The 55,726-nt window shown below is 59.4% G+C and carries 54 protein-coding genes, 2 tRNA genes and 2 rRNA genes (2 of these 58 cut by a window edge); 38 read left to right on the forward strand and 20 right to left on the reverse strand.

Annotated features, from left to right (window positions below):
* From AAID99_RS13160 to AAID99_RS13175, 4 genes are all read left to right on the forward strand, one after another.
* Positions 1-501: ribosomal RNA gene (locus AAID99_RS13160) — 23S ribosomal RNA — on the forward strand; it begins 2,240 nt to the left of the window's first position.
* Positions 502-611: 110 nt separating this feature from the next.
* Positions 612-726: ribosomal RNA gene (rrf, locus tag AAID99_RS13165) — 5S ribosomal RNA — on the forward strand.
* Positions 727-757: 31 nt separating this feature from the next.
* Positions 758-834: transfer RNA gene (locus AAID99_RS13170), tRNA-Met, on the forward strand.
* A gap of 456 nt (positions 835-1,290) precedes the next feature.
* Positions 1,291-2,115 carry an alpha/beta hydrolase gene (locus AAID99_RS13175; RefSeq protein WP_498494101.1) on the forward strand — a complete coding sequence of 275 codons (825 nt, stop codon included), beginning with the start codon at positions 1,291-1,293 and terminating at the stop codon, positions 2,113-2,115.
* Between the two features lie 42 nt (positions 2,116-2,157).
* Here the strand turns inward: AAID99_RS13175 and putA are convergent, their stop codons facing one another.
* Positions 2,158-5,730 carry a bifunctional proline dehydrogenase/L-glutamate gamma-semialdehyde dehydrogenase PutA gene (gene putA / locus AAID99_RS13180; protein ID WP_498494102.1) on the reverse strand — a complete coding sequence of 1,191 codons (3,573 nt, stop codon included), beginning with the start codon at positions 5,728-5,730 and terminating at the stop codon, positions 2,158-2,160.
* Positions 5,731-5,864: 134 nt separating this feature from the next.
* On the opposite strand from putA, the gene AAID99_RS13185 reads away from it, so the two are divergent.
* A complete protein-coding gene (locus AAID99_RS13185) occupies positions 5,865-6,323 on the forward strand; it encodes an Lrp/AsnC ligand binding domain-containing protein (RefSeq protein WP_188426589.1) in 459 nt (152 codons plus the stop codon).
* Between the two features lie 11 nt (positions 6,324-6,334).
* Here AAID99_RS13185 and AAID99_RS13190 read toward each other — a convergent pair whose 3' ends face one another.
* A complete protein-coding gene (locus AAID99_RS13190) occupies positions 6,335-6,829 on the reverse strand; it encodes a hypothetical protein (RefSeq protein WP_188426590.1) in 495 nt (164 codons plus the stop codon).
* 21 nt (positions 6,830-6,850) lie between these two features.
* On the opposite strand from AAID99_RS13190, the gene AAID99_RS13195 reads away from it, so the two are divergent.
* Positions 6,851-7,054, forward strand: coding sequence for a hypothetical protein (locus AAID99_RS13195; RefSeq protein ID WP_188426591.1), 204 nt, complete (start codon positions 6,851-6,853; stop codon positions 7,052-7,054).
* A 6-nt stretch (positions 7,055-7,060) separates the two neighbouring features.
* On the opposite strand, the gene AAID99_RS13200 is transcribed toward AAID99_RS13195, so the two are convergent.
* From AAID99_RS13200 to ssb, 5 genes are all read right to left on the reverse strand, one after another.
* Positions 7,061-7,136, reverse strand: a tRNA-Lys gene (locus AAID99_RS13200).
* A 99-nt stretch (positions 7,137-7,235) separates the two neighbouring features.
* Complete coding sequence (locus AAID99_RS13205) at positions 7,236-7,709, reverse strand: peptidylprolyl isomerase (protein WP_188426646.1); 474 nt, start codon at positions 7,707-7,709, stop codon at positions 7,236-7,238.
* 45 nt (positions 7,710-7,754) lie between these two features.
* Entirely contained in the window at positions 7,755-8,282 is a 528-nt protein-coding gene (gene coaD, locus AAID99_RS13210) for a pantetheine-phosphate adenylyltransferase (RefSeq protein ID WP_188426647.1), read from the reverse strand.
* Positions 8,266-11,055 carry a DNA gyrase subunit A gene (gene gyrA, locus AAID99_RS13215; protein WP_371869865.1) on the reverse strand — a complete coding sequence of 930 codons (2,790 nt, stop codon included), beginning with the start codon at positions 11,053-11,055 and terminating at the stop codon, positions 8,266-8,268. The genes coaD and gyrA overlap by 17 nt, the downstream gene beginning before the upstream one ends.
* 118 nt (positions 11,056-11,173) lie before the next feature.
* A complete protein-coding gene (gene ssb, locus AAID99_RS13220; protein ID WP_188426649.1) occupies positions 11,174-11,722 on the reverse strand; it encodes a single-stranded DNA-binding protein in 549 nt (182 codons plus the stop codon).
* Positions 11,723-11,895: 173 nt separating this feature from the next.
* Here ssb and uvrA point away from each other — a divergent pair, with 173 nt between their 5' ends.
* A complete protein-coding gene (gene uvrA / locus AAID99_RS13225) occupies positions 11,896-14,829 on the forward strand; it encodes an excinuclease ABC subunit UvrA (RefSeq protein ID WP_188426650.1) in 2,934 nt (977 codons plus the stop codon).
* The gene (locus AAID99_RS13230; protein WP_188426651.1) at positions 14,826-15,770 is read left to right on the forward strand and encodes a 2-hydroxyacid dehydrogenase; all 945 of its coding nucleotides are present in this window, start codon (positions 14,826-14,828) and stop codon (positions 15,768-15,770) included. The genes uvrA and AAID99_RS13230 overlap by 4 nt, the downstream gene beginning before the upstream one ends.
* Positions 15,771-15,858: 88 nt before the next feature.
* Here AAID99_RS13230 and AAID99_RS13235 read toward each other — a convergent pair whose 3' ends face one another.
* From AAID99_RS13235 to AAID99_RS13250, 4 genes are all read right to left on the reverse strand, one after another.
* The gene (locus AAID99_RS13235) at positions 15,859-17,478 is read right to left on the reverse strand and encodes an efflux transporter outer membrane subunit (protein ID WP_498494105.1); all 1,620 of its coding nucleotides are present in this window, start codon (positions 17,476-17,478) and stop codon (positions 15,859-15,861) included.
* Complete coding sequence (locus AAID99_RS13240; protein WP_188426653.1) at positions 17,475-18,656, reverse strand: efflux RND transporter periplasmic adaptor subunit; 1,182 nt, start codon at positions 18,654-18,656, stop codon at positions 17,475-17,477. The genes AAID99_RS13235 and AAID99_RS13240 overlap by 4 nt, the downstream gene beginning before the upstream one ends.
* Complete coding sequence (locus AAID99_RS13245) at positions 18,656-21,820, reverse strand: efflux RND transporter permease subunit (protein ID WP_188426654.1); 3,165 nt, start codon at positions 21,818-21,820, stop codon at positions 18,656-18,658. Before AAID99_RS13245 ends, AAID99_RS13240 begins: the two co-directional genes overlap by 1 nt.
* Positions 21,821-22,290: 470 nt before the next feature.
* Positions 22,291-22,707, reverse strand: coding sequence for a helix-turn-helix domain-containing protein (locus AAID99_RS13250; RefSeq protein ID WP_229719816.1), 417 nt, complete (start codon positions 22,705-22,707; stop codon positions 22,291-22,293).
* Between the two features lie 84 nt (positions 22,708-22,791).
* On the opposite strand from AAID99_RS13250, the gene AAID99_RS13255 reads away from it, so the two are divergent.
* The 24 genes from AAID99_RS13255 (at position 22,792) to AAID99_RS13370 (ending at position 42,185) form a co-directional block, all read left to right on the forward strand.
* Positions 22,792-23,031: a hypothetical protein gene (locus tag AAID99_RS13255; RefSeq protein ID WP_188426655.1), complete on the forward strand. Its 240-nt coding sequence runs from the start codon at positions 22,792-22,794 to the stop codon at positions 23,029-23,031.
* A gap of 87 nt (positions 23,032-23,118) precedes the next feature.
* A complete protein-coding gene (locus AAID99_RS13260; protein WP_229719817.1) occupies positions 23,119-23,631 on the forward strand; it encodes a hypothetical protein in 513 nt (170 codons plus the stop codon).
* Between the two features lie 50 nt (positions 23,632-23,681).
* A complete protein-coding gene (locus AAID99_RS13265) occupies positions 23,682-24,053 on the forward strand; it encodes a hypothetical protein (RefSeq protein WP_498494107.1) in 372 nt (123 codons plus the stop codon).
* A 29-nt stretch (positions 24,054-24,082) separates the two neighbouring features.
* The gene (locus AAID99_RS13270) at positions 24,083-24,520 is read left to right on the forward strand and encodes a hypothetical protein (protein WP_498494108.1); all 438 of its coding nucleotides are present in this window, start codon (positions 24,083-24,085) and stop codon (positions 24,518-24,520) included.
* Positions 24,507-25,832: a phage terminase large subunit gene (locus tag AAID99_RS13275; RefSeq protein ID WP_188426658.1), complete on the forward strand. Its 1,326-nt coding sequence runs from the start codon at positions 24,507-24,509 to the stop codon at positions 25,830-25,832. Before AAID99_RS13270 ends, AAID99_RS13275 begins: the two co-directional genes overlap by 14 nt.
* Positions 25,833-25,842: 10 nt before the next feature.
* Positions 25,843-27,252 carry a portal protein gene (locus tag AAID99_RS13280; protein ID WP_188426659.1) on the forward strand — a complete coding sequence of 470 codons (1,410 nt, stop codon included), beginning with the start codon at positions 25,843-25,845 and terminating at the stop codon, positions 27,250-27,252.
* Between the two features lie 26 nt (positions 27,253-27,278).
* Positions 27,279-27,710, forward strand: coding sequence for a phage scaffolding protein (locus AAID99_RS13285; RefSeq protein ID WP_188426660.1), 432 nt, complete (start codon positions 27,279-27,281; stop codon positions 27,708-27,710).
* A 24-nt stretch (positions 27,711-27,734) separates the two neighbouring features.
* The gene (locus AAID99_RS13290; protein ID WP_188426661.1) at positions 27,735-29,102 is read left to right on the forward strand and encodes a DUF4043 domain-containing protein; all 1,368 of its coding nucleotides are present in this window, start codon (positions 27,735-27,737) and stop codon (positions 29,100-29,102) included.
* A 44-nt stretch (positions 29,103-29,146) separates the two neighbouring features.
* Positions 29,147-29,530: a hypothetical protein gene (locus AAID99_RS13295; protein WP_188426662.1), complete on the forward strand. Its 384-nt coding sequence runs from the start codon at positions 29,147-29,149 to the stop codon at positions 29,528-29,530.
* A gap of 22 nt (positions 29,531-29,552) precedes the next feature.
* Positions 29,553-30,143: a hypothetical protein gene (locus AAID99_RS13300; RefSeq protein WP_188426663.1), complete on the forward strand. Its 591-nt coding sequence runs from the start codon at positions 29,553-29,555 to the stop codon at positions 30,141-30,143.
* 2 nt (positions 30,144-30,145) lie between these two features.
* Complete coding sequence (locus AAID99_RS13305; RefSeq protein WP_188426664.1) at positions 30,146-31,114, forward strand: hypothetical protein; 969 nt, start codon at positions 30,146-30,148, stop codon at positions 31,112-31,114.
* A gap of 36 nt (positions 31,115-31,150) precedes the next feature.
* The gene (locus AAID99_RS13310) at positions 31,151-32,641 is read left to right on the forward strand and encodes a phage tail protein (protein ID WP_498494109.1); all 1,491 of its coding nucleotides are present in this window, start codon (positions 31,151-31,153) and stop codon (positions 32,639-32,641) included.
* A 3-nt stretch (positions 32,642-32,644) separates the two neighbouring features.
* The gene (locus AAID99_RS13315) at positions 32,645-33,070 is read left to right on the forward strand and encodes a hypothetical protein (protein WP_025841572.1); all 426 of its coding nucleotides are present in this window, start codon (positions 32,645-32,647) and stop codon (positions 33,068-33,070) included.
* The gene (locus tag AAID99_RS13320; protein WP_188426666.1) at positions 33,067-33,390 is read left to right on the forward strand and encodes a hypothetical protein; all 324 of its coding nucleotides are present in this window, start codon (positions 33,067-33,069) and stop codon (positions 33,388-33,390) included. The genes AAID99_RS13315 and AAID99_RS13320 overlap by 4 nt, the downstream gene beginning before the upstream one ends.
* A gap of 185 nt (positions 33,391-33,575) precedes the next feature.
* Positions 33,576-34,604, forward strand: coding sequence for a hypothetical protein (locus AAID99_RS13325; RefSeq protein ID WP_498494110.1), 1,029 nt, complete (start codon positions 33,576-33,578; stop codon positions 34,602-34,604).
* Positions 34,605-34,615: 11 nt separating this feature from the next.
* The gene (locus AAID99_RS13330; protein ID WP_498494111.1) at positions 34,616-35,485 is read left to right on the forward strand and encodes a hypothetical protein; all 870 of its coding nucleotides are present in this window, start codon (positions 34,616-34,618) and stop codon (positions 35,483-35,485) included.
* Positions 35,486-35,557: 72 nt separating this feature from the next.
* Positions 35,558-35,758, forward strand: a complete 201-nt coding sequence (locus tag AAID99_RS13335; protein WP_188426669.1) for a hypothetical protein — start codon at positions 35,558-35,560, stop codon at positions 35,756-35,758.
* Complete coding sequence (locus AAID99_RS13340; protein WP_498494112.1) at positions 35,755-36,819, forward strand: hypothetical protein; 1,065 nt, start codon at positions 35,755-35,757, stop codon at positions 36,817-36,819. The genes AAID99_RS13335 and AAID99_RS13340 overlap by 4 nt, the downstream gene beginning before the upstream one ends.
* A gap of 12 nt (positions 36,820-36,831) precedes the next feature.
* On the forward strand, positions 36,832-37,482 hold the full coding sequence (locus tag AAID99_RS13345; protein ID WP_498494113.1) for a baseplate assembly protein: 651 nt from the start codon (positions 36,832-36,834) through the stop codon (positions 37,480-37,482).
* Positions 37,479-37,853: a phage tail protein gene (locus tag AAID99_RS13350; protein WP_188426672.1), complete on the forward strand. Its 375-nt coding sequence runs from the start codon at positions 37,479-37,481 to the stop codon at positions 37,851-37,853. Before AAID99_RS13345 ends, AAID99_RS13350 begins: the two co-directional genes overlap by 4 nt.
* A gap of 39 nt (positions 37,854-37,892) precedes the next feature.
* Complete coding sequence (locus AAID99_RS13355) at positions 37,893-39,035, forward strand: baseplate J/gp47 family protein (protein WP_188426673.1); 1,143 nt, start codon at positions 37,893-37,895, stop codon at positions 39,033-39,035.
* Positions 39,035-40,270: a hypothetical protein gene (locus AAID99_RS13360; protein ID WP_188426674.1), complete on the forward strand. Its 1,236-nt coding sequence runs from the start codon at positions 39,035-39,037 to the stop codon at positions 40,268-40,270. The genes AAID99_RS13355 and AAID99_RS13360 overlap by 1 nt, the downstream gene beginning before the upstream one ends.
* The gene (locus AAID99_RS13365; RefSeq protein ID WP_188426675.1) at positions 40,270-40,929 is read left to right on the forward strand and encodes a UCP028438 family phage-derived protein; all 660 of its coding nucleotides are present in this window, start codon (positions 40,270-40,272) and stop codon (positions 40,927-40,929) included. Before AAID99_RS13360 ends, AAID99_RS13365 begins: the two co-directional genes overlap by 1 nt.
* Complete coding sequence (locus AAID99_RS13370; protein WP_188426676.1) at positions 40,908-42,185, forward strand: glycine-rich domain-containing protein; 1,278 nt, start codon at positions 40,908-40,910, stop codon at positions 42,183-42,185. Before AAID99_RS13365 ends, AAID99_RS13370 begins: the two co-directional genes overlap by 22 nt.
* A 20-nt stretch (positions 42,186-42,205) precedes the next feature.
* Here AAID99_RS13370 and AAID99_RS13375 read toward each other — a convergent pair whose 3' ends face one another.
* The 9 genes from AAID99_RS13375 to AAID99_RS13415 all read right to left on the reverse strand — a co-directional run bounded on the left by AAID99_RS13375 (position 42,206) and on the right by AAID99_RS13415 (position 52,938).
* Positions 42,206-43,531 (reverse strand): c-type cytochrome, encoded by a 1,326-nt coding sequence (locus AAID99_RS13375; RefSeq protein WP_188426677.1) that lies wholly within the window; start codon positions 43,529-43,531, stop codon positions 42,206-42,208.
* Positions 43,531-45,309: a GMC family oxidoreductase gene (locus tag AAID99_RS13380; RefSeq protein WP_188426678.1), complete on the reverse strand. Its 1,779-nt coding sequence runs from the start codon at positions 45,307-45,309 to the stop codon at positions 43,531-43,533. The genes AAID99_RS13375 and AAID99_RS13380 overlap by 1 nt, the downstream gene beginning before the upstream one ends.
* Positions 45,310-45,335: 26 nt before the next feature.
* On the reverse strand, positions 45,336-46,028 hold the full coding sequence (locus AAID99_RS13385; protein ID WP_188426679.1) for a gluconate 2-dehydrogenase subunit 3 family protein: 693 nt from the start codon (positions 46,026-46,028) through the stop codon (positions 45,336-45,338).
* Between the two features lie 146 nt (positions 46,029-46,174).
* Complete coding sequence (locus AAID99_RS13390) at positions 46,175-47,038, reverse strand: hypothetical protein (protein ID WP_229719818.1); 864 nt, start codon at positions 47,036-47,038, stop codon at positions 46,175-46,177.
* A 28-nt stretch (positions 47,039-47,066) separates the two neighbouring features.
* Entirely contained in the window at positions 47,067-48,080 is a 1,014-nt protein-coding gene (locus tag AAID99_RS13395; RefSeq protein WP_498494115.1) for a hypothetical protein, read from the reverse strand.
* On the reverse strand, positions 48,077-48,994 hold the full coding sequence (gene hslO, locus AAID99_RS13400) for an Hsp33 family molecular chaperone HslO (RefSeq protein ID WP_188426681.1): 918 nt from the start codon (positions 48,992-48,994) through the stop codon (positions 48,077-48,079). The genes AAID99_RS13395 and hslO overlap by 4 nt, the downstream gene beginning before the upstream one ends.
* Positions 48,995-49,049: 55 nt before the next feature.
* Positions 49,050-50,033, reverse strand: a complete 984-nt coding sequence (argF, locus tag AAID99_RS13405) for an ornithine carbamoyltransferase (RefSeq protein ID WP_188426682.1) — start codon at positions 50,031-50,033, stop codon at positions 49,050-49,052.
* Positions 50,030-51,250: an aspartate aminotransferase family protein gene (locus tag AAID99_RS13410; RefSeq protein ID WP_498494116.1), complete on the reverse strand. Its 1,221-nt coding sequence runs from the start codon at positions 51,248-51,250 to the stop codon at positions 50,030-50,032. The genes argF and AAID99_RS13410 overlap by 4 nt, the downstream gene beginning before the upstream one ends.
* Before the next feature lie 128 nt (positions 51,251-51,378).
* Positions 51,379-52,938 carry a D-aminopeptidase gene (locus AAID99_RS13415; RefSeq protein WP_188426684.1) on the reverse strand — a complete coding sequence of 520 codons (1,560 nt, stop codon included), beginning with the start codon at positions 52,936-52,938 and terminating at the stop codon, positions 51,379-51,381.
* Positions 52,939-52,997: 59 nt separating this feature from the next.
* Between AAID99_RS13415 and AAID99_RS13420 the strand changes: the two genes are divergently transcribed.
* The 6 genes in view from AAID99_RS13420 to mtnC are tightly spaced (at most 52 nt apart) and all read left to right on the forward strand, a layout consistent with a single transcriptional unit that may run on beyond the window.
* Complete coding sequence (locus AAID99_RS13420; protein WP_188426685.1) at positions 52,998-53,630, forward strand: regulatory protein RecX; 633 nt, start codon at positions 52,998-53,000, stop codon at positions 53,628-53,630.
* The gene (locus AAID99_RS13425) at positions 53,627-54,136 is read left to right on the forward strand and encodes a CHAP domain-containing protein (protein ID WP_188426686.1); all 510 of its coding nucleotides are present in this window, start codon (positions 53,627-53,629) and stop codon (positions 54,134-54,136) included. The genes AAID99_RS13420 and AAID99_RS13425 overlap by 4 nt, the downstream gene beginning before the upstream one ends.
* Positions 54,137-54,188: 52 nt before the next feature.
* Positions 54,189-54,455 carry a twin-arginine translocase TatA/TatE family subunit gene (locus AAID99_RS13430; protein ID WP_188426687.1) on the forward strand — a complete coding sequence of 89 codons (267 nt, stop codon included), beginning with the start codon at positions 54,189-54,191 and terminating at the stop codon, positions 54,453-54,455.
* Between the two features lie 7 nt (positions 54,456-54,462).
* Positions 54,463-55,080 carry a methylthioribulose 1-phosphate dehydratase gene (locus AAID99_RS13435; RefSeq protein ID WP_188426688.1) on the forward strand — a complete coding sequence of 206 codons (618 nt, stop codon included), beginning with the start codon at positions 54,463-54,465 and terminating at the stop codon, positions 55,078-55,080.
* Complete coding sequence (locus tag AAID99_RS13440) at positions 55,077-55,634, forward strand: 1,2-dihydroxy-3-keto-5-methylthiopentene dioxygenase (protein WP_188426689.1); 558 nt, start codon at positions 55,077-55,079, stop codon at positions 55,632-55,634. The genes AAID99_RS13435 and AAID99_RS13440 overlap by 4 nt, the downstream gene beginning before the upstream one ends.
* On the forward strand, positions 55,631-55,726 hold the 5' end (the start) of the coding sequence (gene mtnC / locus AAID99_RS13445; RefSeq protein ID WP_188426690.1) for an acireductone synthase. 597 nt of this gene lie beyond the right edge of the window; 96 of the gene's 693 nt are visible here — the first part of the coding sequence; its start codon is at positions 55,631-55,633; its stop codon lies off the right edge, out of view. The genes AAID99_RS13440 and mtnC overlap by 4 nt, the downstream gene beginning before the upstream one ends.

Genomic DNA, 55,726 nt, shown 5'->3' on the forward strand with positions numbered 1-55,726 from the left:
GCCATAGTGATCCGGTGGTCCCACGTGGACGGGCCATCGCTCAACGGATAAAAGGTACTCTAGGGATAACAGGCTGATCTCCCCCAAGAGTCCACATCGACGGGGAGGTTTGGCACCTCGATGTCGGCTCATCACATCCTGGGGCTGGAGCAGGTCCCAAGGGTTCGGCTGTTCGCCGATTAAAGTGGTACGTGAGCTGGGTTTAGAACGTCGTGAGACAGTTCGGTCCCTATCTGCCGTGGGTGTATGAGACTTGAGAGGATTTGTCCCTAGTACGAGAGGACCGGGATGAACATACCTCTGGTGTACCGGTTGTCGCGCCAGCGGCACAGCCGGGTAGCTAAGTATGGACGGGATAACCGCTGAAAGCATCTAAGCGGGAAACCCACCTCAAAACTAGGTCTCACAGGGCCGTGAAAGACCATCACGTCAATAGGCCGGGTGTGGAAGCGTGGTAACACGTGAAGCTAACCGGTCCTAATCGCCCATATCGCTCACACAACGCTCTCCAGGAGAGCATACACATGCATAGCAATCATCCACGCAATACACTCATCATACAAAAAACCAACCTCCCACACCGACACACAGTTGTCGGGTGGATCAGAAGACCTGGTGGCTATGGCGGGAGACTTCCACCCGATCCCATCCCGAACTCGGACGTGAAACGCCCCAGCGCCTATGATACTGCATCTTAAGATGCGGAAAAGTCGGTCGCCGCCAGGTCCCCTGATCCACCCCACAAAAACACCACCCCCGCGGGGTGGAGCAGCCCGGTAGCTCGTCAGGCTCATAACCTGAAGGCCGCAGGTTCAAATCCTGCCCCCGCAACCAAAATCCCCATACAATACACAATACCACAACGCGCTCAGCTAAACGCTCAGCGCGTATTCGTCGTTCGATCAGAAAAATAGCGCGACCATCACAAGCCTGCTCCCGTAAAACCAATGCCGACGCAGCAAAAAAAAGCCTCAGCAGTCAGCTCAATCAAAGCTCACGGGTCCAGCTCGCAGCGGGACTTGCGCAGAACGAGAGAGGCGGCGCGGTGACGGCGCACTAACGGATGTCAGAAAACCTCGTTGGGGGGGGCGCTCGCTGGCACCACGATAACAAGACGGCTCTCATGAAGCAGATACTGACGCTCAGCCATCAGCATTGGCGATAGTCAATTCAATCAAAGCGCATGGGCCTCGCTCGCAACGGGACTTGCGCAGAAAAAGAGAGGCGGCGTATCACATCATTGCCAGCACAGAATTCCTCTCTTGTTTATGACCATTATGTAATGAGAGAATGAATTCCTCAGGTCAGCGGGGAGTTCTTGTCTTGCTGCGTCGTGAAATTCTGACTGTGCTTCCCCTGGCAACTACCTTGGGGAAGGTTTCAATGGCCATGGGGGCGCCGATGCGATCGCCAATCGTGCTGATTCATGGTCTGCATGGCGGTGGCTGGGTCTGGCATCATGTTGCGCCGCTTTTGACGGCTCAGGGCTTTGAGGTCGTGACGCCGACGCTGACGGGTACGGGTGACAGGGCTCATCTGCTGTCGCGTGAGATCACGCTCGAGACTCATATCCAGGACATTATCGCGACCATTGAGATGCGCGATCTTCAGAATGTTCTTCTCGTCGGCCATTCATATGGTGGTCTGGTCGCGACTTGTGTGGCCGATCGGCTGGGGTCGCGTATGCGTCGCCTGCTTTATCTGGATGCGCTTATTGCTCAGGATGGCAGGACAGGTTTTGATATTCTGCCTCCGGCCATGGCGCAGACCCGACGGGAGCGTGTGCGGGTCAATGGGGCTGACATTGCTTTCCCGGTCCCGCCCAGTGCGGCCATTACCTTTCCCGACCCGGTGCGAAAAGAGTGGTTTGTCGCGCATCTGCGCCCGCATCCTGTTGGCACTTACGAGACGCCAGTGCGCTTGAGCAAGCCTGCCGGATCAGGGCTGCCGGTGACCTATATCGCCTATGAAAATCCCGCTCTGGCTTCGATTGAACCGAGCCGCGCCTATGCCCGGGCGCAGAAGGGATGGCATTACCGCTCGGAGGCTTTGCCGCATGATGCGGAGGTTGTTTATCCTGAGCGGGTCGCGTCCTTCATCGCCGAACTGGCGTGAAAGCCTGACCGGAGCAGGTTACTGCTCCGGTCGGCAGGCTTCTCAGACCTTGGCCATGAGGGCGGCGTTGCCGCCTGCGGCGGTCGTATTGGTGCTGCAGGCATATTCGAGAACGAGGAATTCGAGCGGATAATTTCCCTGTTCGTCAGGAACGTGAAGGGCGACGATCTGCCCGTCGCGGGCAGCAAGGTCGGTCCCGAGTGATGTGCGGAAGGCTTCGTCACCGTTAGCCAAGGCAACATCGATGGTCGCACAGTCTTCGGCTGTGACGAGATGGTCACCGAGCCCAGGTGGACGTTCCGGCAGGCTGACAAGGAGTGCGCGCGGTATCGCGCAGCGATTGCCCGTGGCCGTCGCTGCCAGAATCTGGGTGCAGAGATCCTGCCTTGTCGGGCCAGCACAGAGAACCGTGCCACGTGGGGAGAGTGTATAGAGGTTTGTCTCGCCAACTGGGCCGGCAAGTAACAGCGATGTGCCAAGCGGCGTCTTGTCGCATGTTTTGGCCGTCACTCCAGGCAGGGCGGTGGCGACCCAGTCGGCGAAAAGCGTCGAAAGAGGAGCCACCGGGTGCGACAGCGCTGCTTCCATCGGTGCCTTTCGGCTCAGCAGGCGTCGAAGATAGAGAGGGCCGCCTGCCTTGGGGCCGGTGCCTGAAAGACCGTGACCGCCGAAGGGCTGGACACCGACAACGGCGCCGACGAGATTGCGGTTGATATAGACATTTCCGGCGTGACTTTGTTTTTTGAGCGTCTCGATCGTTTCGTCTATGCGCGAGTGAATGCCGAAAGTCAGGGCGTAGCCCGTGGCATTGATGGCTTTCATGACATCGCTGACCGCCTCACGCTTGTAACGCAGCACATGCAGAACCGGACCAAAGACCTCCTTTTTGAGGTCCGAAACCGATCCGATTTCGATCAGGGTCGGCGGAAAGAACGTGCCGGATGCAGCTTCGGGTGCGAGATCGGTCTGGAATACGCGATGTCCCTGACTGGCCAGCGCGTCGACATGCGCCTGCATCATGTCTCGCGCCTCTGCTGTGATGACGGGGCCGACATCCGTATCCGGTCGCTCGGGTGTGCCGGTGCGCAGTTCCTGCATCGCGCCCTTGAGCATGGTCAGAACGCGGTCGGCACTGTCTTCCTGCAGGCAGAGAAGACGCAAGGCGCTGCATCGCTGTCCGGCGCTGTCGAACGCTGAAGCAAGGACATCGGCAACCACCTGTTCGGTCAGGGCAGAGCTATCGACGATCAGGGCATTCTGGCCGCCGGTTTCGGCAATGAATGGCACTGGTGTGCCGTCGCTGTTGAGACGACCGGCGAGTTGTTTCTGGATGAGGCGTGCCACATCCGTCGAGCCGGTAAATAGCACGGCTGTGATGCGCGTATCGCCGACCAGCTGTGCTCCTGCCCGGCCATCGCCGGGGACGAGCTGGATGACGTGCTTTGGAATGCCGGCTTCGTGTAACAGACGCACGGCTTCAAGTGCGATCAGAGGTGTTTCCTCAGCAGGCTTGGCCAGCACTGTGTTGCCTGCGGCGAGGGCAGCAGAGACCTGGCCGAGGAAAATGGCGAGCGGGAAATTCCACGGGCTGATGCAGGCGACTGGTCCGAGCGGACGCGTTTGGGTGCCCTGTTCGCGGATGCGCACGGCATAATAGCGTAGGAAATCGACTGCCTCGCGGATTTCGGCCACGGCATTCGCCAGCGTCTTGCCTGCCTCGCGGATGATGAGCGCCATGAGCGAAGCCGTTTCGGCTTCGAGCGCGTCGGCTGCTCTCTCGAGCAGCAAGGCACGCTGATCGGCCGTCTTGCGGGACCAGTCCTCGAAGGCAGTGTCAGCGCGAGCAATGGCGGTATCCGTCTCTTCGGAAGAGAGAAAGCGGATATGGCCGACAATGTCGTTCGTATCGGCCGGATTGGTGATGCGTTCGCCCTGTGTGTCTGCGGATGCGGGAGCCTGCTTGAGGAAGGCGTCGGCAAGATGCCGCAGCGTATTCTCGTCGCTGAGATCCAGCCCTGCAGAATTGCGTCGTTCCGGTGCATAAAGTGCGGAGGGCAAGGGGATGGCGTAGCCCGGCGTCTCGCGCCCAGCGAGGGTGACCGGATCGGTAATCAGTTCGTCAACCGAGATCGATTCATCCTGGATGCGGTTGATGAAGGAGGAATTGGCGCCATTTTCGAGCAGGCGTCGGACGAGATAGGCCAGCAGGGTCTCATGCGTTCCGACAGGAGCATAGATGCGCACCGGCCGATCGAGTTTTTTCGGGCCAACGACCTCGTTGTAAAGCCCTTCCCCCATACCATGCAGGCACTGGAATTCGTATTTCTCAATGGAGAATTCGGGACCGGCATAGGCGTAGATGCTGGCAAGGGTCTGGGCATTATGTGTGGCGAATTGCGGGAAGATCGCATCCGGTGCATCGAGCAGCTTTTTCGCACAGGCGACATAGGCGATGTCTGTATGAAGTTTGCGCGTATAGACCGGAAAATCGCTCTGTCCGTCTGTCTGAGCGCGCTTGATCTCGCTGTCCCAATACGCGCCCTTGACCAGTCGAACCATGATCCGGTGTTCGCTGCGACGGGCAAGATCGATGATCCAGTCCAGCACGAAAGGCGCGCGCTTCTGGTAGGCCTGAACGACGAAGCCGATTCCCTTCCAGTTTCTGAGCGCTTCGTCCAAGCAGAGGGCCTCAAGAAGATCGAGGGAGAGTTCGAGACGGTCGGCCTCTTCTGCGTCGATATTGAAGCCGATATCGTATGAGCAGGCGAGTCTGGCCAGGGTGGTCACGCGGGGCAGCAGCTCGGCCATGACGCGTTCGCGTTGCAGGCGGGCATAGCGCGGGTGGAGGGCTGACAGCTTGATGGAAATGCCGGGACCGCTATAGACGCCGAGCTTGTTGGCGGCCTTGCCTATGGCGTGGATGGCTTTTTCGTAGTCACGATAATAGCGCTCGGCATCCTCTGCGGTCATCGCCGCCTCGCCGAGCATGTCGTAGGAATAGCGGAAGCCTTTTTCCTCGAGCTTGCGACCATTTTTCAGGGCCTCGTCGATAGTCTGGCCGGTAACGAACTGCTCGCCCATCAGGCGCATGGCCATGTCGACACCGCGACGGATAACCGGCTCGCCACAACGCTTGAGCAGGGAATCGAGTGTTTTCGGCAGGCGGTTCGTCTGGGTCGTGGTCAGGAAACCGCCTGAAACGATCAGCCCCCAGGTGGCAGCGTTCACGAAAAGCGGGGTATTTTTGCTGATATGGCCGTGCCAGTTGCCTGTCGCGATCTTGTCGCGGATGAGGGCGTCGCGTGTGGCCGTATCGGGAATACGCAACAGCGCCTCGGCGAGGCACATCAGGGCGACGCCTTCCTGCGAGGACAGATCATATTCCTGGATCAGCCCCTGAACCAGGCCGGGTGTGCCGTTACGACGCAGCGCCTCGACCAGCTGGCGGGCTGTCTCACGCGCCCGGTCATTCTGTTCAGGTGTCAGGCTCGCTTCGGTGGCGAGCGCCGCAACGCGCTCTGCTTCTGCCGTGCGTGTGTGATCGGTGATCGTTTGACGCAGGGCGGAACGCTCGGGGAGGATCGAGCGAAAGGCAGAGAAGGAGGAGGCGTTCATGCAGATCCATATCGTTTCAGGTTATTTATGATTTAATACGAGCGAGAACACCAAATGAGCTATGGAAAAATTAGATGTGGGGCGAATATTATTTTGTGTGCTAGCTATGTAAAAAACCATATTCAGGGTAAATCATGAATCTTGATGAAATTGACCGTAGAATTCTCAGGATTCTCCAAAAGGACGGTCGTATCACAAATGTTGAGCTGTCCCGGCTGGTGAATCTGAGCCCCGCAGCGACTCTCGAGCGTGTGCGCAAACTTGAACACGCGGCCGTGATCAGCGGCTATACGGCGCGGCTTGACCCGGAGACTGTCAATCTGGGGCTACTGGTATTTGTGCAGGTGACGCTGGACCGTACCAGCGCGGATATCTTTGACTCTTTCGCCAAGGCTGTGCGGGCGATTCCCCAGGTGAGCGAATGCTACATGGTCGCAGGGGGCTTTGATTATCTGGTCAAGGCACGTGTGCGCGACATGAGTGCCTATCGTGCCTTTCTGGGCAAGACGCTGACCCGTCTGCCCGGCGTGCGGCAGACGCATACCTATACGGTGATGGAAGAGGTGAAGTCGGACCTCGAACTGCCGCTCTGAGGGCCGCGCCCTCAGTCGAGGCAGGCAACGCCTTGATGCAGGTCGATGGAGAGACTGGCGTTTTCCAGAGCCGACATGCTCAGGATCGGGGGCTTGGCAGGATCGCCGACCCGGTAGCGGATCCTGGCTTGTATAGTGTGTTTGTCCAGGCGCAGATTGGTGCGGTTCAGGATGGCGTTCTCGTGGACCATGCCGGTTCCGGTCTCGAATTCCTGACCGGTTTCGGTTCTGTGTAGCGAGGTCAGAGAGCGGCGCTCTATCACCAGAGGTTCGGGGGAGTTGTCGCCAGTTACCAGCGCAGCCATGCGGTGCTGACCGCCATAGGAAACGGGCAGAAGAAGCGAGGCCTGAAGGCCGCCGATCTGGGATTCCAGCATTGCTCGACGAGTGCAGGAGAAAGGCGCATCCGGGCCAAAACTCATGCCATGATCTGTCATGACAATATGGGGCAGCATGCCCAGCGACTGCAGGCCAATGACGGTATGGTTGATATTGGCCACCAGCATGATCTGGTTGCGGAAGACCGTATGGCCGAGCGTCAGGCTTGGAACCTGAACGAGATCGTTTTTCTCAGACTGGATCGTGTCATTGCGCAGGGGGGAGAGCGTGCCGATGATTTGTTAAGAGTGTCTGCGCCGTATCGTTTGATCCGGACGGGTAAGCTGCTTTTCAGGACGCATTTTTCCCGTGCCTTTTTTGGTAAGGGCACTGCAGGCAAAACAGATTTTTAGGGAAAGTGGTGAACCGGGTGGGACTCGAACCCACGACCATTCGATTAAAAGTCGAATGCTCTACCGGCTGAGCTACCGGTTCACATGAGGCGTCTGGCTACAATATGCGCCAGAAGCCGTCAACCGACTGAATCAGGTTCAGCCGGTTTTCATGCGGCTTTTAAGGCCGTGATGCCTGGGATCAGGCTTCGGGACGCATGGAGATGATGGTGTCGGGGTCTTTCACCATGCCCGACGACCCTGCGCCACGCTTGATCTGGTCGATATGCTCCATGCCGGAAACGACCTGACCGGCGATGGTGTACTGGCCATCCAGCGAGGGGGTGGGCTGGAACATGATGAAGAACTGGCTGTTGGCCGAGTTCGGGTTCATCGTGCGGGCCATGCCCAGCGTGCCGCGCTCGAACTTGGCTTCACGCGTGAATTCGGCCTTCAGATCGGGCAGATCGCTGCCGCCCGAACCGGTGCCGGTCGGGTCGCCGCCCTGTGCCATGAAGCCTTCGATGACGCGATGAAACTTCACGCCGTCATAAAAGCCCTGCTCGGAAAGGGTGCGCAGGCGTTCGGCTGCAAGCGGGGCGATATCGGGACGCAGTTCGATCACGACGTCACCGGTCTTGAGCTTCATGACGAGGCGGTTATTGGTTTCGGACATTGACTTCTATCCTTGTGTTGGCGGAGCCCTGAAAGGCTACGCGGCCTATGTCGGCTTCTCTGCCGCGTTGGGCAAGAGACGCCGGGTGATATTCTCCGGCAGATAGGGGGCTATATCGCCCCCATAGGCAAGGAGTTCGCGCACGAGACTTGAAGAGATCAGGCGGTGCTCTTCACGCGCTGTGAGAAACAGGGTTTCGAGTTCGGGAGCAAGCGTGCGATTGACGGCTGCCATGGGCATTTCGCTGGTCAGGTCCGACTCCGAACGCAGCCCCCTGACGATGAAGCGCGCACCATGGGCGCGAGCTGCCTCGACCATGAGGGTTTCGAACGGGGCAACGCTGACCTGAGCGAGGCCTGCAAGTGCAAAGGTCTCGGTGATGGCGGCGCAACGCTCGTCTATGGCGATGCGCGGGGCCTTGCGGGGGTTGAGGGCGACCCCAATCACGAGACGGTCGAGGATGCCCAATGCGCGGCGGGCTATATCGAGATGGCCCAGGGTGAACGGATCGAACGTGCCGGGATAGAACCCGACACGTTCGCGGCTCAGGGAGGCGTCAGTTTGCACTGTCATCCGGTGTTGAGTCGCCGGAAGAGGGCGTTTCCGAAGAGGCCGTCTCCTGTGCGCCGGAAACAGCGGCATCCGATTCCTCGAGCGACGTTTCGGCGTCGTCTGCTTCCGTGCCTTCCGATTCTGCGACGGGGAAGATGCTGGTCACGCGTTCTTCTGCGCCGACGCGGAACAGGGTGACGCCGCTGGCCTGACGGGCCATGACGCGCACCTGCGAGACGGGAACGCGGATCAGGCGACCGACATCGGTGACCATCATCACGTCAGTGCCGTCGAGGGTGGGGAGGGTCGCAACAACCTCACGACCGCGCTTCGGGTTGGTTAGCGTCATATTGGCAATACCCTGACCGCCGCGACCGCTGACGCGATATTCATACGCTGACGAGCGGCGCCCGAAGCCGGCATCGGTAACGGTGAGCAGGATTTCTTCCTGAGCGGCGAGCTCGTCGAAACGCTCCTGCGTCAGATCGCCGGCATCGATGGCCTCATCGGCATCGTCAGAGGCGATCTCTTCGATTTCTTCCTCTGTGCCTGCGGCGTTTGCAGCAGCTTCTGCGCGGCGCCTGGCGTTGGCTGCGCGCAGATAGGCAGAGCGTTCCTCGACGCTGGCATCGACATGGTTGAGGATGCAGAGCGAATTGACTTCGTCGCCTGTAGCGAGACGGATGCCGCGTACGCCCGAACTGTCGCGCCCGGCGAAGACGCGCAGCGTGTCATCGGTGATCTGGAAGCGGATGGAGCGGGCCTTGCGTGTGGCCAGGAAAACGTCCTGACCTTCGCGGCAGGTGGCAACACCCACGAGGCTATCGCCTTCATCGAGCTTCATGGCGATCAGGCCTGAAGCTCGGATATTCTTGAAATCACTCAGGCGATTGCGTCGGACATTGCCGCTGGCCGTTGCGAAGACGAGGTGCAGATCTTCCCACTGCTCCTCTTCCTGCGGGAGGGCGAGAATGGCCGTGATGGAATCTGTGCCCAGATCGGGCAGGAGATTGACGAGGGCGCGCCCCTTGGCCGTGGGAGAGGCCTCTGGCAGGCGCCAGATCTTCTCACGATAGGCCTTGCCGCCCGAAGAGAAGAACATGACCCATTGATGGGTATGGGCATTGAAGCTGTTGACGATGACATCATCGCCGCGACGCCCTGCTGCCGTACGACCGCGACCGCCGCGGTTCTGGGCGCGGAAGATCTCGAGCGGAGTGCGCTTGATGAAGCCGTCACGGGTGATGGTGACGACCATCTGGCCGGGCTCGATCAGGCTTTCATCCGACTGGTCGCCCAGCGCATCCGAAATTTCGGTCATGCGCGGCGTGGCGATTTCGGCACGGGCCAGAAGCAGCTCGTGACGCATCACTTCCATACGGCGGATATGGCTGCCGATGATGTCGAGCAATTCGTTGATCTTGGTGGCGACCTCGCTCAGTTCGCCCTGGATCTTGTCGCGCTCCAGACCGGTCAGGCGCTGCAGGCGCAGTTCGAGAATGCCGCGTGCCTGAACCTCGGTGAGGTGCACCTTGCCATCGACGATGACATTGCCCTCGTCATGGATCAGTTCGATGAGCGGCTGCACATCGGCAGCATTCCAGGCGCGGGCCATGAGCGATTCACGCGCAGTGGCGGCATCGGGGGCACTGCGGATAAGCGCGATGACCTCATCGATATTGGCCACGGCGATGACGAGGCCGACCAGCAGATGGCCACGGTCACGCACCTTGTTCAGATCAAAGCGCGAGCGGCGCAGAATGACGTCTTCGCGGAAGCGGATGAAGGCTTCCAGAACGTCCTTGAGGCCCATTGTACGGGGCTTGCCGTCATCGAGCGCGAGGCAGTTGACGCTGAACGAGGTCTGAAGCTGGGTGAAGCGGTAAAGCTGGTTCAGCACCACCTCGGGGGTCGCGTCGCGCTTGAGCTCGATCACGATACGCATGCCGGAGCGATCGCTTTCGTCGCGGATGTCGGAAATACCCTCGATTTCCTTGGCGCGAACGAGATCGGCGATCTTTTCCTGCAGCGTTGCCTTGTTCACCTGATACGGGATTTCGGTGACGACAATCGCCTGACGGTCCTTGCGGATATCCTCGATTTCGGCGCGGGCGCGCATCGGCACGGAGCCACGACCCGTCTCAAAAGCCTGGCGGATGCCGCGGCGACCCATGATGATGCCGCCCGTCGGGAAGTCAGGGCCGGGGATGATCTTCATCAGATCGTCGAGCGTGGCTTCCGGATTTTCAATCAGGGCAAGCGTTGCGTCGATGACTTCGCCGGGGTTATGCGTCGGGATATTGGTTGCCATGCCGACGGCGATGCCGGAGGCGCCATTGACCAGCAGATTGGGGAAGGCGGCCGGCAGAACCTTGGGTTCGCTCTCGCTTTCGTCGTAGTTCGGCTGGAAATCGACCGTGTCGCGGTCGATATCGTCGAGCAGGAAGGACGCCGATTTGGCCAGGCGCGCTTCTGTGTAACGCATGGCGGCCGGACTATCGCCGTCAACCGAGCCAAAATTGCCCTGACCGTCGATGAGACGGACGCGCATGGACCAGGACTGGGCCATACGCACCATGGCGTCATAGATCGAGCTGTCGCCATGGGGATGGTATTTACCCATGACATCACCGACCGCGCGGGCCGATTTGCGATAGGGCTTGTCGGAGGTAAAGCCGCTCTCACGCATGGCGTAGAGAATGCGGCGATGGACCGGTTTGAGACCGTCACGCACATCCGGCAGCGCACGCGACACAATGACCGACATGGCATAGGCGAGATAGGAGGAGCGCATTTCCTCCTCAATGGTCACCGGGATCTGGTCAGTCGGGGCGGCGGGCGGCGTCAGGTCGGTCAAGGCAGGTCCGTCTTGTTGTCTTTGAGGTCAGGGCGGGGCGGTCAGGCTTGCGCGATCAGAACGGGATCTCGTCGTCCAGATCACCACCCGGTGCGTCCCAGCCGCCGCCGTTGTTGCCGCCACCATTGCGAGCGGGCTGCTGGTTCATGCCGCCATTATTGCGCGCAGGCGAATTGCCGCCGCCATAGGAGCGCGACGGGCCGCTTTCGTAGCCGCCACCGCCACCCATGCCGCCACCGGAATCGCCATCGCGGTTGTTGTCGAGCAGGGTGAGCTCGCCGCGGAAGCGATCCAGAACGATTTCGGTGGTGTAGCGCTCCTGGCCGGACTGATCAGTCCATTTGCGTGTCTGGAGCTGGCCTTCGACATAGACCTTGCGGCCCTTGCGCAGGAAGCGTTCGGCGACATCGGCCAGACGTTCGTTGAAAATCACGACGCGATGCCACTCGGTGCGCTCCTTGCGCTCGCCAGAGGCGCGGTCGTTCCAGCTTTCGGATGTGGCAATGGTCAGGTTGACGATCTTGGAGCCAGACTGGGCATTCCGTGTTTCCGGGTCGCGACCCAGATTACCCACGAGAATGACCTTGTTCACACTTCCTGCCATGGCGACCGACCCTACATCCTGAAAATATAGACCATCTTAGCCCAGCAGAACGCTGCCGTCACGCCCGTGACCGAACGACGCTCGACTTTAATCCTGCGAGCAGCAATCTTACATGGGTCTCGAAACGTTCTCGTTTTCCGACCCCCCTTTCGATTCTTCCTCGCGTGGTGCTGATGTCTGATCTGCCGTACAACCAGTCCATTCGTGTGCGCGGCGCCCGTGTGCACAATCTGAAGAATATCGACGCCGATATTCCCAGGGACCAGCTGACGGTCATCACGGGGCTTTCGGGCTCCGGCAAATCCTCCCTGGCTTTCGATACGATCTATGCCGAGGGGCAGAGGCGTTATGTCGAGAGCCTGTCGGCTTATGCGCGCCAGTTTCTGGAACTGATGGGCAAGCCGGATGTGGATTCGATCGAGGGCCTCTCACCGGCCATTTCGATCGAGCAGAAAACCACCTCGAAAAATCCGCGCTCGACTGTGGGGACCATTACCGAGATTCATGATTACATGCGCCTGCTCTGGGCGCGTGCGGGTGTTCCCTATTCACCGGCAACCGGACTGCCGATCGAGGCGCAGACGGTCAGCCAGATGGTGGACCGGGTGATGGCGCTGCCTGAAGGCACGCGCCTGCTGCTGCTTGCACCGGTGATTCGTGATCGCAAGGGAGAGTATCGAAAGGAGCTTGCAGAGCTTCAGCGCAAGGGCTTCACGCGGGTCAAGGTTGATGGCGAGACCTACGAAATTGCCGAGGCGCCTCATCTCAACCGCAAGCTGCGTCATACGGTCGAAGTGGTTGTCGATCGTGTTGTGGTGAAGGCTGGAATCGAGACGCGACTGGCAGATAGTTTCGAGACGGCGCTGGGTCTGGCGGATGGCGTGGCCTATGCCGAGCCTGTGCTGCGCGAGGGAGAGAAGGCCACAATCGAGCATATGGTCTTCTCTGCCAAATTTGCGTGTCCTGTCAGCGGGTTTACGCTTGAGGAAATCGAGCCGCGTCTGTTTTCGTTCAATGCTCCGATGGGTGCCTGTCCGGTCTGTGACGGCATCGGGACGGAAACGCATTTCGATGCGCGTCTGGTCGTGCCGGATGAGACGCTGTCTCTGGCAGAGGGAGCAATCGCGCCCTGGCGGGATGCCAAGACGCCTTGGTATGACCAGACGCTTGAGGCGCTGGCGCGTCACTTCAGGGAGAAGATGACGACGCCCTGGAAAAACCTCGGCGAGGGGTTCCGCAAGGTTCTTCTGGAAGGGGGCGAGGACTCTGTTCTGTTCACCTATAAGGATGGCAAGCGCGCCTATGAGCTGAGCAAGCCTTTTGAAGGGGTGATGCGCAATCTGCAGCGCCGTCTGGCAGAGACGGACAGCATGTGGGTGCGTGAAGAGATGTCGCGCTATCAGTCCGATGTGCCGTGTCATGCCTGTCACGGGGCGCGACTGCGACCTGAGGCGCTTTGCGTACGGGTGAACCATCTTAATGTGGCTCAGGCCTCCGATCTGACCATTCGCCGGGCGCTTGACTGGTTTGGTGGGGTTGAGGCTTCCCTGACGTCACAGCGGGCCGAGATTGCGCGTCGTATTCTGCGCGAGATTCTGGATCGATTGCGCTTTCTGGATGATGTCGGTCTCGACTACCTGACGCTGTCACGCGGATCTGCCACGCTTTCGGGCGGAGAGAGCCAGCGTATTCGCCTGGCAAGCCAGATTGGCTCGGGGCTGACCGGGGTGCTCTACGTGCTGGATGAGCCCTCTATCGGATTGCACCAGCGCGACAACGAGCGGCTTCTGGGCACGCTCGACCGTCTCAAGAAGCTCGGTAATACGGTAATCGTTGTCGAGCATGACGAGGATGCAATCAGGGCTGCTGACTGGCTGATCGATATGGGCCCCGGAGCCGGTGCGCTTGGTGGCACGGTGGTGGCAAGCGGCACGCCGGATGAGGTCGCGAAAAACACGGCCAGTATCACGGGCGATTATCTCTCGGGCAGGCGGATGGTGCCCGTGCCGGAGAAGAGGCGTCCCTACGATGAAAAGCGTATGCTCAGCGTTGTCGGGGCCACGGGTAACAACCTTCATGACGTGACGGCACGTATCCCGCTCGGGTGTTTCGTGGCGGTGACGGGTGTGTCCGGTGGTGGCAAATCCACCCTTGTGGTCGACACGCTCTACAAGGCGCTGTCGCGCGAGCTGATGGGCTCAAGCCAGTCTCCCCTGCCTTATCGGGCGCTTGAGGGTGTGGAGCATCTCGACAAGATCATTGATATCGATCAGTCGCCGATCGGGCGCACCCCGCGTTCGAACCCCGCGACCTATACGGATCTCTTCACACCGATACGCGACTGGTTCGCAGAGCTGCCAGAGGCCAAGGCGCGCGGCTACAAGCCGGGCCGGTTCTCATTCAACGTCAAGGGCGGTCGCTGCGAGGCCTGCCAGGGCGATGGCGTTCTCAAGATCGAGATGCATTTTCTGCCCGATGTTTTCGTGACCTGCGATACCTGCAAGGGGCAGCGCTATAATCGCGAGACGCTCGATGTGAAATTCCGCGGCAAGTCGATTGCCGATGTGCTGGCAATGACGGTCGATGAGGCGCTGCCTTTCTTCCACGCCGTACCGCGTATTCGTGACAGGCTGGCGATACTGCAGCAGGTGGGTCTTGGCTATGTCACGCTCGGGCAGCAGGCGACGACCCTCTCGGGCGGTGAGGCGCAGCGCGTCAAACTGTCGAAGGAACTGGCAAAGCGGGCGACAGGGCGAACGCTTTATATCCTGGATGAACCGACAACCGGGCTTCATACCGAAGACGTTCGCAAGCTGCTCGATGTGCTGCACGCGCTTGTCGATCAGGGTAATACCGTTCTTGTGATCGAGCATAATCTGGATGTGATCAAAACGGCGGATTGGCTGATTGATATCGGACCGGAAGGCGGCGACGGTGGGGGCAGGATTGTGGCGGAAGGGCCGCCTGAGGTCATCGCGGCAACGCCCGAGAGCCATACAGGGCGGTTTCTGGCGCCGCTGCTGCCTGCACGATCCAGCCCGGTCGTAACACCTGTCAAAAAGAAGAAGGCCACTACAGTGGCCCGTCGAAAGGTGCGTGCTTCATGACGATTGTTGTTCCCTTCTGCGGGCGGATTACCCCCAGAGAGCGTCAGGAAAGCCTTGATGCGATCAATGCGGCGCTCAACAATATCAGGGTAATTCCTTTCGAGGATCTGACCGACGGGGAGCGGCGCACGGCGCGCATGGCGGTAGTGGCCAATCCCGACCCGGAAGATCTGCGCGATCTGCCCATGCTTGAATGGGTGCAGAGCCTCTGGGCCGGCGTTGAGCGCCTGGTTGAGGAGATGCCGCATAACGCGGTGCGTATTGTCAGGATGACCGACCCCCAGCTGGCCCAGACGATGTCTGAAGCGGTGTTGGCATGGACGCTTTATATTCATCGTGACATGCCGGTTTATCGGGAGCAGCAGGAGGCGAAGCGCTGGCTGCAGCACAAGCTTCTCATGCCTGAGGATCGCCCGGTTGGCATATTGGGTATGGGCAATCTGGGACGGGTTGCGGCCCAGAGGTTGCAGGCGAATGGCTTTCCTGTGACGGGGTGGACCCGAACGCCCTGGACGAAAGCCGATATTCCGATGATGTACGGGCCGTCCGGGCTGGAGACCATACTGCGCAAAAGCAGCATCGTGGTCGTTCTGCTGCCTCTGACGCCCCAGACACGGGGGTTGCTGGACGACTGGCGGCTGGGGCAGATGCAGGAGGGTGCGGCCCTGCTGAATTTTGCCAGAGGGCCGATTGTCGATCAGGCCGCATTGATACGGGCGCTTGACCGGGGCCATCTTGACCATGCGGTACTCGATGTGTTCGAGCGGGAGCCCCTCAAGAAGGATGATCCGCTCTGGGCGAACCCCAGGGTGACCATCCTGCCGCATATCACGGCCCCGACCCAGACAGGGACTGCGTCACTTCTGGCAGCCGGGAATATCCAGGAGTTTTTCGATCACGGTCGGATACCTGAGGCCGTCAATCGTGAGCTTGGGTACTGACGGTTTGATGTTCCCGGTGGGAGAATAGACAGGTCTTTCCCCGCCCTTGTGAGAGCCGTTCTGGCTCTACAAGGGCGGGAAACCCTGATCAGTGTTCGGCCTGATCGTAGATCGGGCGAAGCGTCTTGCCTGTTGCAGCGGCCGGAGCCGACGGGGCAGCGCTGGAGAGGTTTTCAAACGCCTCGGGATGCTGGGAAATATCGACGCCACCGACGGGCTGCGGATGATGCAGATCGTCGTATTGCAGTGGGGTGATGGAAAGCGTCTGGTCCATGGTGGGCAGAAGCTTCACATTCCATCCGCCGCCAAGGGCGCGGATCAGCCCGATATCAGCCTGATAGAGACGTGTGGCGACCTCGATCTGATGGATGCGGGTGTCGAGTGTCTGCACCTGAGCGAAGATGGCCTCGAGATAGGTGCCTACGCCGCCCTGATAGAGCGTCATTGTCATGTTCTGGGTGGCCAGGGTAGCATCCACGGCCTTCTTGAGGGCATGGTTCTCCTGGTCGAGGCGGTTGGTACGGGAGAGACCGTCCTCAACTTCGCGGAACGAGTCGAGCACCTTGCTGCGATAGGTGTCGCGCGTCTCGCGATAGGCCGACCAAGCATGCTGCAGTTCGGCGCGTCTCAGCCCGCCCTCGAAGATGGGCAGCTCGAACGAGGCGCCATAGGACCAGAGCGAATTGGCCAGATTGGCGAGATCGAAACCGTTCTGGGCGAAGCCGCCGCCAGCCTGAAGCGAGACATGCGGGTAGAAGGCCGCGCGCGCGATACCGATTTCGCGATTGGCCTGGGCCATCTCGCGCTCGGCGCTGGCGACGTCAGGACGGCGCTGGAGCAGCTCTGACGGCACGCCAGCGGGAACGCTCGGCTGGTTGAAGCCCATGACCTGCGTGGGGGCGATATGGAAGGAGGATGGCGAGGCATTGGTCAGGATGGCGAGGGCATGCTCGGTGACCTCACGCGCTGCCTGCACATCAAGCTCGGCGGCCTGAGTCGAATAAAGCTGAGCCTGGGCGCGGGCGACGTCGAGACGTGGCGCTGCCTGATGCTCCAGCTGGTTCTGCGTGATCTGCAGTGCCTTCTGATAATAGCCGATCGACTGGTTATAGATGGCGATCTGGGCGTCATAACCGCGCAGTTGGACGTAGTCTGATGCCAGTTCGGCCTGCAGACTGAGGCGCGACATGGCGAAATCAGCCGCTTTTTCCTGCGCAAACTGCTTTTGCGCGCGGACATGGTTGCGTATGGCCGACCAGAAATCGGGCTCCCAGGAGGCGAGGCCGTGATATTCCTCATCAGTCTCGGTGATATTGCCCTTGTAACGGAACAGGCGGTCGGATGACTGCTTGTTGTCGAACGCCCCCGCGCCCATGGCCAGATGGGGCAGAAGTTCGGAGCGGGCCTGTACCACAAGGGCGCGGGCCTGGATGAAGCGTTCAGCCGCTGCCTGCAGATCCGGATTGGCCTTTGTCAGCGTGGCTTCCATCTCGTTCAGGAGCGGATCGTTGAGCAGTTTCCACCAGTCGGTCGGCAGGGTGGTATCGGCGGGAGTAGCCGTCGCGAAGGGGCCCTGACCGTGCCAGTTGGCTGGCACGACGAAGGTGGGCGGCTTGTAGGTTGGCGCGAGGTCACAGGCTGACAGACCGAAGGCTGTCAGAACCGTGCCGCAGGCCAGAGCCAGTTTCTTGAAGCGATGTGTGCTCATTCCGAAGCCCCGAATCCGGACTGGTTGTAGCCGCGCTCTGGCTGGGTGACGTTGACCTTGTCGCCTTCGAGCAGATCGGCTGGCGGGTTGGCAATAATGCGGTCCTTGGGCGAGATTCCGGCCTGGATCTCGGTCGAGGTGTCGGCCATGCGTCCAACGACGACCTTCTTGTAATGAACCGTGTTGTCGTCATTAACGACTACGACCTGCATGCCCTTTTCCTCGAAGACGAGTGCCGAGGTCGGGACCTCGTAGAGATGGGCCGTCTCGTTATGCGCCTTGAGCTGAACCGAGGCGAAGGTACCCGGCCACAGAACCTCGTTCGGATTTTCCATGGTGAATTCCGATGTCACCGTGCGCGTGTTCGGGTCGTAACCGCGCGCCGTGGTCAGGAAGCTCGCATGGAACTTCTTTTCCTTGAACTGGGGCACGCTGACATCGGCAGTGACGTCGGGTTGCAGAATATAGGAGAAGACTTCTGGCACGGAGACAAAGAGACGCAGCTTGTGGACATCGGCGACCGTAAAGAGCTCGGAGGCGCTGCCGGTGCTGTTGAGATTGCCGCCGCCGTCATGGACGTAATCGCCCACATTGATGCTGCGCGAGGTCACGATGCCGTCGAACGGGGCCACGATGGTCTTGAATTTCTCAAGGGCTGCAAAATGGTCGACATTGCGTTGTGCCGCGTCGACTTCAGCCTTGGCTGATTGCTCGTTGGCATTCGAGACCGAAACCGACTGACCGGAAACCGACTGCGACTGGCCCATGGCGCGCCAGCGTTCTGCTGTCACCGCGGCGAGATGGTACTTGGCGAGAACGGCGTTCAGATCGGCCTGGGCCTGTGCATATTGCGCGTCGAGTGCGGGAGCGTTGATTTCCGCCAGCGCGTCGCCTGCCTTCACATGGGCGCCGTAATCCTTGAACCACATCTTCACGTAGCCCGAGACCTGCGGATAGATCGGAGCCTGATACCAGGCGTCGATATTGCCGGGCAGGGTGAGGGCGACCTTGTCTGGCGACTGGATGGGGTTGAGCACGGCCACGTTCGGAATGGCGTTGGCCGAGGTCTCGGTAGCCAGGGCGCTGCTATGGTGAACGCGACCGACGACGAGAGCGCCGACCCAGAGCGCGAGGACGCATCCTCCCGCAATGGCGATGATCTTGGGGGAGGTGGCCATTAGACGATTTCCTTCTGGCGGGCAGAGCGGTTGTGCAGGATCGCGTAGACGCAGGGAACGAAGAGCAGGGTAGAAATGGTGGCGACGATCAGCCCGCCGATGACGGCGCGGCCCAGTGGCGCATTGGTCGAGTTGGACGTTGCCATCGGGATCATACCGACGATCATGGCGAGCGCCGTCATGAGAACCGGACGGATACGGCCATAGCCGGCCTCGATGGCAGCGCGCAGCGCGTCGCCATGCACCTCGAGACGTTCACGGGCGAAGGAGACAACCAGGATGGAGTTGGCTGTTGCCGTGCCCATGCACATGATGGCGCCGGTAAGAGCCGGGACCGAGAGGCGGGTGCCGGTCAGGAAGAGGGCCCAGGCAATGCCACCCAGCGCGCCGGGAAGGGCGGTGATGATGATGAACGGATCCAGCCAGGACTGGAAGTTCACGACGATCAGCAGATAGATCAGCACCACGGAAACGCAGAGGCCGAAGACCAGCTGGACATAGGCACCATGCATCGTGGTGGCCTGACCATGCACATCGACAGCGGTCGTACGCGGCAGGTTGGAGGCGTCATTGGCGATGGTCTTGTTGACCTCGTCGAGGACGGCGCCGAGATCGGTGCCTTCGACGTTCACGTAGATGTCGATCTCGGACATCGAGTTGTAATGCGAGACCTCGCCCGGCGTGCCCGTGGGAACGACATCGGCAATAGCGCCCAGAAGCTGTGTCTGGTCGTTGGGATTGCCGTCACCCTTATCGATGGGAACCGTCAGCAGGTCGTTCAGATGCGTCAGCTGGTCCTGAGACGTGTAGACGTTGAGCGGGAAGGTGACGTTATCGACAGGATCGAGCCAGAACTGGGGATCGACGACGCCTGAACCGGCGAGGGTGAGCAGTTCGTTGGTTGCCAGATCGTTTTCGCTGAGGCCGGTGGCCTGGCTGAAGGTACGGTTGCCGTTGACCATGAGGGTTGGTGTGGACATGGTCTGCTGGATGACGACGTCAGCCGTTCCCGGGATCTGGCGGATCTTGCCGATCAGATGCCTGGCATAGTTGTAGTTGTCGTCAACGCTCGGGCCGGAAAGCTGGATGTCGATGGGCGCAGCCGAGCCGAAATTCAGAATCTTGTCGGTCAGGTCGGCGGGCTGGAAGGTGAAGACCGTACCGGGGAAGCGCTGTGAGAGATCCTTGCGGAGCAGGGCGCGATAATCCCAGACAGGGGATTCCTCATTCTTCAGGGCAATCGTCAGGTCGCAATCCTGCGTGCCGACTGTCGGGGTCGGGATGAAGGCCTGGTTATGAGGGCCTTCGGGCAGGCCGCAATTCGAGATGATGTTTTCGACCTTGCCTGGCAGAAGCTGGTTGATGCGGTCATCGACCAGGGCGGCAATGCGGCCAGCCACTTCGATGCGGGTACCAAGCGGCGCACGCATGTGCATCTGCAACGTGCCGGATTTCACTTCGGGGAAGAAGTCGCGGCCAGCAACGCTGTAGAGGCCCATCGAGGCGATGGAGATGACCATGAACACGCCCACGAAGGCACCGCGACGGGCGACGCAGCGCGTCAACAGGGTATTGTAGCCTTCGCGGAAGTTGTTGAAGCGATGTTCAAACCCGCGCTGGAAGCGACCGAAGAAACCCTTCGGAGCCGGAGCGTGATCGTCATGCCCATGAGCATGATGCACCTGACCGGCCAGCAGGAACTTGGCCATGGTCGGGACCAGGGTACGCGACAGGATGAACGACGCGATCATGGCGAAGATGATGGCGAGTGCCATCGGCATGAACAGGTAACCGGCAACACCTGACAGCTCGAAAAGCGGCAGCCAGACGATGCAGATGCAGGTGGTCGAGACGAAGGTCGGGATCACGATCTGGTTGGCGGCATCGATGATGGCGAGTTCGAGATCCTTGCCCATTTCGAGATGGGTATCGATGTTCTCGATCATGACGGTGGCGTCATCAACTAGGATGCCGACCGCAAGGGCGAGACCGCCTAGGGTCATGATGTTGATGGATTGCCCGGCCCAGCCCAGCCCGATGATGGAGCAGAGAATGGCAAGGGGAATCGAGGTCGCGATGATGACCGTCGAGCGCCATGAGCCGAGGAAGAGCAGGACCACGATGCCGGTGAGGAAGGAGGCTGTGATCATTTCACGGACCACGTCCATGATCTGCTCTTTCACCATGACCGAGGCATCGGCAAGGATCGAGACCTTGACGTCAGGCGGCAGGATGGCGCGCAGGCGGGGAAGCAGGGCCTTGGTCGCAGAGACCACGTCCAGAGTGGAGGCGGTGCCGCCCTTCTGGGTGATCATCTCAACGGCCTGACGGCCCTTGACGAGAACGAGGTTGGTCTGCGGATGGCCGCCGCGATATACGTCAGCGACATCACGGATATAAATGACGGCATTGCCGACGCGCTTGACCGGGATATTGGCGATGTCTTCCATCGATTCCGGTGCGGCGTTGGTCTGAACCATCCAGTCCATGGCGTCGATCTTCTGATCGCCGGCCGGCAGGACGATGTTCTGGGCGGTAAGGGCCGCCTGAACGTCAGCCGCGGAGAGATGATGCGCGCGCAGCTGCTCCTGGTTGAGAGACACCATCACGAAGCTGTCCATGCCGCCATAGGGATGGGCGACAACAGCACCGGGAACGGTGGCGAGAAGAGGACGCACGCGAATGACGCCGAGCTTGAAGAGGTCAGACGGCGTCTGCTTTTCGGACGTGATCTGGAGCGCGATGACAGGAACCTGGGACGGGTCGAGCGCCACGATCATCGGGGCCGGAACCTTGGGAGGCAGGCCGAGGAGAATCGTCTGGGAAATAGCCGTCACTTCTGCCTCAGCCGTGCCGACAGGCGTGCCGGGCTGGAAGTAGATGTTGACGATCGAACGCCCGTAATAGGAATTCGATTCCATATGCTCGATGTTCTGGACCGTCGTCGTGACGGCCAGCTCGAAATTATAGGTGATTCGTCCGGCGAACTCATTCGGGAGCAGCCCCGGATAGGTCCAGATGACCGAAACGACAGGCACCTTGATTTCGGGGAAAACGTCGGTCGGCGTCTTGAAGATCGACATGATCCCGAACATCAGAATCAGGATCGAAAAGACGACGAAGGTCAGGGGCCGCCTTAGGGCAGTTACGACGATGGCGTTCATGAACTCATGCGCTCTCTTCTCGTGCGAAGGGAAGATGCCTTACGGCAGTTTGTTCTGTTTCATTAATCTGAATTAATATTAAGAAAATGAAATCAGCGGATTTATGCTGTCCATTACTTATCCAGATCACTCATCTTCGGATCGTAGAGACGCAGACATAAAATGTCGCATAAATGTTGTTTTACAAACTCGTGACAAGCGCGTCGGAAATCATGGTCTATGGCAATTCGCCATAATCTATTCTTGACATTATGGCTCAATGCCATTAATAAATGGTTAATCGTCCAGAAGTCGGGTGGACTTCAAGGTGCAGCTGGTCGGTTGAAGCTGATCATAACGCGACGGCGTGAGGCGCAGGGAACGGGTGAAGACGTGCTTGTTCACGTCTTGTTCTTGCTGTGCCCAGCTTCAAGCGCTCTGTCTGCGAATGAAGAAGGCTGTTTTCTGGATGTGCGATGAAAACAAGGACGTCAAGAATGGTCCCCCTCTGGTCTCCTGGGCGGCTCTGGCATGTCGCAAGGCGTGTTTTTGCCCATGTGAAACGCCGTGTCCTGCTGCTGGAGCACCAACTCTGGGTGCAGAGCTGCAAGACGAAGCGCCATCTCGCCGTCGGTGCGGCCATTCAGAACCCCTTTCAGGAGAAAGTCGGTCGAGACGCGCAGACGATTGGAAAGAGACAAGATGAGGAAAACACTTGGCGCGCGATCGCCTTTCTCAATCTTGTTGAGGGTCGAGGCGTCGACGCCTAGCAGGCGTGCGCATTCGCTCTGATTGGGGAAGACCAGCTCTCTTGCCCAGGTGATGCGTCTCCCGATGGCGCGCTGAACGATTGCGAGTGAATCGGGGCGTTTGTGTTTGGCCATGGGGCATTCATAGCAATGGCTCATTGCCAAATCCAGTAGGTAATTTCCGGAATGGTCTATGTGCCCTGCAATGGCATTTAGCCACTCTTGTTGCAAAGGTCGGGTTGGATGAGGATCGCAAAAGAACGTGGCAGGCGTGCTGCGACAGGGGAGGCGCTTGCCAGAGCCCTGGCGGCACTGAATGGCGCAGCACCGCTGCGTCAGCCGCCCAAAGCAATGCCGGGTACTGATGAGCGTGATGAGTCTGGGGCCTTGCCTGCAGGGCATCCGGTCACATGGCTGGCACTTTGGGAAGAGAGGGAGCCGCCCTCTTATTTTGACGCCATGCGCGCGACGTCGCGCCTTTAGTGTGCCAGCGCGAACGGCGTGGTTTGTGGGCAGGGCATTTGTGTGTGGAAAGGCGTTCTGGCGCCTGATTATCCGGAGATTTCCCGTATGAGAGAAGGCGCCAACGAAGACAGGTTGACCCTGTCGGACGCACAATCCTGTTTGCCGACGCCAGAGCGTATGAAACGCAGTCGTTTCCGCAAGGACGGCGATGCAGTCAGGGTTCTGTCGACCGTAGCCTGGCTGTATCGAGCTGGCGATATCGGTGATGATGAAGTGGCGGCCAGCGAGCGCTGGCGAATGGAATATGACTACGCGACGCTGGGTGTCGTTGACGCCGAAGGGCCGAAACGGAGCGGTGAAGCGGGAGATATCCATACCTGGATGCTCGGACGTGGGAAATGTTCCGAGAGATTGCGAAAGCTCGCCCAGCTTCTGGGGCAGAGCCTTCATACGCGTATAGAGATGATGCTTGTGCGGGAGATGAGCTTTCCCGACATGGCGGCGATGATTTTCCCCGAGGGGCCTCGTGCTTCGGCGCGTACCAAGACCGCGGCACAATGTGCATTGGCGCTTGAGAGATTGAGTGAGTATTATAGTAATAATAACTTGAAAAAATAATAATATTATAGTATATATAAATCATAATGAAATAGATGCGGATTGCCGCCGTGACCGACATTCTGGTCGGAGACGTGGTTTCGTGCCGAAGAAGTTTTCTTCTCGTCGTGAAGATAATGCCAGGCGAAGCCGTTCTATGTCCGTTCATAAGCATGTCAGAGTTGCGGCACCGGGCTGATCTCGATCTGTGCTGGGTCGATCTGGCTGACGCGAATTTGCCGATACCCGATATGCGTCTGCGCGGGGTGCCCTGTCGAAAGCAACTGGAGAGTCTTACCCGGATCGGACGTATGCAAGCTGATGTGCATTCGCTGATCATGCGGAAGATTACTGAGGAAATGCGTCAGATCGACAGGATGTGCTTCAAAGGAACCGGATGTGAAACGATCGGTGCAAGAAGAAGAATTCTCAGGGACTGCTGACGTCTCCACAAAAACAAATTGGAGCCAAGATGGAACAGAGGCTCGGAAAACGAGACCGCCTTCAGGGCGACGCCCTCAAAATCCTCTTCCTTGATCATCTGAAGAAGACGGGAAATGTGTCTGAGGCTGCGCGTGCCGCCGGGATTGATCGCAAGACGGCTTATAACTGGCGGCGCGGCGATGAGATATTCAGCGACCACTGGAAGCAGGCCCTTGAGGAAGCGACCGATCTGATCGAAGCCGAGGCCCGTCGTCGGGCGCTCGAGGGCTATGAGGAGCCGCTGCTTTATGGTGGGCGTCTGATTTGCGACTCCGATGGCAAACCGGTAACGCGAAAGCGATATAGCGACGGGCTCTTGCGCATGTTGCTGCGGGCTCATCGTCCGGCCAGCTTTCGCGACGTGCGTGTGAATGTCGATGAATGCGAAGTGGAATTATCTCTGACCGAGGGCGATGAAGCGCTCTAGGTCGGCGTTTGCCCTGACGCCTGTGCAGGAGCAGGCTAATCGTTTGCTCGGTGGCGAGGCACGTCACATTTTTCTGCGGGGTGGTTCGCGATCAGGTAAAACATTCATTCTGATCAGGGCGCTTGTGGTCAGGGCGTTGCGCGTGCCGCAGTCGCGTCATGGTGTGTTTCGGTATCGTCAGGTCGCTCTGCGGGCGAGCATCATTCAGGACACGTTTCCGAAGGTCATGCGCTGCTGCTTTGCGCATATACGCTATAAATGGGACGGCCAGAGTAATCGTGTGATTTTTCCGAACGGATCGTCGATTTTTTTTGGCGGGCTGGATGACTCCACACGTACCGAGAAAATTCTCGGACTTGAATTTGCAACCATCTATCTGAATGAGGCGAGTCAGATCAGCTATGGTGCGCGTAACATGCTGCTGACGCGGCTTGCGCAGCGTTGCGCCTTGACGGTTCGCGAATATATCGACGCAAACCCGCCGACGACCGATCACTGGCTCTATGCGCTTTTTGAGAGCGGTATCGAACCGCGATCGGGTCTGCGCCATGGAACACCGAAGCTTTATGCGTCGATGGTGATGAATCCGGATCAGAACCGCGCCAATCTGAGTGACGCCTATCTACAGCAGCTGGAAGCTCTGCCGGAGCGTGAGCGCAGGCGTTTTCTGCTTGGTGAGTATCAGACGGTGATCGAGGACGCGCTCTGGCGCGTGGATATGTTCAGGAGATGTCAGGCGTGTGAGGAACAGGACCGTGAAGTACTGATCGGGCAGTTGCGGCGTATCGTGGTGGCAGTCGATCCGTCCGGGGCTTCTGGCCCTTCTGATCTGAAGGCCGACGAAATCGGCATTGTCGTGGCGGGCGTTGATCATGACGGGGTCGGGCATGTTCTCGAAGACTGTTCCCTGCGCGATACGCCGATGGCCTGGGCCCGTCGTGTCATGCAGAGCGTGGCGCTCTGGCGGGCCGACAGGGTCATTGCCGAACGTAATTTTGGGGGGGCGCTGGTGGAAGCAACCCTGCGCAGTATCGATCCGGCGGCGTCATTGAAAATGGTTGTGGCCTCGCGCGGGAAAGCAGCGCGCGCCGAGCCGATTGCTGCGCTCTACGAGCAGGGGCGGGTGGTGCATCACGGGCGGTTTCCGGAGCTTGAATCCCAGCTTTGTCTGTTTTCCATTCGGGGGTTTGGCGGTGCGTCGTCACCCGACAGGGCTGATGCGCTGATCTGGGCGCTGAGCGAATTGATGATTGAGCCGCAGCCAGCGCGAGGCCGCTGGCAGGACCAGGGATGGTTCAGCCTTTCACGGTGAAGGAATTTTCATGGATTGGATGGCGTTGCAGGGGCGTTATGCCATGCCGCCCGGCGCGTCTGCGCGCACGAGGCGGTTGCTGGCCCTGCAGAAAGTGCTCGCAGGGACGCAGTATGATTCGCTGCCCTATCCTTTTGCGAGCGAGCGTAGCGTTTCGGGAGAGTATATTCCGCTTTCGCAGAGACGGCCTTCCGTGCGGACCAATCTGTGCCGTACCGTTGTTGATGAGGCAGTCTCGCTTTTATTCGGCAATACTCATTGGCCGATGGCCGTTGCGTCGCATGAGTCGACATCAAAAGCGATGAACGCTTTTGCTTTCGAGACTGGTCTGCCTGCTTTCATGATGCAGGTAGCGACATGCGGGTCTGTCGGATCGGTCGCAATATGGGTTGAAGTTATGGGGAGCAGTCCGCGTTTTTCGCTTCTGGAAACCGCCTATCTGACACCTGACTGGGACCAGTATGGCGCGCTTTTGACTGTGACCGAGCGCTATATGGTTTCAGGGGCTGATCTGAAGGCAAGCGGATACGCCGTGTCGTCTGACGCCTTGTCGTCCCGTTTCTGGTGGCAGCGTCGCTGGACCCGTACCGGAATGGACGTTTTCGTGCCGGTTCCTGCAGGAGAGGAAGGTGGTGACGTTCTTGATGAGAAACGATCCAGCATTCATGATCTTGGTTTCGTCCCTGTGGTCTGGATCCGCAATCCGGGCGCTGTGTCAGCGACGGAGCCGGATGGAGAGTGCAGTTTCGAAAAGGCCATCGATACGGTGATCGAGGCGGATTATCTACTTTCGCAGGCGGGACGGGGGCTGAAATACGGTTCCGATCCGACGCTTGTGCTGAAGACACCTGAGATTCTGGAGGGCGTGGCACGTCAAGGCGGCGCTGCCTCGGCTTTGACCTTGCCGCCCGAAGGTGATGCGAAGCTTCTCGAAATCAATGGTGCGGCTGCGGGAGCTGTCCTGGCCCATTATCGGGAATTGCGTCAGCTCGTGCTGGAGCAGCTTCATGGAAACAGAACCCATGGTGATCGCCTGGGCGCGCCTCAATCGGGACGCGCGATGGAGCTTATGTGTCAGCCTTTGATCTGGATGGCAGACCGCCTGCGCGGGACTTACGGCGATGGCGGTATTCTGCCGCTTTACCGGATGCTGTGTCGCTTTTCAGCAGTGCTGTCTGACGGATTGATAATCGGGGGGCAGGTTCTCAGGGATCTGGATCCTGCAGGTCTCTCTCTGCACTGGCCTGCCTGGTTTGCTGCTGATGAAGCCGAGCTTCTGCCTATGGCAAAGGGACTGGGAGAGGCTGTGAATGCTGGCCTGCTGAGCCAGGAAACCGCAGCCCGGCTTTATGCCTGCGCTGCCGGCGTTGCGGACCCCGCTGCGGAATGGACCAAAATCATGGCTGCGCGTGCAGCCTGAAGAGAACCCTTTTAGGGGAAATGGAAATGCCAGATGACATTGATGCGCTTCGTCGTTCTCTTGCTGAACTTGCTGCGGAGCGGGAAGGCCTCGTTCGGGCGCACCAGGAAGAGATGGCTCGGGTGACACAAGCTGCACGCGAAACCGTGCTTGCCAATGCCCTGCGCGCTGAGGCGATGCGCCTTGGAGCCCATGACCCCGATGCTGTGATGCTGCTGATGGATCGTTCCGGGGTTGGATGGTCGGAACAGGGTGAAATAACGGGCGTGGAAGACGCCATGGCGCAGGCGCGTCAGGCGCGCGGCTTTCTGTTTCGGGATCCGCATGGGACGGCCGCTGCTCAAGGCTGGGAAGGCGCCGTGCCGAAACCGGCTTCTGTGCAGGTGCAGGATGCGCGTGGTCTGGCTGCTGCGGAATATGCCGCACGCAAACGTCAGTTTCTCGCAGGCATTATCTGAAAATTACGGGTCAGGGATGAAAAAATGGGTATTGAGAATTTTCCTGAACAGTTGCGTGCAGCCATTCAGCAGGGCTTTCTGGCGCGCGAATTTGAAACGGGGCTGAATGCGCGGCTCGGGTTTCGTGCCGTTGCCGATCGCGAGATTTTTCCCAATGCGATCGGTGAAACGCTGACAAAGACGCGCAAGAGCCTCAAGGCGCCGGTTGTCGAGCCGCTTCTGCCTTCAGGGAATACGAATTTCGATAATGGCCTGTCGCCCAGCGGATGGTCCGTCGAGCAATATACGCTCAGTATCAACCAGTATGGCGATACCATCGACCTCAATATGGTGACGACCGGAGTGGGCATTGCTTCGCAATTTCTGGCGAATGCGCAAACCAATGGCTTTCAGGCCATGCAGTCTCTGGATCGCCTGGCGCGCAATGCCTTGTTTGCCGGTGTGCCAGGCGGTGTTGGGGGGTATCTGGGCGGTAATACCCGTGTGACAGCGACGGCTACTGCGAAGACAACGACGATTGCAGTCGATGATATTCGCGGTTTCCAGTTCGTGATCGTCTCCGGGCTGGTGAGGCCAGTCAATGCCAGTCCCGGTATGACGGTGACGGTTGGCAGTGGTGTCTATACGCTTATTGCCGCGACGGCTGATCAGAGCAATGTCTCGACGGCGCCGGGTGGCATTTCGGGGCAATTGCAGTTCTCGACAGGTGTTTCTGTTGCAGATGCGACGACGGGTAATGCCGTTGTGGCCGCGACCGCGCCTCTCGTCTTGCGACCTAACGGTAAACGAAGCACAGCCGATCTGCGCCATGCGGATGGCGATACGCTTGGTATTCAGCATGTTCTGGCGGGTGTGGCGTCATTGCGCCGCAATAACGTGCCGATGATCAATGGGGCGTATAACTGCTATCTTGATGATCTCCAGCTTCTTTCGCTGTTTCGCGATGCAGATTTCAAATATCTTTATCGCGGTGCCTATGGCTCGGAAGAGTATCGCTCGGGCCAGATCATCGAGTTGCTCGGTGTCCGGTTCGTGCCGACGACGGAGGCGCCCCAACAGGCTTCTCTTGGAGGTGGGCCGATCCATCGTGCGTTGCTTTTGGGGCAGGGGGCGCTGGTGGAGGGAGACTGTGCCTGCATTGGACATACCGACATTCCTGATGCCGAACGGGCCCTGATCGAGATGGTGGACCGTGTGGCCATGGTCACGCGCGAGCCGCTCGACCGGCTGAAGCAGATCATTGCGCAGTCATGGTACTGGATCGGCGGGTTTGCCCTACCGACTGATGTGACCGCCGATGTGTCGATCATTCCGACAGCGACCAATGCCTATCTCAAGCGTGGCGTTGTGATCGAGAGTCTTGGGACGGATGCAGCCGGTTTCGGTCTGTGAACGAGGCCGATTCAGTTTCTTGTGGCGCCGTTCCTGGGGTGGAGATGACAGGCGGGGCGCTGACCGAGGACGAAAAGACCGAAATCAGACGGTTCTGCGGTTATGCGGCGCTTGGTGACGTGGCAAGCGGCGAAAGTTCGTGGCGGTTTTTTCAGAACGCGGGAACACTCGAGTGGCGTCTGAACACGCTTGCCGGGTCTGAGAGAAAAAGGCTGCGGTATTTTCTCGCGACCCTGATCCAGATGGAGCGTGCCGTGCAGTCTGTCTCGGAAAATCTGGATACTCAGGCTGTTTCCGCCTGGACGCGTAATACGCGCGAGCTGTCCGAGCGCGTGCGTCTTTTCGATTGGTGGCGCCGTCGTGTGTGCGGATTTCTCGGGATCATGCCCGGGCCGGACTTGCGGGATTACGCTTCTGTCGTCGTGTAAATAAAGAGCGGGAGGGAAGCCGATGCGAGCCATGCAGCAGCGTGTGGATGCAGGCTTTGCCAGAGCGGCGCGTCGCCTTGGGACGATAGGACGACATTATCGCGTGGTCGATCCGTTGAAGCCACTATCAACACTCATGGGCACGCCTTTTCTGTGCTTTGATGCCGATGCTGGTTTTCAGATGCGCAAACCTCGCATGTGGGCGCGACCGATGGTCTATGCGTTGAGCGATGCCCCGTCGTTGTGCATCGGCGATATTCTGCAGCAGGAAGAGCGTTTCTATTTCGTTGCCGAAATTGAAGCATTTCGTCCGCCGCTCTGTGTCGCCTGCAACAAGTGTATCTCGATTTTCGGGATGCGCGGCGTTACGCAGCTTCATGTCGGGCAATGTCCTGCGAGCATCGTGCTGACCGGAAAAGGGGAGGATAGCCACAGTGGCATGCCGGGCGCGCTGCGCTCGGGAAGTTACATGCTGTCTCTGCCGGTTCTGCCTGGTTTTTATCTAGTGCCGTATATGCAGATCATCGACGAACTGGGGCTGCGTTATACAGTTGATTCGGTGGAATTGTCGCGGAACGGAACGCGCGCCATTGTGTCGTTGCAGCAGATCTGATCATGACAGATCTTTCCTCCGTCACGCGTGGGTTGGCCCTTTGCTGTGCCAGCCGTTTTGCCGATATCGCGGCGGCTTCGTCATTCTGGAGCGCGCAGAAAGTCTTTTTTCGGGTCGGGCCTCTGATGCCTTCTGATCTGTTCACCTCTCCCTCGCTGCGTGAAGCGGTGAGCTATGTGACCATCGCGCCCCTGTCCGGCGGGTATGAAGGCCTGTCTACTCCACTGGGGCAGGAATGGGTGGAGACATTGCGTATTCCTCCTGTCCTTTCAGTCGAGACCAGGGGCGGGACAGCGCAGTTCCGGCTGACCTCTCGCAGGGCGGCGCCCGGCATTATCGCCTTGATATGGACGCCGCCGGGTGGTGAGCCGCGTGTGGCGCGTCATGTCGCAGATGCGCAGGAGACAGAGGCGCAGATGGCGCAGAACCTGGCGTCGCAGTTCGAAGGGGCTGTGGCTGATGAGGACAGGCTGAGCGTCTCCGCAGGGAGTCTGAAAGCTGTTACTGGCGGCTATGGTCGGTCGAGCTGTCTCATCAGGCGTCAGAGCCAGATTTTCAGACTTTCTCTGTGGACCAGCGCCTGCGAGATGCGACCGGCGCTGGGCGATCTGCTGGTTTCGCGCCTTTTGCCGCAGGACTGGCTTGCGCTGACCGATGGACGGCAGGCGCAGATTTTCTTCGAGGGTGAAGACGATCAGGACGCGATGCAGACCCAGTCTTTGTTTCGTCGGGATGTTCGGGTGCGCGTTATTTTTGACAGATATGACTCTGTCTGGTCGCCACAGATGGTGGCTGGTGGAGGCTGGTTTCATGCGAATGGTCTCCCTTTTTCCTTTGATACCGCCCCCGACCAACTGCGCGCCGAGATACCAGAAGAGGCGCTCGATGCCTTGGCTGCGGCGCAGGAAATGCCAGCCGCTTATCGGAACTGGGACACGGATTGCGATGGGACCGTCCGGCCAATGCCCTGATCAGTTTAGGTCACTTCCAGAAAAGAAGGATCATTCATGCCACAACTCATACAGAGCGGCGCCCTGAATACAGCGGCCCTGCCTGTGCCTGATCTGTATATCCAGATCGCCCAGCCTGAAACCCTGTTGATATCCGGAGTTTCTTCCGGGTTGCTTGGAATTGTCGGTACGGCCTCATGGGGCCCGGTTGATGTATCAACGCTTGTTGGCAGTGTCGGTCAGTGCCGGGAGTTTTTTGCCGGAAAACGCGGCTGGGCGTCCAATCTCAATGTCGCTGTCGACGTGGCCGTGCATCAGGGGGCGAGCCAGTTCTGCCTTGTGCGGGTAACCGACGGGGCTGACAAGGCAGCGCAGGCCAGTCTGGGGGCGGCCCAGATCAGGGCACGTTATACCGGTAGCGCGGGCAATGCAGTCGTCGTGAATGTGACGCGCCAGAGTTACCGTGACGGGCAGTTCGTTCTGAGCGTCTCTCATGAAGAACTGGGAGCGACGGCCTATACCGGAGCGGACTGGACGGCGCTTGCTCAGGCTCTCGCTGCAGATACCCAGGCGCTTGTGCTGGTCGAAGTTGCCGGCGACGCCGCGATTACGGAAACCGGATCCGTGCAGCTCGCCGGGGGCGCCGATGGAAGAGAGCCTGCGCCGGGGCGTTTTGTCGGTGTCGCGGAGGCGAGAACCGGGCTTTATGCCCTGACCAGCCAGGGATGCAGTGTGGCAACCCTCGCAGGTGTGGGGGATACAGCGACGATGGTGCCGATGCTCGCTTTCGGGCGTGACGAGGGCATCTACATGATCGCAGCCGGGCCGAAAGGCGAAACACTGGCTCAGGCCATACAAAGCAAGACGGCTTATGGTCTGTGGTCGCATGCATTGAAATATATGCATGGCGACTGGCTGTGGTGGAATGACGATACGCTCGGTTTGCAGCTGGTCAGTCCTGCGGTTTTTGCTGCCGGAAAACTGGCTGCGCTTTCACCCGAACAGTCAGGGCTGAACAAGCCTCTGGCGGGTATTGTCGGGAGTCAGAAGAACGGCCTCGAAGCGACGCGTTTCGGCTATTCGCTGGCCGAGCTTGGTGCCTTGATCGAGAATGGCATCGATGTAATCTGCAATCCTTCGCCGGGGGGGCAGTACTGGGCGATCCGTGCCGGGCATAATACCTCGCAAAGCGCGGCGGTGCAGAGCGACGCGTATACCCGTCTGACCAATTACCTTGCGCGGTCGCTCGAAGGCACGATGGGTCAATATGTCGGCAGCGTGATCAATGACAGTCTGTTTGGCAATATCCGTGCGTCGATACTGGGCTTTCTCTCCAGCCTGTTGTCGCAGGGTATTCTCGGTGTGACTGGTGGTCGCCTGCCTTATGCGGTGCTGTGTGACAGCAGCAATAATCCGGGGGACCGTGTCGCGACGGGGTATGTGCAGGCCGATGTGCAGGTGCAGTACCAGGGGATCAACGAGAAATTCATCATCAATCTGCAGGGGGGCGCCTCTGTGAGCGTCAGCACTGCCAGCGGGAGTGTCTGATCCATGGTGAATCCCTACAGTATCGGTCGGGACTGCCGGATAACGCTGCTCTGGAACGGATCGCGGATCGATCTACGCGACGTGACCGGATTTCAGTCCGAGCAGCACACGATTATCCAGCGTGCGACGCCACTCAACGGATTGCCGGTCGAGTTCAACACGCCCAGCGGGTGGCGCGGCGTTTTTACCATCGCACGTGCCAATGCCAATCTCGACAGTCTGGTCGCTGCAATTGAAGCGGCATTCTGGAATGCCGGCAGTATCGGGAGCGGTACGCTGTATCAGTATATCCGTGAGCCCGATGGGACGACAACGACCTGGGAGTATAGCGGGGTGTCTCTCTCGCTGAAGACCGATCGATGGCAGGCAGAAGGCATGATTCACCAGCATGTCCAGTTTTATGCGTCGTTGCGGAGCAAGATTTCATGATGAAATTGCCGGAAGAACTCGAGATTGCTCCCGGGCGCACGCTTGCGCTGCGGGAGCTCGACCCCGGGGATATGCTTGATCTCATAGAGGCTGGGGGAACGGCAACCGCAGGCGCTGCCGCATCGACCTGGCTTTCCTACGCGCAGATGGTCTGTTCGGTCAGGGCCGTGAATGGCGTGCCGGTGCAGATGCCTGTCACGAAAGACGAGATTCGTGATCTGGCCCGTCGTATCGGCAATGACGGTATCATGCTGCTTCAGACCTTTTTCTTCGATGCCGACTCTCCGCAGGATGCCGTTCTGGACACGGCAAAAAACTGAGCGGGCACCCTGTTTTCAGGGAGATTCTTTATCTCCTGAGAAGTGGGGTGCCCTGGTCTGTCGTTACCGCATGGTCGCGTGCGCGACGTATGGCAGCTTGCGTTGTTCTGGCCGAGCAGGACGGTTTTTCATTCGACTGGCAGCAATGTCGCTATCGGCAGGAATAGGCTCGGATGAGAATAATAATGGCTGAAAAACCGATTCCCTTTTCGCCAACGCGCCTGCTCTGGCCGCGTCTTTTGCGCTCAGGGCCCTTGCGTTTGCCTTTGGGATCTTTCGTGCCTCCTGCACGTGTCAGGAAAATTTCTGGCGCTCGGGCGGTGGCCTCGCTCGTGCGAAGCGAGACTTTAGCGAGATCTGTTCTTTATCGCGCCGGGTCTGTTGTCTTGTCTGCCCGTCGTCCTCTGAAGTTCCTTTCCAGCCAGCGGATTATCCCTGCTGCGACGCAGCAGCCAGGCAAAGCGTCGCTGCGGGCATCGATTTTTTTTGCGGGGGGAGCAGGTGTTGGAAGCAGTTGGCTCCAGTCACCAGTTCCGGTGGGACCGATTTCACGTGATGAGAGGCTGCGCGGGGCGGCTTCGGGATCGGAGGGGACGCGGCGTTCTGCTTCCGGTTTAACATGGCAGGTTTTGCAGACCGCTATGAGTGGGCGGCAGGGCTTGTTATCGTTGAAAGCGCTTCCGTTGGTCTCTTTGAGTAAAGCGTCGGCGCTACCTCTTCGGTCTCATCAGCCGATTTCAGGTGGGGCTGTTTTTCCCAGTCGGGGGAGGCCGGTCCCGCTATCGCCAATAGCAGACCGTCGGCTCTTTTCCGTAGGATCGGTGTCGATCGCGTCGCAAAAGCGGAAAGACAATCAGCCTCAGGTTGATGGTGAGGCAGCTGGTACGCCCGGGATTATAGGGCGTTTCCAGCGCACTCATGGGCTCTGGAATCAGGCGGGACGGCATATCGAAGTTTCGGTCGTTCCTGATTTTGCCGGAGCTTTACGGCGAAACAATGTGCTCATTAAGCAGCCTGAAGCAGAGCAGAGCGAAAGCGACTTGCTTGATCGGAACAGGCATCCTGATGGCGTCATGGAAATGCCTCGCGGGCAAGAGCGGGTGTCTGCTCTGGGTGACGAAGGGTTTCATATGAATATGCTTCGTACGCGCAGCGCTGTGGTCGATGAGATCGCCATGCCACAATACCCGAATATGAGTTTCGGCTTCATGTAAGAGAAGAAAAAATGGGCATATCGCTTCTTCAGGTCGAGAATGCGCTGGGTGCTATAGGCCAGCTCGACCGGGCGGCCCCTGTGACCCTGGGAAATCTGGTTCTGAGTGGCCCTGAAGTGCCCGATGAACTGGTTATTGGCGGTCGTCAGGTCCTGATTATCCATCGCCTTCTCGGGGGCGGGCGTGTGATCGATTCAGTCGGAAACGATCCGGCGCGGTTGGTTTTGACGGGGCGTTTTATAGGCCCGATGGCCACGAGCAGGGCGCGCCGTTTGGAAACGATGCGCGAGGCAGCACAGGTTCTGGCATTTTCGGTTGCTGATCTGTCTGCCCGCGTCTGGATTGCCGAATTTTCCTGGTCGTATCGGGCGCGAGGGACAATCTGCCCCTATCGTCTGGTGCTGGAGCGGGAAGTCAGCCCGCCTGTGTTGGTGCCCATTTCATCGGAGACCGCCAGTATGGATATGGTCTCGGGTTTGGGTGTTTTTTCGACAATGCTCGGTCAGATGACCGATTCAGGATGGATTGGCACGACCATGATTTCATCTGTTGTGGGGCAGATCATGCCGATAGCCCAGATTCTGGGTGTCGGGGGCGCAGTGGCGCATGCGCAGGATGCGCTGGGAAAGGCCAGTTCGCTCTGGCAAAGCGCTACCAGTGTCAGCCGGATACCCACGGCCGTCGCCGCAGTCGAATCGGATCTTTCTGTGGCAGGAAATAGCCTGTTGAAGGTTAGAAATGAATCTGGCCTGGCTCTGGACACTGCACAGGTCTCGAATGCGGCCGATCTGGTGACACTTTCGCAAAATGCCGGTGCCGCGACTTTGAGTGTCGATGCCGGAAGTTATGTCAGCCGCGCGCAGACCCTTATTGGTTCGTGACGGCCACTACCGGAGAATATCCTTTTCGGGAGAAGACGGTGCCGCACTGAAGTATTCCGAGGAGAAAAGAGAATGAAGATACAGGTGACGTCAGATGATGTTTCGCTCTTTCATCTCGCTTTGCGCTATTTTAGTGACGCCATGCAGTGGTGGCGTATTGCTGAAAAAAACGGGCTTTCCGATCCCGATCTCACCTGTTTCGACGCACCGGTGCAGATCATTCTGCCTGATGAGAGCGTTTCTTATGGGAGCGAAGGTTTGCCGCCCTCATGACAGAGCTGATGCGTAATTGGAAAGCCCGGCTTCTGATTGATGGCGTGAGGCAGCAGGATCTGCATGTAGGGGGCTTTCGTCTGGAATGTACCCGCTATGCACGCTGCGACACGGCGCTCATCAGAGTGGTCACCAAGAACAAAACCGTGTTGCGCGGTCTTGTGGAAAATCGCTCAGGCTTTGATCGGCCGGATGTGATGCTGCAGGTGGCGCAGGGCGACGAGGAATGGACGACGGTTTTTCACGGTGTGCTCGATGCGCTGAACAAGGAAAATGGTAACGCGCTCTTCGTGCTGGAGTGTCGGGATTATATGGCCTTTCTGCTCGATACACGCCTTGCCGCTTCCTGGAGCAATCAGACCGCGCTCGAACTGGTACAGGAAGCGGTGCAGCGTGCCGGCCTGACTTTCAGGACGGATATCGTGTCCGGGACTACCGATGCTGCCGCGTATTGTGGGCAGTTCTGGCAGCTGGAGCACAGGCGGCTCTCCGCCGTCACGCAGAATCGGTATCAAACCGCTTTTGATATCGCGTTCTCCCTGTCGCGCGATCATGGATATGAGTGCCACGCATCGGGTAAAACGATCCATATCCACGAGCCCTATGCTGTCGGTGAGGGCGGTACACGACTTTTTTCTCCCGATGGTGTCAGCGTGCAGTCTTTCAGGCACGATCTTGGTCTCGCACGGAATGTCGTTGTCGGTGTGCAATCGTGGGATTCACGCCAGAGGGCGCGAAGCGAGGTTTATTTCGACGGGCAGAATTTCTCGAGCGAGATGCCGGGCGCCAATGCCGCGCTTTATACGTTCAGGGCGCCAGGGCTGCGCATGGACGATATAAGGCGCCTGGCAAAGGGAAAATATCGACGGATTGTCTCGCACGCATGCGAAGTCCGTCTCTCTCTGCCTGCCGTGACGGGGCTGGCGCCGCGCCATTTCATGACTGTCGATGAAGGGATTTCAGACGGGGTCAGGACATTATCCGTCGACTCTGTCACGCATTTCATGGATCCCGCTCATGGCTATCGGCAGGACGTGACACTGCGGGATCGTGTTTTTTGAAGGAGTATGCCTATGGATGGTTCCTTCTTGGCTGCGGCCCATCAGACATGCGCTGCCCACGCCATACATGGCATTGTCTCGGCAGTTGATCCTGCCAATCATGCCGTCAAGGTTCGTCTGCAGCCCGATAATATCGAGACAGGGTGGCTGCCGGATGCGGCAGTCACACAAGTGGGGGATTTGCGGCTTTCCTGCCCAACCGCACCCGGCGCTCATGTCTTGCTGATGCCGGTGGAAGGCGACGGCGAGAACTACGTGATTATTTCCGTCATGTTCGATGTCGTTGCTGGACCCGCCCTGTCGCCCCAGACAGGCAAGGTGGCACAACCTGGCGAATTGCTGATCAGAGCCGGGTGCGGTGCGCCCTCCAGAGAATCTGCCCGCAAGAGTGAGCCAAGCGGGTGGCTGCATCTTGGGCGGGATGGCGTGTTTTTTGGCGCTGGCTCGATGCAATGTGCCCTTAGCGGATCGGCGATCGTGCTGAAGGCGGGATCTGTCAGAATGACCCTTGATTCCGGAGGGATTAGAGTTTCCGGCGCGGGTATCGAGGTGAAAGGGGGCGGTATTTCCGTCTCCGGAGGGGATGTGCGCACGGACACGAACAGTCTTAGCGACCATGTGCACCCCTATGCCAATGGGATGACCGGAAAGGCATTGGGATGACGGATCTGTACCATTATTTCGGCGAGGATCTGCAACTCGACGATGATGGCGCCCTGCGGGCTGCGGATGGATCATCGGCCACGCAGCAAAACATCCTGCGGCGTCTCTGCACCAACCCGCAAGCCTATCTCTGGCACGCAGAATATGGCGCCGGTCTGCCTTCGCGCGTAGGTACGCCGATCCGGGAGGTGGAAACGCAGGGGCTGATTGTCAGTCAACTCGCTCTGGAAGCGTCAATCGATCACGATCAGCCGGTGACTGTGACACTGACGCCTCTGGCTGTGAGTACGTATCGCTGCGCAATCACCTATACCGAACAAGGCGAAGAGGCTGAGCAGGTTTTCACATTCAATCAGAGCGGCACGATCTGAGCCTGGCTCGGCTCCTGCCGACGAGGCATCGGAAAGCTCATGTCGTTTTCTTTGCGTTCCTTTTCGGCACTCGTCCAGAGTGCTGTCGTTACGGCGCAGGCGCAATGTGCCCAAAAGCTCACGCTTGATATCGGCACCCCAGGGCGCGCCCTGATAGAAAGCGTCGCTGCGCTTGGTCTGTGGCTGCAATATATGCTGCTTCAGATCCTCTGTCGCACAAGACTGGCCACATCGGTGGGCACAGATTGCGACAGTTTCGTCGGCGATTTTGGTATGACCCGACTGCCCGGCGTCAAGGCGCTGGGTTCGGTTACCATGACCTGCTTTTCCTATGACGATATCTCTGCCGTGGTGCGACCCGGTGTGACCGTGCGAACGGCTTCGGCCATTACCTATCAGGTCGTGATTGATACGACCCACGAGCACTGGTCGAAGGAAACGGCAGGGTATGTGCGTCCGACTGGGCTGGCCTCGCTGACTTTGCCCGTCGAGGCATTGGTCGAAGGTGTTCAGGGCAATGTCGCCATAGGCGCGATCTCCCTGATGGGCACTTCGGTTGCAGGCATTGATATCGTGACTAATCTCAAGGCTTTTGCGAATGGTTCGGATCAGGAAACCGATGCGCAGCTCCGAAAGCGCTTTCCGCTCTGGCTGGCGGCCAAGGCCAGCGCGTCTCGCGCGGCAGTTGAGAGCGCGGTGGCCGAGACCCAGAATAATCTGAGCTATGCCGTGTTCGATGGACAGCAATCCGACGGAGCGACCCGATCCGGCTATTTCACGGTTGTGATCGACGATGGCAGTGATGATGTGCCTGAGCAGGTGCTGCAAAAAGTCTATGCCAGCGTGGAGGCGACGAAGGCCCTGGGGGTCGGGTTTGCCGTGCAGCGCCCGATAGTCCTGACAGTAAACGTTGCGATGACGGTGCGGATCGCTTCCGGTGCCGAGGCAGAAGCGGCCCGTACGGCGCTTGTCAGAGCCCTTGGTGCCGACATCGCTGCCGCACAGATCGGGGCGAGCTATCCATTCAGTCGCCTTGCCTATGTCGCTTATGTCGGTGCCGGTGTGCCGGTGCTTTCGGTGACGGATATTCTGCTCAACGGCAGTCAGAACGATATCCCGGCACAAACCAGCCAGTCGCTTTTTCCAGGCACGATCTCCGTTCAGATCGTTCAGGAGGGGTAATGCCGAAATTCAACAACTACTTTCGTATTCCTGCTGTCGCGGGACCGGAAGTTCTCGTCATCGCAACGCCGGATGGTGTCGAGACCCTCAATGCGACGGCCAGTCAGATTGCCGGTGCCCCTGCCGATTCTCCGCCCAGTGGTGAATTCTTTGCAGAAGAAGGGGCGAAAATCAGTCGGTACGGCGATCGTTTCTTTATTGGTGCGGCGTCTGATTATCCGGCGCTCAATACGCGCGATGTCGCACATCAGGACTGGCTGTCGTCTCTTATGGCGACCACGTCGATCGGTCCGTGGGCTCTCGAAAATGCCCAGGCTGCTTCGCTTTCGCGTTTTGGCAACAGCGCCTTCGTGGCGGGGTCGCGCACATCGGATGCGATGAAATGGCGTGACAAGCTGGGCCATGTGCCGAGCACGATCGGTGTTGCTTCATGGGGCATCGCTGACGATGCGACGAATCCGACCCAGGCCACGGCCTATGCCTATTACGGCGAAGCCTGGCGTATGCCCGGGGTCAATTATCAGCCCAGCTTCGTCATGGAGCTTGAGGCTGTGAATCTGGGCGGGCCTGCTTATGGCATGTCGACGCCTTATCATCCGAATTGCGGTGGCGGCACCTACGCGATCCAGATCGGCGCCGGGGGCGGGCAGACTGAGGGGACAGCAGATTGCGAGGCAGGAATCGTTTTTGTCAGCAATCCCGACTCATGGAAAACAGGCATCCTGTTCGGTAATACCGCGCTGGCCGGGACGAATGGCGATGATGGTGGCTATGCGACGGCGATATCGATGGCGCGTGGTCAGGGTATAGAGTGGCGGACGCCTGAAACACGCGAGCATGTTCAGGGCCTTGATGCGGGGGCCATGCTTTTTTCGACCGTTTCTCAGACTGCCAAGGGGCAGCGTATCCAGTTTGCCGATGATGGGCTTCTGGTCACGAACATGACCGGTAATCTGCTGTTCTCCGTTTCGCCCAATAATGCTCCAACCAACACGCTGAATATCCAGGCAGGAAGCGGTCTCGCTGCGGCGGGACTTTATGTGCAGAAGGGTGAAAATGGCTCTCCCAATCTGGGCCTCTACCCCGCAGAGGGAGGGGAAATCCAGATGTCGTCGCCTGTAGCGAGTTTGGGGGGCGCCGTGCCGCAACAGGCTGGGGGTGGTTTTCTGCATCTCAACGTGAACGGCAAGGATTATCGCGTGCCGCTTTTCACGGCTGAACAGGTGGGTGACTGATGGCCATTCTGAGAGATCGCGATATAGCGAGCCTGCAGGCGACGGATCGCAAGACGCTTTACGACACCGGCATCGCGCCGGGTAGCGCGCGTGATTTCGCCAGACGCCTGCGGCTCATTCTGCCCGCTGGCTGGTTTCCGGCCTATCGCGGGGACGAGGTCGAGGATGCCCCGATCTTGCAGTCATTGCTGACCGGGTTTGGCGCCGTACTGGCATCGATCTGGAGCCTGATGAGTTTTGTACGCAGGCAGACGCGTATGGGCACTACCGATGACGCATTTCTGGAAGTGGCTGCGGCCGATTTCTTCGGCCCCTCAGGCATGGTCCGTCTCAATCTCGAGAAAGACACCCATTTTCGCAGGCGGATGGTGAGTTCTCTCGTGGCACCTCTCAATACCCGTGCGGCTGTATCAGAGGCGGTACGTCGACTATCCGGCGCTGCGCCTCGGATCATCGAGCCGGGTAACGTGCATGACTGCGGTGCCTGGTGTCAGGTTGGCGGCTATGGCGCGTCACGCACCCGCTATGGTGCCCGCCAGGGAGGGCAGTTTTTTCTGGAGGTCTACCCGAAGCTGCCGGTCGAACAACGTGCCCTGCACGCAGCGATCAAGGCCACGAAGGCGTCGGGTGTGATCGCATGGATAAGGATGCAAGCGTGATGGATCGTCCGATCATTTATGCGGGGGCCGTCCCCTTCGACACGGATCTGCTGCGCTTTGGCCGTTATGCCAAAGAGGGACTTGGGCGGTTTGCAGAGATGCTTGTGGGTAGTCAGACGATCATGGCCTCGGGTCTCATCTGCCAGATGTCTGACAGCGATCTGTCGGTCACGATCGGGCGCGGGGCAATCATGGCGCCGGATGCGCTTGATGCGGCGCATATCGGGGGAATTTCGGCGGGGCTTGATGCTGATTTTTCAATAACCCAGGCCCTGTTTTACAACGATGCGCCCCAGACCCTGACTATTCCCCTAACGGGCGTCGATATCACCCTCTACGCGGTCTGTCGCGTGCAGGATGATACGCTGGATGTGCTGCCATTTTACAATGCGGAAAAACCGGACCAGACGATGGCGGGGCCGGATAACCGCGGGAAAGCGCTGCCCACTCGTCGCACGGGCCGTATCAGTTTCGCGGCAGGGGTGAGTGCGCCTTTTGCTGCAGGGGCCATTATCGTGCCGCTTTATGTCATGAGCATTCCTGCCGGGATTGGCACATTGAGCTCTATTGTCCCGCGTCAAAGCAGGGTGTTTCTTCCCGCTCTTCCCGAGCTGGCGACGATGAGGTTTGCCCAGCAGATCAGCCAGCCTCAGGCGCTTTGTGTCGCCAGCCAGATCCTGACGATACCGGAATGGGCGCGTCAGGTTGAATTGCGGGTTATCGGCGGTGGTGGCGGTGGTGCATCGAGTAACGCCCTGACGCCAGATGTCGGGTCTTTTTCAGGCGGAGGCGGTGGAGCAGGAGGTGATTGCTGGGGGATCTATTCCGTTGATCCGACCAGAAATGCGTCGCTTTCGGTCACGGTCGGGCAAGGTGGCTCGGCTGGTCAACGAGGAGGACCAAGTTTTGTGACCTATGACGGCACACCGTTTCTTACCTCGGATGGGGGTGGTTCGGCGTATTTCGCAGCCGCGCAGATGGCGCTGGGGGGTGATGGCGGCGGCACCGGGGGAGGAACCCTCTGGAACCAGACAGGCGGTGGCGGAAGCGACGGTCAGAACGGTACTGTCGTGTTCGCCGGTAATGGCGCCAATGGCCCATGGGGTGGCGGTGGCAAGGCAGGGTATCTTCTCGGCGCCAATGCCACGCGTTATGGCGCAGGTGGAGGCGGCGCCTATTCCACACGCGTCGCTGGCCAGACGGCAGCTGGCGGGCGTGGCTATCAGGGGCTGGTGATCTATCGCTTCCTCCATTGAAGGTGGAGGAAGCGTCGAATTCAGTTGAAGGGTTTCGGGGGTGGGGTGTTGATCCATTCCGCATTACGATCGCGGAAATTGCGCACATCGGCTGCGGTAACGCTGCTTCCGGAGTTGCCCCAGCTCTGTCGAATGAACGTTACGACATCGGCGACTTCCTGATCGTTGAGCACATGACCGAAGCCGGGCATGGTCAGGGCCGATGGGGCTTTCTCTGTCGGCGCCACCGTTGCACCCCGCAGAACGATCAGGATCAGCGACCCAGGGTCCTTGTCCATGAGCGTCGGGTTGCCAGCCAGAGGCGGGAAAGCCGGGGCGTAGCCACGCCCATCCGTCCGATGGCAGGCAGCGCATCGGTCGACATAGGTTTTGGCGCCTGCTGTTGGAAGCTGTCCCTTTCGCAGGGCTTTCGCCACGGTGTGATCGATTTCCCAGGGCTTCTCGCCCTTGCGGGCTGGTAGCGACGTCTTGAGATAGCGGGCAATGGCATGCAGATCGGCTGTGCTGAGATGCTGTGTGCCGTGTGTAATGGCATCGCTCATGCCGCCAAAGGCAGAGCCCTTTTCGCTTCGTCCGGTGGCAAGGAAGGCAACGATGTCATCCTCGCTCCAGCGGCCGAGACCGGTGCGGTCATCCTGCCTCAGATTGACAGGCGTCCAACCATCGACGGCCGCACCGCCTGAGAGGAATACATCGCCTTCATCGCTTGAAAGGGCTTTTTCCTGCATCGTCAGAGCGCGTGGCGTATGGCAGGCGCCGCAATGGCCCGGCCCTTCGACCAGATAGGCACCACGGGCAATTTCGGCATCTGGAAAGCGGCGATTGGCGTTGCTCAAGGCGGCTTTCGGTGTCGGGGCGAAAGCCCAGCGCCAGAGGGTCATGGGCCATCTCATGGAGAGTGGCCAGTGAATGGCATTGGTAGGTGCCGATTGGGCAATCGGCGCTACACCTTCATGAAAATAGACCCAGAGTGCATGAATGTCGGCATCAGTCATGCGCGCATAGGAGGGGAAGGGCATGGCCGGGTAGAGGGGCTTGTCATTCCTGCCTATGCCTCGACGAAGGGCATTGGAGAAATCAGTTTCGGTATAGCTGCCAATGCCATGCTGTTTGTCGGGCGTGATATTGGGCGCATACAGCGTGCCGATGGGCAGGCCGAAGGGGTTGCCGCCGCCATAAGGCGCTGCGGCATCATGCGTATGACAGGCCGAGCAATCGGCTGCTGCTGCCAGATAGCGACCTTTGTCGATGAGTGCCTGTTGCGGGTTTTCCTGCGCCTCGGCCCGTACCGAACCAGCAAGACCGAAAACGGCAAGCAGCGCCAGGCCGGTTTTTCGCGCGAGCATCACAACGCCACCAGCGGGCCGGGCTGGGCCAGATAGGTAGTACGGATATGATGCGCTGCCCAATAGGCAAGAGCGGCGACGGTGCCGGTAGGATTATAGCCCATCCCCTGGGGAAAGGCGTTCGAGCCGATGACGAAGACGTTTGAGACATCCCAGCTCTGAAGATAGCGGTTGAGGGCGCTGTCGGTCGGGCTCGTACCCATGACGGCACCGCCGCCAAGATGGGTTGTCTGATAGCGACGGGTATCGAAGGCCTCGCCGTGTTCAAGCCTGCCGAGTTCGTAGCGTCTGGCGCCGAGTGCCTTCATGATCGGTTCGATCTTGCCGACGACATACTGGTTCATGCGGATGTCGTTTTCCTTCCAGGTGAAGGTCATGCGCAGCAGGGGCTGACCGTAGCTGTCACGCCAGGTCGGATCGAGATCGAGATAGACATCGCGATAGGCCATGTTGCTGCCATGCGCATCCATGGCCATGGAATGACGATAGGTATCGACCAGACCAGCCTTGTAGCCTGCGCCCCAGCGCGGTGCTGATTTGCCGCCGCCATTCATCGCCGCAGCGATAGGTTTGACGCCTGCCTGGTTGACCCAGACTGGCGAGCCACCGATGAAGCCCAGCGGACCATGATCGAAATTATCGCTGTTGAAATCATCAAGAGCGACACCCGCCCCACCGGCACCGACAAACTGGTTGGTAAACTGCTTTTCCGGGAGCCAGGCCCGTGAGGTCGTGATCGTCTGATAGACGAAATTACGTCCGACGACACCGGTATTGCTGATGGGGTCATAGGGCTTGCCGATGCCCGAAAGCAGCATCAGATGCACGTTATGGAACTGGAAGGCCGCCAGAATGACCAGATCGGCCTCGATGGTCTTCTCGCGATTTTCACGCTGGTCGAGATAGGTGACGCCTGTTGCCTTGCGTCGGTCGCTGTCGAGATTGACCTTCAGGACATGAGCGTCAGTGATCAGTGTGAAGTCAGCATCGTAACGCAGTGCCGGGAGAATATTGATGTTCGGCGAGGCCTTTGAATACATGTAGCAGTCATAGCCGCTGCAATAACCGCAGAAATTACACGGGCCCATCTGCAAGCCATAAGTATTGGTATATTGCATTGAGGCATTGGCCGCTGGCAGGGCGTAAGGATGATATCCGACATCAGATGCCGCCTTGCGGAACAGGCTCGCTGTATAGACGTCCTGCATGGCAGGCAGAGGGAACTTGTCACTGCGCGAAGGCGCAAACACATTGCCATTCCCGACAATCTGACCGTTGACCTTGTAGGCCTCTCCCGATGTGCCGAACACCTTTTCAGCCTTGTCGAAAAAAGGCTCAAGCTCCTCATAGGTGACGCCGTAATCCTGCAAATTCATCCCTTCGGGAATGAATTTGGCGCCGTAGCGGTCGATGACATGGCTGCGCAGACGCAGATCATCGGGGGCTGCGCGAAAATGTACGCCCGACCAGTGCAATCCGGCGCCGCCTACGCCTTCACCCGGCAGAAACGCTGCAAGCTGACGATAGGGGAGTGCCGTCTGGTTGACGGTGTTGCGGATGGTGACAGTTGTCTTGGCAGGGTTCTGAAATAGTCTGTGCCTGATGGCGCCGCGCAGTTCGTCGATCGAGCCGGGATAGGTGCCTTCAGTCGCGGTCGAGCGTTCCGGGCCGCGTTCAAGCATGACGACGCTACGCCCTGCCTCGCGCATTTCCTTCGCGAGAATGGCGCCTGCCCAGCCTGCGCCAATAATGACTACGTCAGTCCGTTTTGTTGTCATGCGTTTGGAACTCGAATAAGTGACGCTCAGGCCTTCTGGCCGCTGATCGATACAGGGCCAAACGGATAGGCTGCGCCTTCCTGATTGACCCAATCCATGAAATCGGCTCTCGCGCCGGGGAAAGCGAGCAGGATCCAGCCTTCCATATTGCGGTTGCCCCCATGGATCGGATCGGAAAAAACACCTTCGAGTGTATTGCGGCGCAATTGCTCGAAAAAGAGTCGCGCATTGAGTTCAGGAAAATGAACAGCGCCTCCCTCGAAGGCTGTCAGGATTTCGACCTGCTCTTCCGGGTGCAGATCGGCGAAATCCCTGCCGCGTTCGGTGCGGGCGTAATGATTGGCCGCGCCAATGCCCTTGCGATACAGATCGCGCGGCGCAAAAGGGAGCTGGTAGCCGAGATTGGCAGGCCCGTCCTGAAAGGGGCCAGACATATACCAGAGCTCACCCCGGCCATAAGGCGTATCCATCTGTCGGTCGATGAAGCCGGGAACGTTCAGAGCTGTTGCGCCCGGGCCAAGATCGTCATGCGGGAAGATGCAATCGCAGGCGGCTTCAAGAAAACGCATCTCGTCAGGCGTGAAAAAAACCGGCTTGCCGTCGATCTGTGCTGCGGCCCGCGCCCGGGCGGGAAAATCATGTCCGGCGAGAAGGAGGAAAGCGGTAGTGCCTGCCGCATTTTTGACGAAGCGGCGGCGTGAAGACGAAGGCGCGCTCAACCTGTTCTCCTGACGGAACAACGATGGGGGATGCCCATCATCTGGGCAACGCCCCCTTCTTCGCGATTGCGTGAGGAAATGCAAGCAGGTTTCTGCCTTGCCCGTCCGGCTTCAGGGCGACGGGCAAGGTCGGGGGTGAATTCCCGTTACGAATGACCGGACGGAAGGGAGAGAACGCCCGGTTTAGGCGATTTCACAGCCGGAGCGGCTGGTGCGTCATCATCGCCAAGCGGAAAGATGGCGTCAGGGCCTTGCAGTTTGGCTGCAGGAGCAGAAGCTGCGGGTGCTGCGCTAAGGGCGGTGCTGCTGTTTGCTGCCGGGGCGGGGGCAGATTGAGCTGTTGCTGCAGGGGCATTGGCGGTCGAGATCGAGGGCGCGGCAAGGGGGGCACCCGGGCCGATATCCTGTTGCTGAATTGCGCCTTGCAGGGGGGCGCCACTGGCATCGACAAGCCAGTCATGAAGCGATTTCTTGATCTGGAACTCAAGCTCGACATTCATGTCCTGCATCATCTGGGATGTCAGGTCGTAAAGGACAGCAGGAGATTCCGGGTTTTTGTCGCCCGGGTTGAGACTGCGGGTGATATGAGCCAGCGCGTAGCCGGCGCGACCGCCCGAGGGCGCGGAAAGATCAACATGAGCCTCGAGTTCACCCAGAAGCGTACCGCCCGGTGCATGGAGGATACTTGCCTTGGTGATGGTGAAGGTGCCGCTGCCCTCTGTTCCGCTGGCGATCAGGCGATCACGAGCCATCTGTTCGAGCGCCTGCTGGGGCGTTGTAGGCGCCTTGCCGGAAATATCGCCGGGCGTTGAGCCAGGAGGCGCCGTATCGACAATTTCGATATGGGCAACGTTGAGGTGCATCTTGCTAAGATAGTTATAGTCGAGCGGCGCAAAGCTCTGCGGTTCGCTGTCGCCGCATGCTGTCAGCAGGGGGGAAATGCTGCCAAGAGCGAGGAAGAGTGAACCGAAACGGAGAAAGTTCTTAACTCTGGATGGACTTTGCGACATGAGCGGCTCCTGGCTATGCGTCTCGACTTCAGGTCTTTTTTACTAGAGAGCGTAGTCGCCCGAAAAGACGCCCCGACTGTTTCTTTTCCTGTCTCTGGTCCTGAGACGCCGGTGCAGCAATCTCGGACGGGTTCTGGTGCAGGAAGGCCCATGATTCTGAAATCATGTCGGCAGATGTTGTCTCGGGCGCAGGAGGGAGCGAGCTGTCGGCTTCGATTTCGACCAGAAGGGAAGAGGCACTTCCAAGGCCATAGTCACGCGCCTCGAAAGCCTGGGCATCGGCGATGGTCGCAGCATGATGCGGATTGCTGAGATACCAGCCCAGAATCATGGCAGGCAACATGCCCGCCATGTTTTCATCGCTGACGAGCAGGTTGGCCTTGGGGCAATAAAAGCTGGGTGGTTTGTCGAGCTGTCTCTCCCACCATGACAGGTAGAAGGTGCAGTCCGCTTCAGGATCGTAGAAGCGATGGATGAGCTGATGCTCGATGACGAATGAAATCTGCGATCGCAGGGGCCTGTCGCTCAGGGGGGAGATAACGACCAGCGATTCCGGCCCGATCCGTGTGCCCAGCAAGCGCCGGACCTGTCGTGAGGAAAGCGTTCTTTCATCGAGCGTTGCGAGATCCTGATCCTGTTCGGTCAGAGAGGTTTGGGTCTGACGCATGTCAGTCAGAACACGGACGCACCATGCCGCAGCAAGCTGTGTCGCCAAAAAGAGCGGCATACGCGGCGCGCCATCAAGCGACGTGGGGGCGGCACTGAGCGAATGTCGTGCCAGCTCGTCAAACCAGGGAGCAACAGCAGCGAGAACCTGCTGCGGGTGCAGGCGCTGCACCACCTCGATATGAGAGCCGCAATAATAATTTTCACCATCGAGATACCAGACCGCCTGACGCCCGCTCATCGCGTCGCTCAGGGTCAGGCACCTGATGTCGTCATCCAGGGCGATGATCTCCTGCGGAGTCCACTGATCATAAAGGGCAGTCAGTGTCTCTCCGTCCACGCGAATGCCACGCAGAAGATCATCAGCCGCGCTCATCGCGCGATCTCGTTACGGTCGAAGCGGAACCCGACGTTGCAGAATTCGCAGTTCATGGTGATCTGCCCTTCCTCGGCCATATGGTCGAGATCGTCTTCCGGGAAAGTCGACAATACGCTCGCCAGCCTGGCGCGATTGCAACGGCATCCAAGGCTTACCACTCTGGGGCGATCGATTAGGACGTCCTGCGTGCCGAACAGGCGCTCGACCAGTGTTGTGGAGCTTAAGGCCGGATCGAAAAGTTCAGATGCCTTGAGGGTGTTGCCGAGGATACAGGCAGTTTCCCATGCGTCCTCATCCGCGCCCTGCTCGGAAGCAATGCCGCCTTCGGCTGCGATCTTTTCCAGCATCAGGGCGCCAGCCTGCCAGCCCTCATCGGTCTTTTCGCAATAGAGGCGCATCCAGCACTCGTGCTGTTCGCTTGTCGCGAAATAATGCATGGCCATATCGGCCAGCGTTTCGCCCTCTAGCGCCACAATACCCTGGTGACGTTCGGTATGCGCGCCCTGATCGATCGTGAAAGCGAAATAACCGTCACCGAGGAGTGCCTTGGCCGAGGCATGATCTGGCGTGTCTTCGGAACGCAGATAAAAGCGCAATTCGCCTGAATCGGTGCAATCGGCCACAAGCATCGAGACCGGGCCGTCGCCCTTGATCTGAAGCGAGAACGACCCCTTGAACTTGAGCCCCGCGCTGAGCCCGGCAACCAGCGAGAGGGCTTCACCAGCCAGTTGCCGCCCGCAATCGGGGATGTCATGGCGCTTCAGCATGATATCAGCCAGCTTGCCCAGTCTCACCAGACGGCCGCGCACAGGACGGTTTGCCAGATGAAACGGCGTGATCCCGTGTGAAATCACAAGGTCAGGCACCGTCTCGGGGCGCTGGGTATCAAGAAAGGCGGGTGTTTCAATCATCGGTGTCTAGTCTGATGCTTTCCAGGGTCAGTAATGCGCCGAAGGGCAGCTGTGCTCAGCCGGGCTTGCCGAAAGAGCACCAGTTTTCACCGCCCAGAACCCAGAGCAGAAGACCTTTCTGGGCGTGCAGGCGGTTCTCCGCTTCGTCGAACACAACCGAGGCGGCGCTTTCAAACACCTCTTCGGTCACTTCCTCACCGATATGGGCGGGCAGGCAGTGCATGAACAGGGCCTTGGGGGCGGCTTTCTGCATGAGAGCCGTATTTACCTGGAAGGGGCGCAATGTGCTGAGCCTGACAGTCGATTCCTCGTCCGACATGCTGGTCCAGGTATCCGTCACGATGCAGTCCGCATCTTGCACGGCCTCGACAGGGTCGTGAACGAGGCGGATCCTGCCGCCCTCGGCCTGCGCCCAGTCAAGAACCTCCTGTCGCGGTTTCATTGTCTCAGGCGTCGCGAGCGTGAGCGAGAACCCGAAGCGTACCGCGCCCTCGATCAGGGAGGCGGCAACGTTGTTGCCGTCGCCGACCCAGGCCCAGTGCGAGCCCGCGACAGGGCCGCGATGCTCTTCATAGGTCATGATATCGGCGAGGATCTGGACAGGGTGGGAATCGGGTGTCAGCCCGTTGACCACAGGGATGCTGCTCCAGCGCACCAGCTCGCTCAGCATGTCGGTCTCGCCGGTACGCACGACCAGCACATCGAGGAAGCGCGACAGAACACGCGCCGTGTCGGCCAGGCTCTCGCCACGACCGATCTGCATATCTGTCGGTGAAAGCACCGATACGTCCCCACCCAGCTGGCGCATACCCACCTCGAATGAGAGGCGTGTTCGCGTCGAGGGTTTGGAGAGCATCAGGCCAAGCGTACGACCGGCCAGGGGATGGGCGGGATGCATCGGCACGCGTCGCGCATCCTGCATTGCCTTGACCGAGCGACCGACATCGATGATGTCGCGCAATGTCGCGGCATCCAGATCACGCAGATCGAGGAAGTGCCGAATTTCTGCGGCAGAGGGGGAGCGTGTCTGGATGGTCATGCGTGGCGCTCCGTCTGGCTTTCTGTCTTGTTTTTCTGCTGCTCTGCGGCTTCCAGCGCCTGAGCGGCGCGCGAGAGAATCTCGCAGGCTTCGCGGCACTCTTCCGGGGTGACGATCAACGGAGGCAGAAGACGCAGCACGTTTTCGCCAGCCGTGACGGTCAGAAGACCTTCAGCCATGACCTGGGCCTGAACCTGCGCGACCGGCAGACGGCATTTCAGCCCCCACATCAGACCACGACCGCGGGCGAGTTCGAAGACCGTCGGATGCTTGCGCACGAGAGCGTCGAGCGTCTCGCCCAGAACCGCGCCGGTGCGTTCGACCTGCGGCAGAAAGCCATCGGCAAGAATGACGTCGAGCACGGCATTTCCTGCGGCGCAGGCGAGCGGATTGCCCCCGAAAGTCGTACCGTGCGACCCGGCTCCCATAGAGGCAGCGACTTCCTCATTGGCGAGGATGGCGCCCATGGGGAAGCCGCCTGCAATACCCTTGGCCACTGAGATCACGTCAGGGGTGATGCCGTACCATTCATGGGCGAAGAGCTTGCCCGTACGGCCCATGCCCGTCTGCACTTCATCAAGCGCCAGAATAAGCCCGAACTCGTCGCAGACCTGACGCAGCCCGGTCATGAACTGCGGATCGGCCTGCTTGATTCCGGTTTCACCCTGGATCGGTTCAAGCATGATGCCCGCCGTCTCCGGCGTGATGGCAGCGCGCAGCGCGTTCATGTTGTTGAAGGGCACATGATCGAAACCTTCGACCGGCGCGCCGAAACCCTCGAGATAGGCCGGGTTGCCGGTGGCGGCGATCATGGCAAGCGTACGACCGTGAAAGGCGCCCGTGCAGCAGATGATGCGCGTGCGCTCGGGATGACCGCGACCCGATTGGGTCTTGCGGATCATCTTGACCATGCCTTCATTCGCTTCTGCGCCGGAATTGCAGAAGAACACGCTGTCAGCGAAGGAATGCGCGACCAGCCGGTCTGCCAGCTTCTCTGCCTGCGGGATGCGATACAGGTTGGAAACATGCATAACCCGGCCAGCCTGCTCGGCAATTGCCTTGACGAGGCCTTCATGGCCGTGACCGAGCGACGAGACGGCAATGCCCGCCCCGAAATCTAGGAATCGTCGCCCGTCAGCCGTGTACAAGCAAGCGCCCTGACCATGCTCGAAAGCAAGGTCGACTCGTTTGAATGTTGGCATCAGAGCGGAAATCATGGCGATGAGAGAGCCCGGTTGAAATGGATGGGAAAAAGCAACGGCAAGAGCCCCGCGCCTGAAAATTCAGGGCAGGGCACAGGCTGCTGCATTCCCATGATGGGGGTATTGCCCCCTATCCGTCAAATTCAGTCTTGGCAGCGCCGATAAAAGAGATCGCGTGCCAGCCAGCATCCGACCCGGACACCCGTCATTTTTCCGGTTTCATCGCGCTGAAAAGCGAGCGTCCAATAGCCTGGCGGTGAGTGGTCTAGCGCCCTGAGGCAGGGGATGAGCCAGACATCGCTGCCCACGGGCTGAAGACGTTCCATTCGTCCCAGGCCGAGCATTCCTGAAAATCCACCGTAAACAGCGCCCTCCGCTCCTTCCAGTGTGAGGACGCTGTCAAGTTCAGCGCAGTGATAACGACCGGCCAGACCGTCATGCCTTATGCGCTCGTCGAGACAGACCAGCGCGACGTCCCGGTTTTCCTGAGGGCGCGCCATCCTCAGCCCCTCATCGGAGAGGCTCAGCCGTGTTGCGTCGCGCCCGGCCCCATTCTGCGTCCAGAACTCAAGTGTCTCCGGCGGGTAGGCATAGCGCAGGGACAGCTTCTTGCCGGATGCGCTCGGTGTGATCGACGCTGACAGCCCGGTCTCTCTGTCGAGATAGGAGCCCAGTATGGCTCGATTTCCTGCAGTTTCCTCCTGTGTCATCGGCGGAATGTCGAGTGCGGCGGCGGCGAGGGAGGCCGCTGCTGAATGGGCCTCCGACATGTGATTGAACAGAACGACCACCGATAGTCGCTCTTCTGCCAGATGCAGTCTGTGGCTGCGCCAGCCGCGCAAGGCGCCCCCATGGCCGGTCATGGCGCGCCCGAACAGCGTGCCGCGCTGCAGGCCGTGACCATAGCGGGCAGGGGTGCCGTCACGGAAGCTCACCGGGGCGGAGAGGCGATTGTAAAATCCCTGCGGGTCGTTTCTCTGCGCATCGATCGCCAGTTCCCAGGCGATCATGTCATCAAGGCTGGCACCAAGCCCTGCATCGCCAGTCCAGAAGATGTGATTGACTGCAGCCCGATAGCCCGTCGTTTCACTTCCCTCATACCCCTGCGTGCCGTCCGGCATGGCCTGTGTATCCGCAGCAAGAAACGCTGTGCTCATGCCATGGCGTTCGAACAGCTGTGTTCTGAGCAGTTCAGCAAAGCTGCGTCCCGAAAGCGCCTCGAGTGCTTCCGAAATCAGGAAGAAATTCTGGTTGACGTAGGAATAGGCGGTGCCGGGACGAAAATGCAGACTGCGTGTGCCGGAGATCACGCGATGGGCCTCTGTGGCGCCAAAAGCCGATTCCGTCGGGGCGCCATGCAACATGGCGACCGCCCAGTAATCACGCAGTCCTGACTGGTTATGCGCCAGATCCATGATGCCAGGGGGCGCCTCTTCCAGCTTCGGCAGATAGCTGGCGATGGCCGCATCGAACGGGGTCTTGTCGGCAAATTCGTCGAGTAGCGCGCAGGTGAACTGCTTTGTGATCGAGCACAGGCGAAACAGGGTCTTCGGTGTGAAGGGCAGGCGGGTTTCGGCGTTGGCGAAGCCCCAGCTATGGCGACCGATGACCTCTCCGTTCCTGATGACCGCCGCCGCGCCGCCTGGGCCCGGATAGGTCGAGGGCAGGGCCGTGAGCGCGCGTTCGAGCGATGAAAGGGTCATGAGGGAACTCCCGCGGTTTTCACCATGTTGCTGCCACGAAGTTATGGCACAATGTAGCCATGTCAGCGATTCCGGATCTGCCTCCTCCGCCGACAGCGGCAACCCTGCGCGAGACGGCCCTGCGTCATCTCGCGCGTTTTGCTGCGACCGAGCAGGGGCTGGCTCAGGTGCTGGAACGCGCGGTCATGCGATGGGCACGCAAGGCGGGCACGCAAGGCTGCGACAATGACCAGATCGAAGGGCTGGCCAGAGAAAGCCGCTCGGCTATCGCCGGGATTGTGGCCGATATGCGCAGGCTTGGTGCTCTCGACGACGCTGCCTTTGCCCGATCCCGCTCACTCAGCCTGACGCGCTCGGGGCGGTCGCGCCGGGCGGTGGCTGCGAGTCTGACCCAGAAAGGGATTGGCGCCGAGGTTCTGGGCGACGCGCTGAAAGAGGCTCTCGGGCACAGGCACGACGACAGCGCGCACGAGCATGAGCTCGGTGCTGCGCTCGTTCTCGCCCGCAAGCGTCGGCTCGGTCCTTTCAGGAGGGGCGATGAAGAAGAGGGCGACGAACAGGCGCCCCTGCGTCATCAGCGCGCTCTGGCTGTTTTTGCCCGTGCGGGGTTCGGCCGTGATGTCGCCGAGCGGGCACTGGCTCTGGATCTGATGGAAGCGGAGGATCGCGTCATGGCGCTGAAATCGTCATGAAGAGAATGGTGCTTGGGTTCAGTTTCTGTCTGAGCCTTGCTGCCTGTGGTGGCGGGCCCAGGGAATACAGCCGCGCCAGTTTCAATGGCCCGTTGCAATGCGCGCCCTATGCGCGCGCCAAGACAGGTGTCGCGCTTTATGGCGCTGCGGCTTCCTGGTGGCGCGGAGCTTCGGGTAAATACAGACGCACACAGAGCCCGGCGCAGGGCGAGATCCTTGTCTTTCGTTCGACAGGGCGGCTGCCTTCTGGCCATGTCTCTGTTGTGCGCAGCACTGTCTCGTCGCGCAAGATCCTGGTCGAACATGCCAATTGGGAGCCCGGTCGCATCGACCGGTCGGTGCCGGTCATCGACGTGTCGCGCAATAATGACTGGTCTCTGGTGCGGGTCTACTGGGCGCCGATCAAAAATCTGGGCTCGAGAGCCTATCCCACTTACGGCTTCATCGTTCCGCGTGACATCGACGATATTGCGCGCTTGCAAGAGACGCCTGATCACGCCATGTGAGGAGTGAGAAAAAGAGACGGCTGTTCGGTCCCGTCGTACGAGGAGAGAGATTATGGGTAGCATGAGTCCCCTGCACTGGCTGATAGTGCTTGCCGTCGTACTCATCCTTTTTGGCGGTGGCAGCAAGATCAGCGGTCTGATGGGCGACTTCGCGAAGGGGATCAAATCCTTCAAGAAGAACATGGCAGAAGACGAATCCATGGAGCCGAAGCATGACCAGCCGAATGGTCAGATTTCGCCGCCGCCCCAGGGCAATTTTCAGCAGCCGCAATACACGCCCCCCGTATCGGGCGGTAATGTGAACAACGTCAATCACTGAGCTTTCCATGACCCAGCTTTCGGACCGGCTCTGGTCGGATGCGGTGCAGGACGTGCTGCATGCAGGCCGCAGAATGGACCACAGGGGCTGGGTGCCAGCCACGGCTGGCAATCTCAGCCGTCGACTTGACGATGGCCGTATCGCCATCACGCGCTCGGGCGGTCACAAGGGGTTTCTGACCGAGCAGGACGTCATCGAGATCGACCCTGAGGGTCGCCCGCTCGATTCCGGCCAAAGGGCCAGTGCCGAGACCCTGCTTCATACGCAGCTTTACGCATCTGACCCGACGATCGGTGCTGTACTGCATGGCCATTCGGTCGCGGCGACCGTGTTGTCGATGGCGATAAAGGCGCCCGTGCTCACTTTGGCAGGATATGAATTGCTCAAGGTGTTCGAGGGGCAATCAACCCATGACACCGCTATCGACGTGCCACTTTTTGCCAATGACCAGGATATTGCCCGTCTCGCGACAATCGTGGCGCCGTCTCTCGGGAAAATGCCCGCGGGTTATGTGATCAGAGGGCATGGTGTTTATGTCTGGGGCCGGAACATGGCCATGGCGCTGGCCCGGCTCGAAGGGCTGGAATTTCTCCTGGCCTGCGAACTCGAAAGGCTGAAATCATGAGCAGACTGACGATCTATCGCGACGACACGCCCGAAAACCTCATTCTCGACACAGAGGACGCAAGGGTCATCGCCGAGACCCTGCGCCCGCTCAATGTGCGCTTTGAACGCTGGCAGTCACCTGTAACACCCGCCAAGGATGCTGCACCGGAAGTCATTCTGGAGGCATACCGCCCCTATCTCGATGGGCTGATGGGCGAAACCGGAGCAGGCAGCGCCGATGTGGTGCGGTTTGACCGCAACACGCCGCAGATCGCCGCCATGCGTGAAAAATACCTCTCTGAGCATACTCATAGCGAAGACGAGGTGCGTTTTTTCGTGCATGGTCAGGGCGCCTTTATCCTGCATGTCGAGGGCAAGGTCTATTCGGTACTCTGCGTTCAGGGTGATCTGATTTCGGTTCCTGAAGGGACGCCTCACTGGTTCGACGCCGGGACCAATCCCGATGTGGTTGCCCTGCGGGTATTCACTGATACGACGGGGTGGGTTGCCGAATATACGGGCGACGAAATCGCCCGTCGCTTTCCTGTCGTCATTCCGGATCTTGCCGCATGAGCACTGTTCGCCTGATCCTTCTTGATATCGAAGGAACGACCCTGCCGATCTCTTTCGTCAAGGATGTGCTCTTTCCCTATTCCGACAAGGTG

Source organism: Asaia sp. Ae19-3 (genome assembly GCF_059801175.1).

What these genes read in the sequence shown, in the direction of transcription:
- AAID99_RS13175 (WP_498494101.1), top strand. Translation starts at nt 1,291, where the DNA reads ATGAATTCCTCAGGTCAGCGGGGAGTTCTTGTCTTGCTGCGTCGTGAA.
- putA (WP_498494102.1), bottom strand. Translation starts at nt 5,730, where the DNA reads ATGAACGCCTCCTCCTTCTCTGCCTTTCGCTCGATCCTCCCCGAGCGT.
- AAID99_RS13185 (WP_188426589.1), top strand. Translation starts at nt 5,865, where the DNA reads ATGAATCTTGATGAAATTGACCGTAGAATTCTCAGGATTCTCCAAAAG.
- AAID99_RS13190 (WP_188426590.1), bottom strand. Translation starts at nt 6,829, where the DNA reads ATGCTGGTGGCCAATATCAACCATACCGTCATTGGCCTGCAGTCGCTG.
- AAID99_RS13195 (WP_188426591.1), top strand. Translation starts at nt 6,851, where the DNA reads ATGGCCGAGCGTCAGGCTTGGAACCTGAACGAGATCGTTTTTCTCAGA.
- AAID99_RS13205 (WP_188426646.1), bottom strand. Translation starts at nt 7,709, where the DNA reads ATGTCCGAAACCAATAACCGCCTCGTCATGAAGCTCAAGACCGGTGAC.
- coaD (WP_188426647.1), bottom strand. Translation starts at nt 8,282, where the DNA reads ATGACAGTGCAAACTGACGCCTCCCTGAGCCGCGAACGTGTCGGGTTC.
- gyrA (WP_371869865.1), bottom strand. Translation starts at nt 11,055, where the DNA reads ATGCGCTCCTCCTATCTCGCCTATGCCATGTCGGTCATTGTGTCGCGT.
- ssb (WP_188426649.1), bottom strand. Translation starts at nt 11,722, where the DNA reads ATGGCAGGAAGTGTGAACAAGGTCATTCTCGTGGGTAATCTGGGTCGC.
- uvrA (WP_188426650.1), top strand. Translation starts at nt 11,896, where the DNA reads ATGTCTGATCTGCCGTACAACCAGTCCATTCGTGTGCGCGGCGCCCGT.
- AAID99_RS13230 (WP_188426651.1), top strand. Translation starts at nt 14,826, where the DNA reads ATGACGATTGTTGTTCCCTTCTGCGGGCGGATTACCCCCAGAGAGCGT.
- AAID99_RS13235 (WP_498494105.1), bottom strand. Translation starts at nt 17,478, where the DNA reads ATGAGCACACATCGCTTCAAGAAACTGGCTCTGGCCTGCGGCACGGTT.
- AAID99_RS13240 (WP_188426653.1), bottom strand. Translation starts at nt 18,656, where the DNA reads ATGGCCACCTCCCCCAAGATCATCGCCATTGCGGGAGGATGCGTCCTC.
- AAID99_RS13245 (WP_188426654.1), bottom strand. Translation starts at nt 21,820, where the DNA reads ATGAACGCCATCGTCGTAACTGCCCTAAGGCGGCCCCTGACCTTCGTC.
- AAID99_RS13250 (WP_229719816.1), bottom strand. Translation starts at nt 22,707, where the DNA reads ATGAGCCATTGCTATGAATGCCCCATGGCCAAACACAAACGCCCCGAT.
- AAID99_RS13255 (WP_188426655.1), top strand. Translation starts at nt 22,792, where the DNA reads ATGAGGATCGCAAAAGAACGTGGCAGGCGTGCTGCGACAGGGGAGGCG.
- AAID99_RS13260 (WP_229719817.1), top strand. Translation starts at nt 23,119, where the DNA reads ATGAGAGAAGGCGCCAACGAAGACAGGTTGACCCTGTCGGACGCACAA.
- AAID99_RS13270 (WP_498494108.1), top strand. Translation starts at nt 24,083, where the DNA reads ATGGAACAGAGGCTCGGAAAACGAGACCGCCTTCAGGGCGACGCCCTC.
- AAID99_RS13275 (WP_188426658.1), top strand. Translation starts at nt 24,507, where the DNA reads ATGAAGCGCTCTAGGTCGGCGTTTGCCCTGACGCCTGTGCAGGAGCAG.
- AAID99_RS13280 (WP_188426659.1), top strand. Translation starts at nt 25,843, where the DNA reads ATGGATTGGATGGCGTTGCAGGGGCGTTATGCCATGCCGCCCGGCGCG.
- AAID99_RS13285 (WP_188426660.1), top strand. Translation starts at nt 27,279, where the DNA reads ATGCCAGATGACATTGATGCGCTTCGTCGTTCTCTTGCTGAACTTGCT.
- AAID99_RS13290 (WP_188426661.1), top strand. Translation starts at nt 27,735, where the DNA reads ATGGGTATTGAGAATTTTCCTGAACAGTTGCGTGCAGCCATTCAGCAG.
- AAID99_RS13295 (WP_188426662.1), top strand. Translation starts at nt 29,147, where the DNA reads ATGACAGGCGGGGCGCTGACCGAGGACGAAAAGACCGAAATCAGACGG.
- AAID99_RS13300 (WP_188426663.1), top strand. Translation starts at nt 29,553, where the DNA reads ATGCGAGCCATGCAGCAGCGTGTGGATGCAGGCTTTGCCAGAGCGGCG.
- AAID99_RS13305 (WP_188426664.1), top strand. Translation starts at nt 30,146, where the DNA reads ATGACAGATCTTTCCTCCGTCACGCGTGGGTTGGCCCTTTGCTGTGCC.
- AAID99_RS13310 (WP_498494109.1), top strand. Translation starts at nt 31,151, where the DNA reads ATGCCACAACTCATACAGAGCGGCGCCCTGAATACAGCGGCCCTGCCT.
- AAID99_RS13315 (WP_025841572.1), top strand. Translation starts at nt 32,645, where the DNA reads ATGGTGAATCCCTACAGTATCGGTCGGGACTGCCGGATAACGCTGCTC.
- AAID99_RS13320 (WP_188426666.1), top strand. Translation starts at nt 33,067, where the DNA reads ATGATGAAATTGCCGGAAGAACTCGAGATTGCTCCCGGGCGCACGCTT.
- AAID99_RS13325 (WP_498494110.1), top strand. Translation starts at nt 33,576, where the DNA reads ATGGCTGAAAAACCGATTCCCTTTTCGCCAACGCGCCTGCTCTGGCCG.
- AAID99_RS13330 (WP_498494111.1), top strand. Translation starts at nt 34,616, where the DNA reads ATGGGCATATCGCTTCTTCAGGTCGAGAATGCGCTGGGTGCTATAGGC.
- AAID99_RS13335 (WP_188426669.1), top strand. Translation starts at nt 35,558, where the DNA reads ATGAAGATACAGGTGACGTCAGATGATGTTTCGCTCTTTCATCTCGCT.
- AAID99_RS13340 (WP_498494112.1), top strand. Translation starts at nt 35,755, where the DNA reads ATGACAGAGCTGATGCGTAATTGGAAAGCCCGGCTTCTGATTGATGGC.
- AAID99_RS13345 (WP_498494113.1), top strand. Translation starts at nt 36,832, where the DNA reads ATGGATGGTTCCTTCTTGGCTGCGGCCCATCAGACATGCGCTGCCCAC.
- AAID99_RS13350 (WP_188426672.1), top strand. Translation starts at nt 37,479, where the DNA reads ATGACGGATCTGTACCATTATTTCGGCGAGGATCTGCAACTCGACGAT.
- AAID99_RS13355 (WP_188426673.1), top strand. Translation starts at nt 37,893, where the DNA reads ATGTCGTTTTCTTTGCGTTCCTTTTCGGCACTCGTCCAGAGTGCTGTC.
- AAID99_RS13360 (WP_188426674.1), top strand. Translation starts at nt 39,035, where the DNA reads ATGCCGAAATTCAACAACTACTTTCGTATTCCTGCTGTCGCGGGACCG.
- AAID99_RS13365 (WP_188426675.1), top strand. Translation starts at nt 40,270, where the DNA reads ATGGCCATTCTGAGAGATCGCGATATAGCGAGCCTGCAGGCGACGGAT.
- AAID99_RS13370 (WP_188426676.1), top strand. Translation starts at nt 40,908, where the DNA reads ATGGATAAGGATGCAAGCGTGATGGATCGTCCGATCATTTATGCGGGG.
- AAID99_RS13375 (WP_188426677.1), bottom strand. Translation starts at nt 43,531, where the DNA reads ATGCTCGCGCGAAAAACCGGCCTGGCGCTGCTTGCCGTTTTCGGTCTT.
- AAID99_RS13380 (WP_188426678.1), bottom strand. Translation starts at nt 45,309, where the DNA reads ATGACAACAAAACGGACTGACGTAGTCATTATTGGCGCAGGCTGGGCA.
- AAID99_RS13390 (WP_229719818.1), bottom strand. Translation starts at nt 47,038, where the DNA reads ATGTCGCAAAGTCCATCCAGAGTTAAGAACTTTCTCCGTTTCGGTTCA.
- AAID99_RS13395 (WP_498494115.1), bottom strand. Translation starts at nt 48,080, where the DNA reads ATGAGCGCGGCTGATGATCTTCTGCGTGGCATTCGCGTGGACGGAGAG.
- hslO (WP_188426681.1), bottom strand. Translation starts at nt 48,994, where the DNA reads ATGATTGAAACACCCGCCTTTCTTGATACCCAGCGCCCCGAGACGGTG.
- argF (WP_188426682.1), bottom strand. Translation starts at nt 50,033, where the DNA reads ATGACCATCCAGACACGCTCCCCCTCTGCCGCAGAAATTCGGCACTTC.
- AAID99_RS13410 (WP_498494116.1), bottom strand. Translation starts at nt 51,250, where the DNA reads ATGATTTCCGCTCTGATGCCAACATTCAAACGAGTCGACCTTGCTTTC.
- AAID99_RS13415 (WP_188426684.1), bottom strand. Translation starts at nt 52,938, where the DNA reads ATGACCCTTTCATCGCTCGAACGCGCGCTCACGGCCCTGCCCTCGACC.
- AAID99_RS13420 (WP_188426685.1), top strand. Translation starts at nt 52,998, where the DNA reads ATGTCAGCGATTCCGGATCTGCCTCCTCCGCCGACAGCGGCAACCCTG.
- AAID99_RS13425 (WP_188426686.1), top strand. Translation starts at nt 53,627, where the DNA reads ATGAAGAGAATGGTGCTTGGGTTCAGTTTCTGTCTGAGCCTTGCTGCC.
- AAID99_RS13430 (WP_188426687.1), top strand. Translation starts at nt 54,189, where the DNA reads ATGGGTAGCATGAGTCCCCTGCACTGGCTGATAGTGCTTGCCGTCGTA.
- AAID99_RS13435 (WP_188426688.1), top strand. Translation starts at nt 54,463, where the DNA reads ATGACCCAGCTTTCGGACCGGCTCTGGTCGGATGCGGTGCAGGACGTG.
- AAID99_RS13440 (WP_188426689.1), top strand. Translation starts at nt 55,077, where the DNA reads ATGAGCAGACTGACGATCTATCGCGACGACACGCCCGAAAACCTCATT.